Source organism: Adhaeribacter aerolatus (assembly GCF_007991635.1).
In the GTDB taxonomy this organism is placed as follows: domain Bacteria; phylum Bacteroidota; class Bacteroidia; order Cytophagales; family Hymenobacteraceae; genus Adhaeribacter; species Adhaeribacter aerolatus.
This window is the reverse complement of record NZ_BJYS01000004.1, coordinates 173,015-223,403: the sequence shown is the minus strand read 5'-3', so window position 1 is coordinate 223,403 and position 50,389 is coordinate 173,015. Positions and strand designations below refer to the sequence as shown.

At 44.5% G+C, this 50,389-nt stretch carries 39 protein-coding genes and 1 tRNA gene (1 of these 40 only partly in view); 19 read left to right on the top strand and 21 right to left on the bottom strand.

The features are described 5' to 3' along the window. Nucleotides 1-228 precede the first annotated feature (228 nt). Nucleotides 229-1,098, top strand: coding sequence for a hypothetical protein (locus AAE02nite_RS04840; RefSeq protein ID WP_174761914.1), 870 nt, complete (start codon nucleotides 229-231; stop codon nucleotides 1,096-1,098). Between the two features lie 397 nt (nucleotides 1,099-1,495). After that, nucleotides 1,496-2,266, top strand: a complete 771-nt coding sequence (locus AAE02nite_RS04835; protein ID WP_146895455.1) for a GDSL-type esterase/lipase family protein — start codon at nucleotides 1,496-1,498, stop codon at nucleotides 2,264-2,266. Nucleotides 2,267-2,350: 84 nt separating this feature from the next. Here AAE02nite_RS04835 and AAE02nite_RS04830 read toward each other — a convergent pair whose 3' ends face one another. From AAE02nite_RS04830 to AAE02nite_RS04785, 10 genes are all read right to left on the bottom strand, one after another. After that, entirely contained in the window at nucleotides 2,351-3,214 is an 864-nt protein-coding gene (locus AAE02nite_RS04830) for a DUF2911 domain-containing protein (protein WP_146895452.1), read from the bottom strand. Nucleotides 3,215-3,306: 92 nt separating this feature from the next. Further along, a complete protein-coding gene (locus AAE02nite_RS04825) occupies nucleotides 3,307-3,777 on the bottom strand; it encodes a hypothetical protein (RefSeq protein ID WP_146895450.1) in 471 nt (156 codons plus the stop codon). A 171-nt stretch (nucleotides 3,778-3,948) separates the two neighbouring features. Next, a complete protein-coding gene (locus AAE02nite_RS04820; protein ID WP_146895447.1) occupies nucleotides 3,949-5,772 on the bottom strand; it encodes an ABC transporter ATP-binding protein in 1,824 nt (607 codons plus the stop codon). A 435-nt stretch (nucleotides 5,773-6,207) separates the two neighbouring features. Further along, nucleotides 6,208-6,354: a hypothetical protein gene (locus tag AAE02nite_RS26195; RefSeq protein WP_170252516.1), complete on the bottom strand. Its 147-nt coding sequence runs from the start codon at nucleotides 6,352-6,354 to the stop codon at nucleotides 6,208-6,210. Between the two features lie 30 nt (nucleotides 6,355-6,384). Further along, a complete protein-coding gene (locus tag AAE02nite_RS04815; protein ID WP_146895445.1) occupies nucleotides 6,385-7,851 on the bottom strand; it encodes a sodium:solute symporter in 1,467 nt (488 codons plus the stop codon). A 1,032-nt stretch (nucleotides 7,852-8,883) separates the two neighbouring features. Further along, nucleotides 8,884-9,792, bottom strand: coding sequence for a UV DNA damage repair endonuclease UvsE (gene uvsE / locus AAE02nite_RS04805; RefSeq protein ID WP_146895441.1), 909 nt, complete (start codon nucleotides 9,790-9,792; stop codon nucleotides 8,884-8,886). A gap of 164 nt (nucleotides 9,793-9,956) precedes the next feature. Beyond that, on the bottom strand, nucleotides 9,957-10,649 hold the full coding sequence (locus AAE02nite_RS04800) for a carboxypeptidase-like regulatory domain-containing protein (protein ID WP_146895439.1): 693 nt from the start codon (nucleotides 10,647-10,649) through the stop codon (nucleotides 9,957-9,959). 105 nt (nucleotides 10,650-10,754) lie between these two features. Then, the gene (locus tag AAE02nite_RS04795) at nucleotides 10,755-11,450 is read right to left on the bottom strand and encodes a hypothetical protein (protein WP_146895437.1); all 696 of its coding nucleotides are present in this window, start codon (nucleotides 11,448-11,450) and stop codon (nucleotides 10,755-10,757) included. Nucleotides 11,451-11,941: 491 nt separating this feature from the next. Further along, nucleotides 11,942-12,397: a hypothetical protein gene (locus AAE02nite_RS04790; RefSeq protein WP_176599785.1), complete on the bottom strand. Its 456-nt coding sequence runs from the start codon at nucleotides 12,395-12,397 to the stop codon at nucleotides 11,942-11,944. 218 nt (nucleotides 12,398-12,615) lie between these two features. Next, nucleotides 12,616-13,869 (bottom strand): metallophosphoesterase, encoded by a 1,254-nt coding sequence (locus AAE02nite_RS04785; RefSeq protein WP_146895435.1) that lies wholly within the window; start codon nucleotides 13,867-13,869, stop codon nucleotides 12,616-12,618. A 143-nt stretch (nucleotides 13,870-14,012) separates the two neighbouring features. On the opposite strand from AAE02nite_RS04785, the gene radC reads away from it, so the two are divergent. Beyond that, a complete protein-coding gene (gene radC / locus AAE02nite_RS04780) occupies nucleotides 14,013-14,729 on the top strand; it encodes a RadC family protein (RefSeq protein WP_146895433.1) in 717 nt (238 codons plus the stop codon). A 119-nt stretch (nucleotides 14,730-14,848) separates the two neighbouring features. Here the strand turns inward: radC and AAE02nite_RS04775 are convergent, their stop codons facing one another. Further along, nucleotides 14,849-15,121, bottom strand: coding sequence for a GNAT family N-acetyltransferase (locus AAE02nite_RS04775; RefSeq protein WP_146895431.1), 273 nt, complete (start codon nucleotides 15,119-15,121; stop codon nucleotides 14,849-14,851). A gap of 633 nt (nucleotides 15,122-15,754) precedes the next feature. After that, nucleotides 15,755-15,830 (bottom strand) — tRNA-Lys (locus tag AAE02nite_RS04770). A 70-nt stretch (nucleotides 15,831-15,900) separates the two neighbouring features. Here AAE02nite_RS04770 and AAE02nite_RS04765 point away from each other — a divergent pair. Further along, a complete protein-coding gene (locus AAE02nite_RS04765; RefSeq protein WP_146895429.1) occupies nucleotides 15,901-16,641 on the top strand; it encodes an SH3 domain-containing protein in 741 nt (246 codons plus the stop codon). Nucleotides 16,642-16,809: 168 nt separating this feature from the next. Here AAE02nite_RS04765 and AAE02nite_RS04760 read toward each other — a convergent pair whose 3' ends face one another. Beyond that, complete coding sequence (locus tag AAE02nite_RS04760) at nucleotides 16,810-17,613, bottom strand: SDR family oxidoreductase (protein ID WP_371863459.1); 804 nt, start codon at nucleotides 17,611-17,613, stop codon at nucleotides 16,810-16,812. Between the two features lie 229 nt (nucleotides 17,614-17,842). On the opposite strand from AAE02nite_RS04760, the gene rlmD reads away from it, so the two are divergent. The 3 genes from rlmD (at nucleotide 17,843) to AAE02nite_RS04745 (ending at nucleotide 20,769) form a co-directional block, all read left to right on the top strand. Next, nucleotides 17,843-19,258, top strand: a complete 1,416-nt coding sequence (gene rlmD, locus AAE02nite_RS04755) for a 23S rRNA (uracil(1939)-C(5))-methyltransferase RlmD (protein ID WP_146895424.1) — start codon at nucleotides 17,843-17,845, stop codon at nucleotides 19,256-19,258. An 80-nt stretch (nucleotides 19,259-19,338) separates the two neighbouring features. Continuing rightward, nucleotides 19,339-19,707 carry a hypothetical protein gene (locus AAE02nite_RS04750; protein WP_146895422.1) on the top strand — a complete coding sequence of 123 codons (369 nt, stop codon included), beginning with the start codon at nucleotides 19,339-19,341 and terminating at the stop codon, nucleotides 19,705-19,707. Between the two features lie 225 nt (nucleotides 19,708-19,932). Next, nucleotides 19,933-20,769, top strand: a complete 837-nt coding sequence (locus AAE02nite_RS04745) for a DUF1206 domain-containing protein (protein ID WP_146895420.1) — start codon at nucleotides 19,933-19,935, stop codon at nucleotides 20,767-20,769. 151 nt (nucleotides 20,770-20,920) lie between these two features. On the opposite strand, the gene thiL is transcribed toward AAE02nite_RS04745, so the two are convergent. Then, the gene (gene thiL / locus AAE02nite_RS04740) at nucleotides 20,921-21,946 is read right to left on the bottom strand and encodes a thiamine-phosphate kinase (protein ID WP_146895418.1); all 1,026 of its coding nucleotides are present in this window, start codon (nucleotides 21,944-21,946) and stop codon (nucleotides 20,921-20,923) included. A gap of 384 nt (nucleotides 21,947-22,330) precedes the next feature. On the opposite strand from thiL, the gene AAE02nite_RS04735 reads away from it, so the two are divergent. From AAE02nite_RS04735 to paaD, 5 genes are all read left to right on the top strand, one after another. Continuing rightward, nucleotides 22,331-22,954: a TetR/AcrR family transcriptional regulator gene (locus AAE02nite_RS04735; protein ID WP_146895416.1), complete on the top strand. Its 624-nt coding sequence runs from the start codon at nucleotides 22,331-22,333 to the stop codon at nucleotides 22,952-22,954. A 105-nt stretch (nucleotides 22,955-23,059) separates the two neighbouring features. Next, a complete protein-coding gene (gene paaA / locus AAE02nite_RS04730; RefSeq protein WP_146895414.1) occupies nucleotides 23,060-24,043 on the top strand; it encodes a 1,2-phenylacetyl-CoA epoxidase subunit PaaA in 984 nt (327 codons plus the stop codon). A gap of 172 nt (nucleotides 24,044-24,215) precedes the next feature. Further along, entirely contained in the window at nucleotides 24,216-24,845 is a 630-nt protein-coding gene (locus tag AAE02nite_RS04725) for a phenylacetic acid degradation b (RefSeq protein ID WP_146895412.1), read from the top strand. Then, nucleotides 24,842-25,597 (top strand): 1,2-phenylacetyl-CoA epoxidase subunit PaaC, encoded by a 756-nt coding sequence (paaC, locus tag AAE02nite_RS04720; RefSeq protein WP_146895410.1) that lies wholly within the window; start codon nucleotides 24,842-24,844, stop codon nucleotides 25,595-25,597. The genes AAE02nite_RS04725 and paaC overlap by 4 nt, the downstream gene beginning before the upstream one ends. 7 nt (nucleotides 25,598-25,604) lie before the next feature. Further along, complete coding sequence (gene paaD, locus AAE02nite_RS04715; RefSeq protein ID WP_307725523.1) at nucleotides 25,605-26,087, top strand: 1,2-phenylacetyl-CoA epoxidase subunit PaaD; 483 nt, start codon at nucleotides 25,605-25,607, stop codon at nucleotides 26,085-26,087. A 230-nt stretch (nucleotides 26,088-26,317) separates the two neighbouring features. Here paaD and AAE02nite_RS04710 read toward each other — a convergent pair whose 3' ends face one another. Both AAE02nite_RS04710 and AAE02nite_RS04705 read right to left on the bottom strand, forming a co-directional pair. Further along, on the bottom strand, nucleotides 26,318-28,039 hold the full coding sequence (locus tag AAE02nite_RS04710; RefSeq protein WP_146895406.1) for a M3 family oligoendopeptidase: 1,722 nt from the start codon (nucleotides 28,037-28,039) through the stop codon (nucleotides 26,318-26,320). Nucleotides 28,040-28,183: 144 nt separating this feature from the next. Further along, nucleotides 28,184-29,395 carry a ferredoxin--NADP reductase gene (locus tag AAE02nite_RS04705; RefSeq protein WP_146895404.1) on the bottom strand — a complete coding sequence of 404 codons (1,212 nt, stop codon included), beginning with the start codon at nucleotides 29,393-29,395 and terminating at the stop codon, nucleotides 28,184-28,186. A gap of 125 nt (nucleotides 29,396-29,520) precedes the next feature. Here AAE02nite_RS04705 and AAE02nite_RS04700 point away from each other — a divergent pair, with 125 nt between their 5' ends. Continuing rightward, nucleotides 29,521-30,216 carry a peptidoglycan DD-metalloendopeptidase family protein gene (locus AAE02nite_RS04700; RefSeq protein WP_146895402.1) on the top strand — a complete coding sequence of 232 codons (696 nt, stop codon included), beginning with the start codon at nucleotides 29,521-29,523 and terminating at the stop codon, nucleotides 30,214-30,216. A 69-nt stretch (nucleotides 30,217-30,285) separates the two neighbouring features. Next, nucleotides 30,286-31,083, top strand: a complete 798-nt coding sequence (locus AAE02nite_RS04695; protein WP_146895400.1) for a mechanosensitive ion channel family protein — start codon at nucleotides 30,286-30,288, stop codon at nucleotides 31,081-31,083. 51 nt (nucleotides 31,084-31,134) lie between these two features. On the opposite strand, the gene AAE02nite_RS04690 is transcribed toward AAE02nite_RS04695, so the two are convergent. From AAE02nite_RS04690 to AAE02nite_RS04675, 4 genes are all read right to left on the bottom strand, one after another. Next, nucleotides 31,135-33,084 (bottom strand): peptidylprolyl isomerase, encoded by a 1,950-nt coding sequence (locus tag AAE02nite_RS04690; protein ID WP_146895398.1) that lies wholly within the window; start codon nucleotides 33,082-33,084, stop codon nucleotides 31,135-31,137. Between the two features lie 238 nt (nucleotides 33,085-33,322). Next, nucleotides 33,323-35,185 carry an ABC transporter ATP-binding protein gene (locus AAE02nite_RS04685; RefSeq protein ID WP_146895396.1) on the bottom strand — a complete coding sequence of 621 codons (1,863 nt, stop codon included), beginning with the start codon at nucleotides 35,183-35,185 and terminating at the stop codon, nucleotides 33,323-33,325. A gap of 520 nt (nucleotides 35,186-35,705) precedes the next feature. Next, on the bottom strand, nucleotides 35,706-37,046 hold the full coding sequence (locus AAE02nite_RS04680) for a GntP family permease (RefSeq protein WP_146895393.1): 1,341 nt from the start codon (nucleotides 37,044-37,046) through the stop codon (nucleotides 35,706-35,708). Nucleotides 37,047-37,298: 252 nt separating this feature from the next. Then, nucleotides 37,299-37,562, bottom strand: a complete 264-nt coding sequence (locus tag AAE02nite_RS04675) for a transposase family protein (RefSeq protein ID WP_262713449.1) — start codon at nucleotides 37,560-37,562, stop codon at nucleotides 37,299-37,301. Nucleotides 37,563-37,837: 275 nt separating this feature from the next. On the opposite strand from AAE02nite_RS04675, the gene AAE02nite_RS04670 reads away from it, so the two are divergent. Together AAE02nite_RS04670 and cysK are read left to right on the top strand one after the other, a co-directional pair. Next, complete coding sequence (locus tag AAE02nite_RS04670; protein ID WP_146895389.1) at nucleotides 37,838-38,671, top strand: serine O-acetyltransferase; 834 nt, start codon at nucleotides 37,838-37,840, stop codon at nucleotides 38,669-38,671. A 284-nt stretch (nucleotides 38,672-38,955) separates the two neighbouring features. Further along, entirely contained in the window at nucleotides 38,956-39,870 is a 915-nt protein-coding gene (cysK, locus tag AAE02nite_RS04665) for a cysteine synthase A (protein ID WP_146895387.1), read from the top strand. Between the two features lie 99 nt (nucleotides 39,871-39,969). Here the strand turns inward: cysK and AAE02nite_RS04660 are convergent, their stop codons facing one another. Next, a complete protein-coding gene (locus AAE02nite_RS04660; RefSeq protein WP_218033440.1) occupies nucleotides 39,970-44,013 on the bottom strand; it encodes a hybrid sensor histidine kinase/response regulator transcription factor in 4,044 nt (1,347 codons plus the stop codon). A gap of 1,177 nt (nucleotides 44,014-45,190) precedes the next feature. On the opposite strand from AAE02nite_RS04660, the gene AAE02nite_RS04655 reads away from it, so the two are divergent. The 3 genes in view from AAE02nite_RS04655 to AAE02nite_RS04645 are tightly spaced (at most 53 nt apart) and all read left to right on the top strand, a layout consistent with a single transcriptional unit that may run on beyond the window. After that, nucleotides 45,191-48,424 (top strand): SusC/RagA family TonB-linked outer membrane protein, encoded by a 3,234-nt coding sequence (locus AAE02nite_RS04655; RefSeq protein WP_146895382.1) that lies wholly within the window; start codon nucleotides 45,191-45,193, stop codon nucleotides 48,422-48,424. A gap of 53 nt (nucleotides 48,425-48,477) precedes the next feature. Continuing rightward, the gene (locus AAE02nite_RS04650) at nucleotides 48,478-50,334 is read left to right on the top strand and encodes a RagB/SusD family nutrient uptake outer membrane protein (protein ID WP_246150797.1); all 1,857 of its coding nucleotides are present in this window, start codon (nucleotides 48,478-48,480) and stop codon (nucleotides 50,332-50,334) included. A 47-nt stretch (nucleotides 50,335-50,381) separates the two neighbouring features. Continuing rightward, nucleotides 50,382-50,389 carry the start of a SusC/RagA family TonB-linked outer membrane protein gene (locus AAE02nite_RS04645; RefSeq protein WP_146895378.1) on the top strand. Its footprint extends 2,920 nt past the window's final position, so only the first 8 of its 2,928 coding nucleotides appear in the window; it begins with the start codon at nucleotides 50,382-50,384; its stop codon lies off the right edge, out of view.

The following is a 50,389-nucleotide window of genomic DNA, read 5'->3' as shown; positions in this document are numbered from 1 at the left end:
AGTTTGGTGAAGCACTAGGAATGTACTTCTCAGATGAATCTATTCTTGAAAAGAACAAAGAGATTTTGAGAACTGAGATTATCAATTACATACGGATTCTGCACTAAACCCGAGTATTTTAAGCTTTTCGAGTGGACGTTTGACCTTTATAAAGATTGCATCGGTTCCGACAAGCAACGAATCATTAAAGTTTTGGCTGACTCATTTAACGACATTTCAAATACAGACATGAAGTGGATGACAAATGTATTGACACAGCCAGACGAAAAAGAGTTTTCAGAAAGGGACAAAATAAGTTACTATTTCAAGGTTATAGACGAAACCTTGGAGGGTGCATTTAAACCTCGATTAAAATTATTAGACAAACTTGTTAACTATAAGTTGCATGGGAATATTCCTGACAATTCAGGAGCAGACTTTGGAAAAGTAATTCGGGATTTTCCTAATCAGGTAAAAAGTGAAACAATTCTGTTTCTCGAAGATCCTTTTTTTTCAATTTCGACAAATCAGTGGAGAAACATTGCAGCACACAAATCCTTCACTATTAACAAGGACGACATCGTGGTTGAGTATGGAAGAAACACCATTCAGACACTTACACTGACTTATGACGATTTCTACAAAATCGTTCATTGGACACAAGATGTATATCGCGTAATTCGATTTGGACAAGTATTGACTGACCTAAACTATATTGAAGAAATAGTTGTCGAATTAGGCGGGACGGAAAATATGAATATTCGATTTGAGTCTTCGCTCTTGCACATCATCCATAACATGCAAATTGTAGGTTTTGAATTCGTATCAAATGAAGAACAGGACGAGATTTTTTGCCTTAATGTTAAAGGAAAGGTAGGGCATGACGTTAAATCTTCTTTAATACATGCATCGCAATGCCTAGACCAACTTTCATGCGCAATTTACGATGACAAGTTTGTGAAGGACAATTTTAAGAAAGCTAAAGTTAGTATCGTTGACAACTATAGAAATACACTTGCATCAGCGACTATATCCATCGAAGTTGCTGTGAATAAGGCTAAAGGCAAAATGACACTTGATGAATATCTGAGAAAGATGGATTTCGATATAATAATGTAGGCAAGGAATTTTATGGTCTAATGAACCATGAATGCGATTCAGTTAAAATGTGGACAGCAACTACCCTTTTAAAATCATTTGAACAAAAAGCATTGGATGTATTAAATAATGTCGAAAAGGATAGTAAAACTATTCACTAATTGACTGCAAGTACAACTATAGATTGCTGGAAAAAAGGTTTAATAACTAATATTGTGGATTGGAGCCCGCTATGAATAAGAAGGCGATAAAATACATACACATAACCACACCTAAAAACCACTAGAATGTTTTTTTGCAATGAGCGTTTTATGCAAGGCTGCTGAAAGTATATATTAATAACTCTATTTTAAATATAGAGTGCAATTATCACTATAATCGATTTATGTTCTGTTAAAAACAGAATAAATTGAGACCTATGAGAAAAATAATTTTAGCCTTATTTTTAATTGTCTTAAGTATCAACATTTTTGGACAATCAAATCAACTGTCAACTAAAGAACTAGCAAAATTATTTCCAGCAAAAAAGGTTGTATCTCGTTATCACAACAACTGGACCCAAAAATATTACCCAAAACGCATTCTAGAGTTTAAAAATGAACCTCTGGAGTATGGAGAAATTGTATTTATTGGGAATAGTATTACAGAAGGAGGGCACGATTGGAGCGGGAAGTTCGGTAGAGCGCCTATTCGCAACCGGGGAATTGCCGGTGATGTTACTGATGGTGTATTAAAACGTTTAAATGAAATAACTTATTTTAAACCAAAAGCTGTATTAATCTTAATTGGAATTAATGATCTTTTTAGCCTTCACCATGAAGAAGATAATCCTGCTCTAAAGTATGATAAAGTTGTTCCATCACCCGAATTTATAGGCAAAAACATATTGAAGATTGCAAAAATAATTCATCGTAAATCGCCAGTTACGAAGATTTATGTGCGTACGCTTTTACCTACTCGAAGGGAATATCTGAAAGAAGATATTCTTTTGGTAAATGAAATGATTAGAAGAAATGAGGGAAAAGGTTTTTATGAGGTAATTGATTTGTATGCTCAATTTATAGATTCAAACGGTGAATTGATAAAGGAATTGACCAATGATGGCGTTCATTTGAATGATAAAGGGTACGAGAAATGGGTTGACTTTGAGAAACCAATTATAGAAGGATTGGGAAAGAACCATAATTAACGGAAGATGGATAAATCCCAGCTGCTAAAACAAAAAGCCACCGTTAAGGTGGCTTTTTTTATGGTTGTCGGCTTATAAATCAGCTTACATTTTTTTCCATTCGGCAATGGCTTTCTCGTTCATCCGCACATAGTCGTCGTTTTTAGCTTCTTTGGCCAGGGCAATAGATTTTTCGGCGGTAGTAATGGCGCCTTTGTAATCTTTGTTTTTAGCCTGTATTTTGGCCTGCGTGTGCATGTTCCAGAATTTAGGATCCTTTTCGTTCGCTTTTTTAATCCATTCCAGGGCCAGTTTCGGATCTTTGTTCGTGTCGAAGTAATAAACGGCAGCGGCCGCGTATAAATCTGGTTTTACGTCTTTGCCGTTAATTACCTGCTCCTGAATCTGGGTCATTACCTTGCTGTCTACTTCGGTGGTAATTTTTACTTTAACCGAGGTATTCTCCCAAAGTAATTCCAGGTTGGCCGTAGCCGGTGTTAAATCGGCAAAATTAATGGTAAAGGTTTCGGTTTTAGTTGGTGTTTTCAGAGGTTTTACTTTAAACCGGGCTACATCTTCTTCTTTTTTATAATCTTTGGTATTGCCACCCAGTTTGGTATTCTTGTTAAAAATAACGGTCCATTCGCTTTCGCCCGGAATGGTATAAATGGCGTATTCGCCGGCGGGTACCGGGGTGCCCTGCAGGGTAACCGCGTCTTTAAATTCAATTACGGTAGAATTATTGGCGCCAGCCCGCCAAGGCTGGCCGTAAGGCAGGGTTTCGCCGAACATTTTGCGGCCTTTTAAGCTGGGACGGGAATATTTAACGGTAATGTCGGTTAAGCCAACACGCTGGGTTAAAGTTGCCTGGGGGCTGGCGGCCGGTATAGCCAACTGGGCCATTACCTGCTGGCTACAAAATATGGCCAGGGCCATTAAAAGGGTAAATAGGGTTCCTCTTCTTCTCATAATACGCTTTTTGTTCTTTTATTATAATCTAAACTAGCTGTAATATTACAAAAAAGCGGGTAAAAGAACTACCTTCAGCCAACAGTTTAAAATTAAAAACTAGCACCCAGGCTAAGGGCAAAAGCCGGCGAAAGAACGTAACTGCGCCGGACACTTTCGGGATCTTTATAAAGCAACGGAATATACCCCAACCGGAAAAGCAAGCCGCCCCGCGGCCGCTGGTAACGGAAACCAAACCGGCCGGTCAGGTGGTAATCGGGTTGGGTTGGTTCATTTGTAAACCGGTGGGTATAACCCACCCCCAGTTCCAGGTTGCCGGCCTTCTCACCAATAAACCCTAAAAGTTCAAACGGCACCACCGGCATTATTTTACCTACCCCGTTTATTTTGTACGGATAGGCGCCTGCTCCCAGCCGGACACTGGTTTTAATATTACCCGTTTCCATGGTCAGGTAATCGAAGTTGGCGGTAATACCGCCGCTGCCTCCCACCTCCAGAAAAACGGCTTTATTGGCGCGGTAACGCATGCGGGGCTCCTGGGCCTTGGTAAAAAAGGGAATCAATAACAGGGTGCATAAAAGCGCAGAAGCCGGAATTCGCATGGGACAGACAGTAAGAGAATCGGTAAAGATAGAACAAAAACAAATATTGCCTGATACGTAAAATGAAGCTTTTGTTTTGGGAAAAACTTCTGTTTTACCTAGCAGGCAATATTACAGATAAAGAAAAAGTGCTTAGCTCAGCTCAAACTGCAGCCGCAGTAGGTTGGCATACAAGCCATTTTCGTTAACCGATAAGTCTTCGTGGGTGCCTTGTTCTACAATGCGGCCGTTTTCGAGTACCAATATTTTATCGGCTTTCCGGATGGTAGATAAACGGTGCGCGATAATAATGCTGGTGCGGTTTTTCATGAGCTCGTCCATGGCCGCTTGTACCAGTTTTTCCGATTCCGAATCTAGAGAGCTGGTGGCTTCGTCGAGGATGAGAATAGCCGGATTTTTAAGAATGGCCCGGGCAATGGCAATGCGCTGGCGCTGGCCACCCGATAATTTAATACCACGTTCGCCTACCAAGGTATCTAAGCCTTCGGGAAAGGATTGAATAAAATCGTAAGCATTGGCTTTGCGGGCGGCGGTAACGATTTCTTCGTCGGTGGCATTGGGGCGGCCATAGGCAATATTTTCGCGGATAGAACCGCCAAAGAGCAATACTTCCTGCGGCACAATACCAATATGCTGGCGCAGTTGGGTCAGGTTTAAGGTATTTATATCGCGGCCGTCTACCAGAATCTTGCCGGAACTCAACTCGTAGAACTTCATCAGCAAGGCCACAATGGTAGATTTACCGGCCCCGCTGGGTCCTACCAGCGCAATTTTTTCACCGGCTTTAATCCCAAACGAAATATCTTTTAAAACGGCAATATCGGGCCGGGTAGGGTACGAGAAAGCCACGTTCTGGTAAGAAATATTACCCGCAATCTTAAAGTGCTGGTCGGAGGGGGCAGTGGGCACGTTGGTAGGTTCTACCGGCTCATCCAAAATTTCGAAAACGCGGTCGGCCGCGCCCAACGATGACTGTACTTTGCCATACATATCGCCTAAACCGCCCACCGAAGCGCCAATAAAGGTGGTGTAAATAATAAACTGTACCAGTTCGCCAATAGTCAGTTCGCCGCTTTCTACGAGCGAGGCACCATACCATAGCACCAGGATAATGCCGCCAAACAAGCCCACAATAATAAACGAAACAAAAGCGCCGCGGAAGTAAGAGGCCCGCAAGGCATTGCGCACGGCATTAGAGAGCGAGCGGTTATACCGGCCAATCTCAAAAAGCTCGTTTGTAAAGGCTTTTACCACGTTAATGGCTTGCAGCGTTTCTTCTACTATAACGTTGGTTTTAGCAATTTCTTCCTGGGTAGCTTTCGAAAGTCTTTTTATTCTTTTGCCAAAGACAAAGGCCATTAATACCAGTACCGGAAAAGTAGCCAGCATAAACAGCGATAGCTTAACCGAGGTAACCATGATAATAATAACGCCTACAATTAAGGTGACCAATTGCCGGAAAAGCTCGGCCAGGGTAATGGAAAGGGTATCTTGTAGTTGCGCCACATCCGAAGTAATGCGGCTGGTTATTTCGCCTACCCGTCGCTGCTCGAAAAAGGGAATGGGCAGCACCACAAACTTGGCATACAACGAGCGCCGGATATCGGCCACGGCATTTTCGCTGACCTGCGCAAAAAAGTATATCCGGAAAAACGAAAAGATACCTTGCAGTAATATTACCCCAAATAAACCCAAGGCAATTAGGTTGATATCTTTTAATAACCGGGACGCCTGGCCGGTGGCGCTATCGACGAGTTGGCCGGTCAAGGCCGGGAAAACCATAAAGGTGCTGCTGGAAAGGGCCAGGAAAATTAAGCCGATAAAAAATTTAAACCGGTAAGGTTTTACGTAGCTAAAAATGCGGCTTCCTTGTTTAAAGCTTTCTTTGCTGATGCGTTTTTTTGTGTCTGTTCCGGGGGTGTTTTCGGTACTAAATCCGGATCCGCGTCTTGCCATTAACGAATATTTTCTAAGTCTGGATGAAAAAACCCGGTAACCGGGCTTCTGCTACGGGCAAAGTTAAGTAATCCTGTATATTTAACGGATGAATCTTTTCGGGTAGCCAAATTTAAACAAACCCTGCTCCGGATAAGTTTAGCTGCCGCTATTTTTATAAGGTAATATTTTAAAGCTCAAAACGCCGGTTAAGGCCAGAGGGTTTAATACCCACTCCGGTAAATCACCTTTTAATATTATTTCTTCTGCACTGCACTCTTACCAAGGCCGATTGTATATTTAGGGTGATACCGGTAAAACTGGTAGCACGCCGGCTGCCTCGCTGGTGCCAATGGTGGTGAAATAACCGCCAATGCAAAAATTTCTGCCATACGCTCTGGTAAAAGCCCGGTATTAAGTATTGTTGAGCTTGTTCAAATAGCTAATTCTTACTCCTCAGGCATACAACAGCGCAGGAAGAAATACTTTTACCTGCGCTGTTTTATGTCTTGTTTCGCTCGGCAAGTTCGGAATAATTGCCTCGTGTTGCTTGGCCTGACGACTAAGGTGAAAATAGGCGGAAACGGCAACCAGCGCCTCCATAATTCTATTAGCTGTAAGTTCTGTTTAAAACTAAACGGCAGGTACTGGGCTTCTTTTTTTACTCACCGAAATGGCAAACAGTCCCAATAAGGTCAGGAATCCGTTCAGAATTAAAACTTCGAAGCCAAATTCATAGCCCCAGAACCAGTCTTTGGAGTTAAGGTTAAACATATACGTAACCAGCGGCGACAGCACACAAACAAAAGGTACTAAGTTATCGCGCACCTGGCGTTTAAAGAAAACACCAAAGGTATAAAGCCCCAGCAATGGCCCGTAGGTATAACCCGCAATTTTAAATACCGCCGTTACCACGCTTTCGTCGTTAATAATCCGGAAAACGATAATGACCAGCATGAGCAGCAAAGAAAAGCCAATGTGCACGATGTAGCGGTAGCGGGTGCGTTCCTGTTCGGTGCGTTTGTCAAAATCCAGGAAATCGACGCAAAAAGAAGTTGTAAGGGCCGTAAGCGCGGAGTCGGCGCTAGCGTAGGTAATCGCCACAATGCCCAGAATAAACACAATGCCCAAAAAGGCCGAGAAGTAATTAAGCGCCAGAAACGGAAACACATCGTCGCCTTTTTCGGGCAGCGCAATGCCTTTGGCATTGGCATAAATGTAAAGCAACGCACCCAGCGACAAAAACAGAATATTTACGAAAACCAGGATAATGCTAAACCAGAACATATTTTTCTGGGCGTCGCCCAGGCTTTTGCAACTCAGGTTTTTCTGCATCATGTCCTGGTCCAGGCCGGTCATAACAATGGCAATAAAAGCGCCCGAGAAAAACTGCTTTACAAAATAGCGGGAGTCTTTAAAATCCCAGAAAAAAACCTGCGAATAAGCGCTCTGGTCGATGGTATCTACCAGGCCCTGGAACGAAAGGTTTAATTCCTGTGAAATGAGCACAATACTGCAGCCCACGCAAACCAGCATGGCCAGCGTCTGAAAAGTATCGGTCCAGATAATGGTTTTCATGCCGCCCCGGAAGGTATACACCCAAATTAAAACAATGGTAATAAATACCGATAACCAGAAAGGGACACCCAGCGCATCGAAAACCGCCAACTGTAGTACACCCGCTACCACGTACAGGCGCAGGGCGGCCCCAATGGTACGGGCCAGCAAAAAGTAAAAGGCCCCGGTTTTATACGACCAGAAGCCAAACCGTTGCTCCAGGTAAGTATAAATCGAAACCAGGTTGAGCCGGTAATAAAGCGGCATTAAAATAGTAGCAATAACCAGGTAGCCCAATAAATACCCGAAAACCAGTTGCAGATACGAGAACTGGGCTTTGGCCACCATGCCCGGAATAGAAATAAAAGTAACCCCGGAGAGAGAAGTGCCGATCATGCCGAAAGCCACCACAAACCACGGCGATTTGCGGTTAGCCAGGAAAAAGCTTTCAGTGTTATCGTTTTTGCTGCTGGTTAATAAAGATATAAGCACCAGCAAACAGAAGTAGCCGGCAATTAAGCTAATAATTAAAGTAGGCGACATACGGCAATTTTATGTAACTAATACGCGATTCACAAATATAGTTAAATTGCCCTACCCTCCTTTATTCCGGAAATTTTACCGCTGACAGTTTTCATAATGGTCTGAATATTTCAAAAACAGCTATTACCAGGTGGAAAGAAGATAGCGGCTGGGAATAATGCTACGGGAAATAACAGCCTTTATGCCAGGATGTTGTTGAGGTGAGAGGAACCGCAACGTATCTGTTTATTATACTCTCTTAATACGATCCAGTGACCACAACTAAGAACGTAATATTTATTCTAATTCTTTATTATTGTTTATATATATAGTATATTCATTAATCCAGTTCCGGTTATCCGTTGATTTGGGGTGGATAAACGGAATAACTCCATATATCCAGTAGTTAGCTGGTAATAAAACTATAGAAGCTCCAAATAAGGAATAGAAGAAGTGAGTGCTAAACAAGAAGAACAAAATGACTCAAATACTGAGAGAGAAAACAAATTGGCTGCACTTGACTTTAGCCTTAGTTTTAACTCTTGCTTTTCTGGTTGGGTTATGGTTCATGTTCTTCATTTTAGCTTGGGGGCACTTCGGAGAAGGAGCAAACAGTAAATTCTATTCACAATGGACAGGGGAAGGAATAATTACAGCAGCATCTCTGTCAATGGAGTTAATCTTATTCTTTTTCTATAAGAACAGTATTAATAGTAACAGTCAGAGTGAAGCAAAATCTTTCTTGATAAGTGGCATAACTGTGTTTTTAGTCTTTGTAATTGCCATAATTTTTCTTAGACATTAAGAAGAATATCAACAGCTAACAAAGCACATGAGCAAAGCTGAGGCTAACGCCTTGCTCATCTCATGTACGAGTAACGTTAAGACGTAATAGGAAAATTTTGGGTTGGAGCGGAGGAGCTAAAATGCTAAAAATCAGGAATGAGATTTCCTAATATAGAGGTGATTTATGAATAGCATAAGCTAAGTACCTTAGTAGGGCGTAACCTTCAACCACTAAAATCGCCGTAGTTCTTGCTTTGGGTAAATATTTTAAGAAACCGGTTCGGCGGCCGGCACATAACCTAACTCCCGGAGCAAGGCCATGGCTGGTATCGCACTGGCTTCTTTATCTTTTATTTCGAGCATAATATCTACATCCAGGCCATTCAGGTGGGTTAGGAACTCCCGGAATAAATCGAGCTGGATGTGGGAAATGTGTTTTCCTTTTCTATCGCCCGGCGACTGGGAACTGTAATCCATCATCAGAATACCATCTTCGGGTTGCCAGGTCTGGGCTGCTAGTTGCAGGGCTTCGCCCATGGGCTCGCCGTTGTTCAGGCATTCGTGGTGAAAATTATCGAATAAAACCGGAATACCGGTAAGCTCGTGAATTTCGAGGCAATCGCGCAGACTATACGAACGGTCATCGTTTTCTATAACCAGCCGGGCCCGGATATTAGCGGGTAATACCTGTACCGCATCGGCAAACCGCCGGATAGCGGCGGGCTTATCGCCGTAAACCCCGCCGCCATGAATCTGCAGTTTTGCCGATTTATCTAAGCCCATTAAATCCATTATGGTGCATTGGTAAGCTAATTCGGAAAAACTGTTCTGCACCGTAGTTTCGGTGGGGGAGTTCAGTACCACAAACTGGTCCGGGTGCATCGAAATGCGAAATTTATTTTGCTTGATGTATGCGCCAATGGCGGTAAAAGTAGGGGCAAAATATTCCTGCCAGTTAAAAGTATTTACCGGATGCGAGCCAAAAGGTACCAGGTCGGAACTCATCCGGAAAAACAGCAAGCCGTGCTGCACATTAAATTCCAGTATCTGTTGCAAACACGCCAGGTTGGTTGTAACCGCCTGAATCAACCTTTCTTCGGAGTAAGAAGCCAGCCGGAAGGTGGTAGCCGAAGAACAGGGTAAGGTTTCGTTGATGCAGGGATAGCCAATTTTCATAGGTGCGCCAGATTTTTTCTATAAACCTGAACGCAGATGAAAAGTTTTGGTTTTTTAGAAACTGTTATAACACCTTCCCTTAGCGCTCTGCTGCACTGTACCCCAAGCTTTTTGCATTATTTCTCCGGGAGAAAGGACGGGTCAGTGTGTATAAAACAACCGGGTTAGCGCCGGATATTCCGGTTACGGTCCAGGAACAGGCTGTCGTAGGCTTCCTGCTTCCTTTTCTCCTCCAGGGCGTTTTTCCGGGCAGCCTCTTCGGCTAATAGCTCTTCCAGTTTCCGCTTGTCTTTGCCTTCCTTCGAGAGCATATCGTAGAGCAAGCTGGCCGGGTTTTCGAGAGATGGTGCTACCGGAGTGGTTTTTTTCTCTTTGTATAAAGGTTCGGGGGCAGGTGGTTTTACCGCTACTTTGGGCGGTGGTGGCTTTTTCATGTTACGTAAGGCCCGGTTTACTTTCTCGTAATCCAGACCACCCACTACTTTTACTTCGGGCAACTCCAGCGATCCTTCTTCGAGCAATATTTCAATGGTTAAATCTTGCTGCGCCCGGGCATGCACCACATAGCGTTGCGATTTAAAGCCAACGGCCCGAATCAGGAGGGTATCGTTGGGTAGTACGTTTAGCCGGAAAACCCCGGCGGCATTAGAAACGGTGCCGCGACCGGTAGCGGTTTTTATAATAGTAATGCTTTCTAAGGGAGCTTTGGTTTGCGAATGCCGGATAGTACCGGTTAAAAGTAAATTTGTTTGCCCGAAGAGGCTGGTACTGCCGCAGAAAATCAGTAAAAAGAGAAATGCGCGGAAGAACCGGCCAGGTATCATTAAAAACAAATCTATTACTTTTAGAAAGAACAACGGCTATCGGGTTTTAAAAGTATGAAAATTAAAAAAGATGCCCGGCATTTAAAAAAAAAGCTTGCCTAAAATATTAAGCAAGCTTTATACCGTTATCTTTAAAAATTAATCTTCCTGTACTTTTATTTTGGTTTTACCGGATTCGTATTTGGCTTTACCAGGCTCCGATTTCATTTTCGTGTCGCTGGTTTTAGATTTATATTTCCGTTCGTCGCCTTTAATTTTCGATTCATAGGATTTGGTTTCTACCTTCGATTTTCCGGGCTCGGCTTTTACTTTAATGTCGCCGGTTTTAACGGTAATTTCATCGCCGTCCCGTTTTATTTCCCGTTTCACGTTGTCCTGCGTGGGCCCGGTTGCCAGGTAATCGCCTGGTTTACTTTCGTAAGCTTTGTATTGTTCCGGATTTAAAATATTGCGTAACTCACCGTTTACTTCACCGTCTATAATCTGCATCTCGTTTGGCCGGCTGCTGGTGGCTGCGGCTTTGCCGCCAGCGCGTACGTTGGCTTCCTGGCTATAATTAGAGCTGTTTCTTACATCGTCCGCGCGGTTCTCCATGTTATTGTAACCCTGCTGTTCTTTTGCTGCAGTAGCCGTTTTAGATGTAAAACTGTTAGCCATCTCCGGCGATGAATTTTGGTTCTGTTCCTGGTAAGCAGCGCGGTTATTAGTTTCGGTTGTATGGTCGGTGGCCGTAGTGTTAGTAGCCGTATTCTGGTTATATGTAGTAGTATTTTCGTGGTTGCATGCTGTCAGGGCTAAACTAGCCATACCCAGCAATATCAATGTTCTTTTCATAGTTGGTTAGTAAGAGGTAAATTGTATTAAATTTGTGTGCTAAAGTTCTGGACTTATACGAAAGCTGTTTTTGTAAGTTGTATTTTGTATTATAGTTATAAGGTGGTGCTTGGTGGTCTAGCAGGGATAAATGTAAAATGAGATAAAATATTACTATATGTTCCAAAACAGAGCACTATTTTAGGCTAACAAATAGAAGGACAAATGTCCGGAAGAATTTGTAGCAATAGAGAAATACAGGTGTAACGAGGTGATACGAGGGAGCCAGATAAATTTAGCGTAACCTGAATTTTTATGTTCTCCGCATGGCTGCAGAAATGGAAGGGAATAAATTTATTCCGGTTTTATTTTTTGAAAGAAGTAAAGGATAACTGCTATATTGTTTAACATAATTAGCCATAAACACCAAGCCCGGCTTTCTGAATCTGAAAGTCGGGCTTGTGTTTATAAATAAAAAGTAAAAGTATTAGGCTGCCTTTCGGCTAGCCGGATTAACGGCCACCAGTTGTACCGGCAGTAGTTCCGCCAGCGGTTGTACCTCCCGCAGTTGTACTAGTACCAGTAGTGGTTCCGGTTGTAGTACCGCCAGCAGTTGTACCAGTGGTAGTTCCTCCGGCTGTGGTGCCAGTAGTAGTACCACCAGCGGTTGTTCCGGTAGTAGTTCCACCCGCGGTAGTACCGGTAGTGGTTCCGCCAGCAGTAGTACCGGTTGTAGTTCCGCCTGAAGTGGTGCCGCTGCCGGTAGTGCTACCCGAAGTAGTACCCATATCATTCGCGCCTGTTCCTCCCATACCAGTTGTATCCATGTCGGTACTCATATCGGTATCGGTAGTAGTCCCAGTATCAGTTGATTCAGTGGTTTCTGTTGTTTCGGTTGTACTGCTGCCACCGCAAGAAGCAAAAGTGAATGCGCCTACGCAGCAAAAAATCATCAAAACTTTTTTCATAGCTTTTTTCTTTTTTTTAGTTAACTAAAATATATCCTTTTTTACAATATGTTTAGTTCACCGTTTTAAACGCGAGGTGTTTATTAAAGTTTTCCGTATAAACACATAATTTCTATCCGTACAAATATCATAATATTAGTGTATTATGGTTCTGATAGCTTTAAATAAGATATAAAGTTTCCTAGATTGTGCTTTTGACAGTTAGAGAAAAGCTTAACTCAGCCAGGCTGAAATTCAAAAACGGTAATTTCGGGTAAAAATCCAACCCGACCAGGATATCCCAAAAAGCCCAGGCCGGTATTTACATATAGGTGCTGGTAGCCTTTCTTGTATAAACCAGCCCATTGCTTGTATACATACTGCACCGGACTCCATTTAAACCCTGGGATATTTATGCCAAACTGCATGCCGTGGGTATGCCCCGATAAGGTTAAATAAATATCTTTAAATTGGCTGTTCACTTCGCCGTCCCAATGCGAAGGGTCGTGGGAGAGTAATATTTTTATTGGAATATTTTCGGTGCCGGTGTAAGCCAGCGGTAAGTTGCCGTATTTCGGAAAATGCAACCGCGCGCTCCAGTTTTCTATGCCAATTACGGCCAGCTGATCTGCGCCTTTATTTATTACGGCATGTTCGTTTAAGAGGAGTTTCCAGCCAATTTGCCGGTGCGCCTCTTTCAACCGGTTTAAATTCTGCATTTTTGCTTCCCGGCTGGGCCAGCTTACATAATCGCCGTAATCATGGTTGCCCAAAACAGAATACTTGCCGTCGCGGGCGGTAATTTCTTTTAAGGTGTCTATATGAGGCAGTACTTCGGTGGCAACGTTGTTTACCAAATCGCCGGTAAAAAATACCAAATCGGCATTTTGTTTATTAATGAGCGCCACTGCTTTCTGCAACGGTTTGGTGCTGGTAAAACTGCCGGTATGTAAATCAGAAATCTGGATGGCCCGGTACCCATGAAAAGCCGGCGGCAAACCGGGCGCGCGCAACGTAACTTTTTTAACCTGGTAGTTATAAGCGCCCCGCACCATGCCATACACGAAGGCCATCAGCGGGATAGCGCCCATTATCAGCGCTAATTTATTTAAAAACATATTCCGGCTGATAACGATATTGTCAGGTTCGGGCTGGTTAGGGGCATGGGTGAAAATATAGTTAACCAGGTATTTCATCAGCCGAAAACCATCATCGAGAAGCAGAAATACCACTACTACCAGCTTAGAGGCAAATATTATAAACAACGTACTAATTAGGTACATCCGGAAGTGAGTAGGAGGGGTGCCTCGGGTAAGGGTAAATAAAATGATGGTTGCTGCGGTTAAAAAAAATAAAGCCCAGTACAACCAGAAAATTAGGCGCTGGCTGCGAAAAGCAAGGTTATGCGTAACCGTCCGGACAGCCTGGAATACGTACCAATCCACTAAAAACAATATCAGAATCAGAACGGCAATGGTTAAGTAGCGTGCCATAAAAGGGAGGTAATAAATTTAGATGTAAAGCCTGCTAATCGGCCAACGGCTCTTTTTACGGTAAAACCAAGTTTAGGCTTAAAACCAGAAAGCGAAAAAAGAAAACTTACGTATGGTATTTACCACCACCTACTTATTTAATTATGGCTAAAACAAATCCGGAGCAAGATTATAAGCAATCGCTGGCAATAAAAAGTTGGGCCGAAGAAGACCGGCCCCGCGAAAAGCTGCTCTTGAAAGGAAAAGCGGCTTTAAGCGACGCCGAATTAATTGGCATCTTAATCGGTTCGGGCACGGTAAAATTAACAGCCGTAGATGTGGCCAAAATAATTCTGGCCGCGGTAAACAACGACTTAAACGAGTTAGCCAAACTTTCGGTAAGCGATTTGCAAAAGCATCCGGGTATTGGGGAAGCCAAAGCCATAACCATTGTAAGTGCGCTGGAGTTGGGCCGCCGCCGGAAAGAAACAGCGGCGGCTGTTAAAACCCGCATTACCTGCTCTACCGATATTTACGAGTACATTAAGCCGCAGCTGCTGGATTTGCCCCACGAAGAGTTCTGGATAATATTGCTTAACCGGGCCAACGTGGTAATGAAAAAATTACCCGTTAGTACCGGCGGCGTGGCCGGCACCGTAGCCGATCCCAAAATAATTTTTAAGCAAGCCATCGAAAGTCTGGCCAGCGCCATAATCCTGGTGCATAATCACCCTTCGGGAAACCTGAAACCCAGCGCCGCCGATGTTGCCCTCACCAAAAAAATGAAAGAGGCCGGCGCCCTGCTGGATTTACCTATCCTGGACCACATTATTTTTACCGAGCACAATTATTATAGCTTCGCCGATGAGGGTTTGTTGTAACCAACCAGCGTTTGTTCCAAACTTCAGCCTAATACGCCGATAGCAGTTTGTTTTTAGGTAGATGTGAAATGAAAGCTTCAGGTGAAATGTTTGCAAAGGAGTAATGCTTGTGCTGCTTATCAGGTAAGTAAATCCTGGAATTCGGGGTGGCGTTTTACAAAGGCTTCTACAACCGGGCAGGAAGGAATAACCAGGTAGTTTTGCGCCCGGGCAAAATCCAGCGCAGCTTGCACCAACTGGTCGGAGAGGCCCTGGTTGCGGGCACTGGGTGGTATATAGGTGTAATCCAAGTCCAGCACAGTCTCCTCGGGGTAGGTGTAGGTTAGTTCGGCTTCTTCTCCGTTCACATCTGCATAAAACCGCAAATCTGCCGGGTCATGGGTAACTTTCATTTGGGCGTAATCAACAGCTTTTATTATTCTAAAAGTTGTTATACGAATAATTTTGCCAGAATTACCGACTTTTTAAATATTAAAATATATTCCAATCAGAGCGCCCGCCAATAACTTCCTGGTTATTTACATTAAATTATAAACTCTTCCTGCATAAACACAGCAGCAAATCAGGTAATAAAAAGTGTAGCTATTCCTGAAAATCGGAAAGTTTAAGCGTAGCCAACAGTGCGTAAAATCCAGAACTGCTTTAAAATAATTTTCACTTATTAAAGCCGCCATGGTTTCCCCACGTACCTCCGTGGCATGAAAAGAAAAACCGCCTAGCCTTTATCCTTTAACAAAGCTCTGCAGCGGTCTATGCCAGGCGTGGTATTGCCAAACACGCTGATGGCTATCGCGCCGGCGGCGGGCACTGCGCGGGGGAATAGCCACCCGTGTCATGGCACAAATTGCCGCGGCCGCCCGGCTAATTAGTAACTGCTCATGCTATTGGGTAAAGGATTTTGTTATTAAGTAGTTGATTTTCCTAATGAAAAAGGAAAGACTATAAATTTTATACCGGGAACACAAATGTAATAAAGCACCTAAAAAAAATCCCCTAACCGATTTACCGATTAGGGGATTTTTTCTTGGTGATCCCGCTGGGATTCGAACCCAGGACCCATACATTAAAAGTGTATTGCTCTACCAGCTGAGCTACGGAATCTTTTTATTATCTTTACAACCGCCGGGCGTTTCCCTGAATTGCGATGCAAAACTAAGATAGTATTTTATAAATGGCAAATAAATCGAACAGATTTTCTTTAATATTTTTGATTTTATTTTCTGTTTTTGCTCAACCTGTTCAGGCTCAGGAAAATAATCCGGTATTAAAAAAGGCAGACAGCTTGTTCCGGGAGCACCAATATTCCCAGAGCTTCGCCCTTTATAAAAAAATACTCGAAAAAGAAGAAAAATATTCGCCGCAAATGCTCCTGAAAATGGCTTATGCCCAGGAGGCCCAACAGAATTATACGGCTACTATTTATTACCTGCACCTGTATTATGATAAACGGCCAAGCCGAGCGGTTTTAAAAAAGATGGAGGACCTGGCCCAGCGGCAGCAATATCTGGGGTACGAGTACAGCGATCTGGAATTTCTGCAGACTCAGATGCAAAAATATTATTACCCTATTTTGCAGGGAATGCTGATGCTGGCCGTTGTAATCCTAACCATAATGTTTTTTATCTACCGGCAGAAAAAAATATTGCCGGGGCGCACCGAACAGGTCTTGTTTTTGGGTTACCTGTTATTTATCGGATTTTATATCAACTTTTTCAGTTTCGGCCGGAAAGGAATAATCCGGCAAAACGATGTGGCCATTATGGCTGCCCCCGCAGCCGGCGCCCGGTGGCTGGCTACTGCTACCCAAGGCCACCGGATTAATTTAAAAGGGGAGCGGGATATTTGGTACGAAACGGAATGGAATGGCCAACGAGCTTTTATCCGCAAGAAAAACGTCCTGGAATTACCGTAAACAGTTATCAGTTATCAGTAAACAGTTATCAATAATTAGGGTCTTCTTTTGGAACGCAAAGCGGCAGGCTTAAAGGAACCTTTGTCTTAAAGAAGAGGTGTTTTTTTAATATTATTAATCACGGGTTACTGATAATTGATAACTGTTTAATGGTAACTGTTCACTGTCTTAAACCGGAGAGTCTTTTTCTTTTTTGAAATGGTTTAAAACCAGGCGGTCGGTAAGGCCCGGGAGCCATTTGTTCAGGAACACGGTTAATTTGCCTTGGGTAGTCATCACCAGGTCGCGTTTGCGTTGGTAAGTGGCTTTTAAAATGCGGGCCGCTACTTCTTCGGCGGTCATCATCTGGCCTTCATCGCGCGGCGATTCTCCTTGGGACTGTCCGTTGGCTGCCAGCGCATTGTTGCGGATGTTAGAAGCCGTAAAGCCCGGGCAGGCAATCATCACGTGTACGCCCCGGTCCAACAACTCGGTACGCAAGGTTTCTAAAAAGCCGTGCATGGCAAATTTAGAAGCCGAATAACCCGTGCGGCCGGGCAGGCCCCGGTAACCCGCAATCGAGGAAATACCGATGATGGAGCCTTTTGCCTTCAGAATGTGCGGCAAGGCATATTTGGTGGTGTAAACGGTACCGTAAAAATTTATGTCCATCACTTTCCGGATAACATCCAGGTCTAATTGTTCGAACATCGCCCGCATCGAAATGCCCGCATTGTTAATCAGGATATCCAGCTTACCAAACTGCGCAATTGTTTCGGTAACCAGGCGGGCACAATCCTGCTCCTGGCTTACATCGGCTTGCAGGGCTAAATGTTGTATACCTTTCCGGCTTAATTCCTGCGCTGTCTGATTTAAATTTTGCAGATTCCGGCCGGTAATTACCACCGTGGCACCAGCATCGCCGAAAGTTAGCGCCAGCGCTTTTCCTATGCCCGAAGTAGCGCCGGTAATCAGTACCACTTTATTTTTCATCGTTATTTAAATAAACCAATGTGTAAGCCGGGCGGCGCACGAATGCCCCGGCGGCACAAAGGTAATATTTATAGCTAGTTAAATAAGTGTTAATCTACCTGGTTGCCGCACTGAAAAAGAATCTGCGGCCAATAATCAATGGTGAATAATCCGGGAATAACTTGCCGCCTGATGCCTTCTTAAAAATAGGGTTTAAAACCAATAATTTTTGGCGTAATTTTGCGGCATTGTGAGAAAGCAAAAGAAAAAAAAGCATTTTGAGATTATCCGGAATATCCGGATTGAGGAGATGGCTGCCGAAGGCAAGTGCCTGGCCCGGCACGAAAACCTGGTTATTTTTGTAAAAGATGTGGCTCCCGGCGACGTAGTAGACCTGCAGGTAACCAAACAAAAGAAAAACTTCCTGGAAGCAGCGCCGGTGCATTTTCATGCCTATTCGGAGTTGCGCCTGGAGCCTTTTTGCGAGCATTTTGGCGTTTGCGGCGGTTGTAAGTGGCAGCACATTGGCTACGATACCCAATTGTACTACAAGCAAAAGCAAGTAAAGGATAACCTGGAACGAATTGGTAAAATCGGGCACAAACCGGTAAATCCGATTCTGGGCTCAAAAGAAACCACTTATTACCGGAATAAGCTCGAATATACTTTCTCTAACAACAGCTGGCTTACTTCGGAACAAATAAAATCGGGGCAGGAGTATGACCGCAATGCTTTGGGTTTTCATATCCCCGGCCGGTTCGATAAAATTTTAGATATTAAACATTGTTACCTGCAGCCGGAGCCTTCTAATAATATCCGGCTGGCTGTGCGCCAGTACGCCAAAATGCATGGCCTGGTGTTTTTCGATATGGTAAAGATGCAAGGCTTTTTGCGCAACCTTATCGTCCGGACTGCCAATACCGGCGAGGTAATGGTAATTTTGCAGGTTTACCATGAAGATGACGCGGCTTTATTTGGGCTGCTCGGACACCTGAAAGATACTTTCCCGGAGATAACATCGCTGCAATACGTGGTAAACCCCAAAGGCAACGAAACCTTCCACGATTTAGATGTAGTGTGTTACCACGGCGAACCTTACATTCATGAACAAATGGAAGATTTGCGTTTTCGGGTAGGGCCTAAATCTTTTTACCAAACCAATTCCGACCAGGCTTACGCGCTGTACCGGCTCACCCGCGAAATGGCGGCCTTAACCGGTTCGGAAGTAGTATATGATTTATACACCGGGGCCGGTACCATTGCTAACTTTGTAGCGCGCCAATGTAAAGAAGTAATTGGGGTAGAGTATGTCGAAAGCGCCATTGTGGATGCCCGCATCAACTCCCAGATAAATAATATTACGAATACCAGGTTTTATGCCGGCGACATGCGGGAGGTGCTGAACGATGCTTTTATAGCTGAACATGGCCGGCCGGATGTAATTATTACCGATCCGCCGCGGGCCGGTATGCACCCCGATGTGGTAGAAAAATTGAACGAGATAAAGGCGAAAAGAATCGTGTACGTCAGTTGTAACCCGTCCACCCAGGCCCGCGACTTAGAGGGGCTTTCGGCTAACTACGAGGTTACCCAAATTCAACCGGTAGATATGTTTCCGCAGACCCACCACGTCGAAAATATTGTAACCCTCGAACTGAAATCTTAACCGGAAAGCTGCGCACAATAATAGTTCTTCTAATCTGTAATCCGTAAAAAGAAAACAATTCGCTTAAATAAGCCATTTTTATGAATAACGATCCTGAACTGAACGGAAAATATTTAGGCACCATTACGAAGGATTTTGCCCAGGTATCCGAAACCCTGAAAGAAGCCTCTTACCAGATCCGGAAAAGAGAAATTTCGAAGTACCCTATTTTTATTTTCACGAAACAGGCAACCTCTTTAGGGTCTTTACTCATTAATGCCGATGAAATGGACTTGGAGTGGCACGTGTATGCATCGTACCTTTTTGATTTTGTGCAGCGCAATGTGGTTAGCGTAGATAAAGTAGAAGAGTTTGAGCTGGCTTACAAAGATCCGGATGAGTTCTGCTGTTTGTTTGTTATCGACGAAGGCTTTACCAACTTTGTTTTTATTCCATTTCCGGAAGATTAAAAATTCTGATTTAAACACAATTTTTTTGTAAGCCAATTTCGTGCGTTATCCGTTTTGGGTGCCTTTGAAGAAATATATCGGCTGCCGCCATTCATTTTCTATTGATTTGTAAGGTGCTAATTATTAGCTATAACCAGTAGCTGTAGATTTTCCTTTCAGATTAAGATTAACCTTAGCTTTATTTTTACGTGTATATACTTATAGATACATGCAAAATATAAAACTATGGAAATTTCAATTCATAACACACACCTGCCCCACCCGCGCCCGCAGTGGACCGAAAACTTTGCCCGATTTGGAATGGCTGCTAAAGGAGTAGTTTATTCACTCGTAGGAGCTTTAGCTTTCATGGCCGCTTTCGAAATAAATGGCAATTCTGAACAAGGCGCCGGTAAACAAGGTGTTTTTCAGTTTATCCTGGAACAGCCTTTTGGTAAGATTTTATTAGGAATAGTTACGCTGGGTCTGGTTTGTTATACCATCTGGCGCTTTATCCAAGCCTTTATGGATTCGGAGAGCAAAGGTGCTGATGCCAAAGGAATTGGTAAAAGAATAGGTTACGCCTTTAGCGGTGTAATTTACGGCAGTTTAGCTTTTTACGCCGCGAAACTGGTTTTAGGCAGCGGCAGCAGCAGTGGGGGCGGCGATTCGCGCCAGACGCTGGCTGGTAAATTATTAGAGCAGCCCTTTGGCCAGTGGCTGGTTGGCATTGTGGCCATAGTTACTATGGGCATGGGCCTCTACCAAATTTACAAAGCAATTTCTGGTAAATACCTGAAAAATGTGCAAACTGCCAGTATTAAATCAGAAATAAAAGATATGCTCATGAAAGCCGGTAAAGTGGGTTATATAGCCCGGGGTATTGTCTGGGGAATTATTGGCTTTTTGTTTCTGAAAGCGGCCATGAACTCGAATGCCCAGGAAGCCGGAGGTACCAGCAGCGCTTTTCAGTTTCTCGAACAATCGTATGGTTCTATTTTGTTGGGCGCCATAGCCATCGGCTTGGTTTGTTACGGTGTCTTTATGTTTGTGAGAGCCCGGTACGAAGTAATTAATACTTAATACTATAACCTATTTATATAAAAAAAGAGCTGCTTTTTAAAGCAGCTCTTTTTTATGCCCGAATATTTCGGTAAATCTAATCCTATCCATTGGTTTACCTGGTAAAGGTTCTGGATTCTAAATATAAAGAACCAAATTTGTGTTTACCTGATTAAAAATGCGTCCAGCCTTGGGCTTGAATCGGGAAGGTATTGCCGCTGGGAGTTACCAGCCGGACGCCTTCGGTGGCTTCGGTCATTTTACCAATAATAGTTATATCCGGGTGGTTCCGGATTTTATCGTAATCGGCCAAATTAACCGTAAACAGCAGTTCGTAATCTTCGCCGCCGTTCAGGATGCACATCACCGGGTCCAGTTGAAATTCTTCGGCGGTGTTTAATACCTGCTGGTCGGCGGGCAGCTTATCCTGGTAAATAGCGGCCCCGGTTTTAGATTGCGTACAGATATGCAGCAGTTCCGAAGCCAATCCGTCCGAAATATCGATCATAGCGGTTGGCTTTACCCCCAACTCTTTCAGTTCATAAATAAAGTCCATGCGGGCTTCGGGTTTTAGCTGGCGTTGCACCAAATATTCCTTATCCTGCAAATCGGGCTGCATTTCGGGGTTATCTAAAAATACCTGTTTTTCTCGTTCCAGTACCTGCAAGCCCAAGTAGGCCGCCCCTAAATCGCCGGTCACACAAATTAAATCGTTGGGTTTGGCGGTACTGCGCAACACGGCTTCGCCTTTGGCTACCTCGCCAATAGCCGTAATGCTAATTATTAAACCGGACTTAGAAGACGTGGTATCACCCCCCACCAGGTCTACTTTGTAGTTCTCGCAGGCAAACCGGATGCCCTCGTATAAATCGTCGATGGCTTCTACGGTGTAGCGGGCGCTAATTCCCAGGCTTACGGTAATCTGGGTGGGTATGGCATTCATAGCCGCAATATCCGATATATTTACCGCGACTGCCTTATAACCCAGGTGCCGCAAAGGGCAAAAAGATAAATCGAAGTGCACGCCCTCTACCAGCATATCCGTTGATACCACAATATTTTTTTTGCCGGGTTCCAGCACGGCTGCATCGTCGCCGATACCTACCAACGTAGAGGCATTTTCAATTCTAACTGTTTCTTTAATTTTCCGAATCAGGCCAAATTCACCTAGCTTATCTAAAGAAGTAAATTCACTCATAAGTTTTTTATTTCTAATTGTTCACAACCGGCAGTGTCAGTTTTAATACGGCAAAGTTATTATTTAATCTGGGCTCCTGGGTAAATAGATAATGGCAAAGTTGATTTCAGATTGGCATACCTAACGAACGTTAGTTTACGTATATATTTTAGTAGTTAATTTTTAGTGATTAGTAATTAGCTTTTAACAATAGATTTAAGTTAGCTGGAGGTTAATTATTTAATATTTTTTATTCCTCAAGAATTAAAAAGAAAGAAGTTTAGGAAACCATCCTCTTTCGGGCAGTAAAAAGTTAGCTGCTTAATTGTTTCCTGCTGCATGCCAGCGGTGAACTCCAGAGACAGATTAAAAATATTGAGAAATTAATTTTTTGTAAAAATAGGAATGGGAGTAACGGAAAACCAAAGTTCAGCTAAACTTACGCGTAAAGAGCAGATCGAAAATACTGCTACCGCTTTATTTAAAGAGCGGGGTTTTTCGGCTACTTCTATGCGCGATTTGGCCAGCGAGGTAGGCATAGAGGCAGCCAGTATTTATGCCCATGTGCGCTCTAAAGAAGAACTCCTGCAAAGTATATGCTTTAAAATGGCGCAAGAGTTTTTCGGGGAGTTAGCCGGTATTGAAGCGCAACCGGTAACATTTACCCAAAAACTGCGGCTAATAATGGCGGCGCACGTAAAATTAATAACCCGCAACGTAGCCGCGTCCGCCGTTTTTCTGCAGGAGTGGCGGCACTTAAGCGAACCGCATTTGGCAGATTTTCTGCAATTAAGGGAAAAATACGAGCAGCGCATCCGAACATTGGTCCGGCAGGGAATTGAAGCCGGGGAGTTTGTTCCGACGGATGACCGTTTTGTTACGCGTACCTTGCTTTCGAGCCTGAATGGCATTACCCAGTGGTACAAACTCGACGGCGAATTAAGCCCCGAAGCAATTGCGAATGGCCTGGCCGATTTATTTTTGACGGGCCTTGTATCCCATAAAGATGATCGACCGAAGTATCATTAGCGTTGTTCGTTACTCGTTGTTCGATACGCAAAAATGTAACATTCACATAAAACTGGTAAATGCAGCAATTCATTATTCATAAATGCTAATTCATAATTAAGAAACATGTACGGAGGAGGAAGCTTATTTGAGGCCGTAAAGCTGGACGAATTGCAGCACGAGGATCCTATGAAACTGGCTGAGTTTGAAGCACGCATTCAGCGGGGCGAAAAGATTGAGCCGGACGACTGGATGCCGGAACTGTACCGGAAGCAGGTTATCCGGATGATAGAGCAGCACGCGCATTCCGAAATAATTGGCGCCTTACCCGAAGGTACCTGGATAACGCGGGCCCCCGGCTTCCGGCGGAAAATGGCCCTGCTGGCCAAAGTACAGGATGAGGTTGGGCACGCCCAATTATTATACAGCGCCGCCGAAACTTTGGGCAAAACCCGGGAGCAAATGATGCTGGATTTAATTTCGGGCAAATCTAAATATTCCAACGTTTTTAATTACCCCACACCCACCTGGGCCGATTCAACGGTTATTTCGTGGTTGATTGATGCCGGCGCTATTGTTAACCAGATGGCTAATGCCCGCGGTAGTTATGGCCCGTATTGCCGGGCCTTAGAGCGGATTTGCGCCGAAGAATCTTTTCACCTGAAATACGGCCACGATGCGGTGGTTTACCTGGCCACCGGCTCGCACAAACAACGCCAAATGATTCAGGAGGCCCTAAACCGCTGGTGGCCGCCCATTATGACTTTCTTCGGGCCCGCCGATAAAATTTCGGCTCATACCGAAATATTGATGCGGTGGAAAGTTAAAATGGCGACTAACGACGAGTGCCGCCAGCAGTTTCTGGATATGTACGTGCCCAAAGTTTGGGAAATAGGTCTGACCTTACCCGACCCAAATCTTCGCAAGAACGAGGAAGGCGTTTGGGAATATACTGAACCTGACTGGGAAGAATTTAAACAGGTGATTAACGGAAACGGACCTTGCAACAAAGAGCGATTAGCCGTCAGGCGCCAGGCCGAAGAAAAAGGTGCCTGGGTCAGAAGAGCTTTGTTAAAACCGGAAACAACTTACGTAAAACCTTTGGCCTAAAGAGAAATGGAGATTGATTGCTGAGTATAATTTGTGGCTGGCGCAGGTGTTAACCGAAGCGTCACGGGTGCCTTATAATACCCGGAAGTCTCTGACTTCTTCAAACCATAACTTCCAAACAAACTCACAAGCCCTTGCTTAAATAAATCAATAGTTTTTAATCTGTTTTAACATGATGCTCACCTCATTAGATCCCCGCGTAAACCGATTGCAGGTGCCGGCGGAATGGCCGGATTTACCCGTTAAGAATCAACTGGACCAATGGGCCACGTACGAGGTGTTTGCACAGAAACGGGAAAATACGGCTTATGCTTACGTGGGGCCGGTACACGCCCCGGATTTAGAGGTAGCCTTTTTATTTGCGAAAGAACAATACAGCCGACGGGTAGCTTGTTTTGGGCTTTGGGTAGTCAAAACGCAAGCTATTCAGCACACGCCTTATGTAAACGATAACGAATTGGTTTGGGGAATGATAAATATTCCCGCTGCAATCAGGCCCGCTGAACCGCAGCAGCCTTTTGAAATATTCATTCTGAAAAAAAGAGGCAAAGCGCACACACATGCCGGTATGGTAATGGCTTCGGATTACCCGGCAGCTTTGGCCGTAGCTAAAGAACAGTTCGGTGATCAGGCACCGTGTGTAAACGTGTGGGTAATGCCGGCGGCCCAGGTATTTAAATCAGCGGAAGAAGATAAAGACCTTTGGCTAACCTTAAGCGAGAAAAAGTACCGCGAACCAGTGGCGTACAAAGTACTGGATAAAATAAATGCTTTTAAAACCCGAACCATTTCCAACCCATGAACGAGCAAGCTATAAAAGAATTACTCTATACTTTGGCCGATAACCAGTTGGTATTAGGGCACCGCAATTCTGAATGGACGGGCATTGGGCCTATTCTGGAAGAGGATATTGCTTTCTCCTCTATGGCGCAGGATAAGCTGGGGCACAGTCTGGCTTTTTATGCGCTGTTGTACGAACTCGGCGAATCAGACCCGGATACCTTAGCGTTTATGAGAAATCCATCGCAGTTTCACTGCTGCCAGTTGGTAGAGTTGCCTATTGGCGAATACGACTTTAGCTTAATCCGGCACTTTTTATATGACCACGCTGAGGCAATCCGCTTCGAATATTTAACCCAAGCTGGTTACGAGCCTTTAGCTAAAGTAGCGACTAAATTAAGAGGCGAACTGAAATATCATTTGCTGCACGCCAATACCATGGTAAAGCAACTGGGTAACGCCACCGCCGAGAGCATCAACCGCTTGCAGCAATCCCTGAATGATGCTTTTCCTTATGCTTTGGGTATGTTTGAGTCTTCACCTTACGAAGCCGAACTGGCCAGTGCCGGTATTTTTCCGCTGGAGAGCCAAATTCAAACGCAATGGTTGGAAAACATCCGGAAAGTGCTGGCGCAAACCCAGTTGCAGTTACCTGATTTAGAATCGGTTATGCCGGTATTCGGCGGCCGACGCGGCGTACATTCGGAATACCTGCAACCTCTGCTCGACGAAATGGCCGAAGTTTATAACCTCGACCCCAACACGGAATGGTAAATGCCTGATGTGGACGCAAGAAGAAATATTGGTTCTGCTGGAAAAGGTGAAGGATCCCGAAATACCGGTGCTCTCGCTCCTGGATTTAGGAGTTATTACTCAGGTGCAGGTAACACCGGAAAACAAGGTTGTGGTTAATATGACGCCCACCTTCTCGGGTTGTCCGGCGATGGATTATATGCGGAAAAGCGTAGAAGAAACTTTAGCAGCCGCCGGTGTTCAGGAATTTAAAGTGCAAATGAGTTTTGATAAGCCCTGGAATACGAATAAAATAACCCCCAATGGGCGCAAAGTCTTGCAAGCATTTGGCTTAGCTCCGCCACCCGTTTACCAGGTTATTCCGGATTTAGATATTCTTGAACATACCACCTGTCCTTATTGCCACAGCACCAATACCACCTTACGCACCCCTTTCGGCCCCACTTTATGCCGGGCTATGCATTACTGCAACAACTGCCGCCAAATGTTCGAGCAGTTTAAACCGCTTTAATCGTTAGTCGTTAGTCGTTGTTCGTTATTCGTTTCCAAATGAACGGAAGCAGCTACACTCTATTTGAAATTCTGGATTATATTTATTTGCATATACCGAATCGTTTGAAGCTGATTTCATAGCCGCTCTATGGTTTAAAGGTAAAAAAACCTCACAGATCTTTAAGACCTGTGAGGTTTGATAGCAGTTAGTTGATCTCCCAACCTCGGATAACGAACAACGAATAACGACTACAGTTTCTCCATTTCGGCCTGTACAAAATCGGTGAGCGTTTTAATGTACTCGGCCGAGAAATCGAATTTAATATTAGCGGCCGCGTAGACTTCCGCAATAGATTTGGTATAGCCCAGACTTAACGCATTCTTGTAGCCGGTTAAAGCGGCTTGCGGGTTTTGCTTATAATTTTTCCAGACCGCAATGGCGCCGAGTTGGGCCATGGCGTATTCGATGTAATAAAAAGGTACCTCGTACAGGTGCAGTTGTTTTTGCCAGATATAAGGTTTGAATCCTTCCAGGCCTTCCCAGTTTACTTCGTGCTGATTAAACCGGTCAAATATTTGTAACCAGGTTTTTTCCCGTTCTGCCAAAGTATGATCGGGGTTTTCGTAAATCCAATGCTGGAATTGGTCGATGGTGGCCACCCAAGGAAAAGTTTCCAGCACACTTTCGAGGTGCGTTTTCTTCGCGCGGCGCAATTCTTCTTCGTTTTTAAAAAATAAATCCCAGTGGTCCATGCTAATGAGCTCCATCGACATGGAAGCCAGTTCGGCCACTTCGGAAGGCGTGTGTTTAAAGGCGCCTAGCGGCAGTTCGTGGGTTAAGAAATTATGCACGGCATGGCCGCCTTCGTGCAGCATGGTTACCACATCGCGCAACGAAGAAGTAGCATTCATAAAAATAAACGGTACGCCGGTTTCGTCGAGCGGGTAATTATAGCCACCCGGCGCTTTGCCTTTCCGCGATTCCAGATCCAGGCGGCCCATATTTTTCATGGTTACGAGGCAATCGCCCAGGAATGGATCCAACCGGTAAAATACTTCGGTGGTTTTTTGCAGCAACTCTTCGCCGGTTTTGAAGGGTTCTAAAGGTGGCTTGCCGGTATCGTCCACATCCAAATCCCAGGGCTTCAGTTCGGGTAAACCCAGGTTTTGTTTGCGTTGCCGGTCGATGGCATCATTCAACGGCACTACGTTGGTGGCAATGGCTTCGTGGAAGTTAAAGCAATCCTGTACGGTATAATCAAAGCGGCCCAGCGCGGCAAACATATAATCGCGGAAGTTAGCAAAGCCGGCATTCTGGGCTACCTGGTGGCGCAACCCGATGAGCTCGGTGAATAAATTATTCAGTTCGCCTTTGTTTTGCATCCGCCGTTCCTGAATGGCCAGGTACGCTTCGCGGCGCACGTTGCGGTCCAGGTTTTTCAGCCGATCGGCGGCCCGCTGCAAAGTCATTTCTTCTCCGTCCAGGGTTACGGTCATGGCGCCGGTAATGGCGGCATATTGCTGTTGCTTGGTAGTAATTTCGGTGTTGAGCGGAATATTTTCTTCCCGGAATATTTCGATAGCTTTTTTTACCGAACGCAAATAAATCCGGTATTTGTCTTCATCCAATTCCGGCAGATACTCCGATGTAACCAGCTTTTGGTTAAACGCATGGTCGTACGGCGCAATATTGGGTTCTATCTCGTTTACAAAATATTGGAAAGCTGCGGTCGCCGCTTCGTCCTGGGTATCTATGGTCATCCGGATATAGCGCCAGCCCATGTCTTCGGCTACAACGCTTTCCAGTTCGCTGCGGTCCAGCAGCCACTGCTCCAGTTCGGTAGCTGAATTTATTTCCCGGTTTTTTAAGTTTTCGAGGTAAGGCTCTATAGCAGCCCAATCGGTAATGGTATAATCAGGAGGTAAAAAGGTTCGGTTTCTGGGTACTAAAACGGCTGTATTTTCTGCCATATTGCTTTTTTTAATTTTATCTTGTTCCAGATAGATTTTCTAAAAATTTTCGTGGTATGCTTCGCTAAACTTGCGCCAGTGAGGAATATTTTCCAAACAGAAATCGAATATCTAACATCTAATATCAAACATCCAATGACTAAACTAACCAATTTCTATTACCACATCGTCGGTTAACGGATGGCCTACGCAGTTTAAAACGTAACCTTCTTCCATTTCGGCATCCGAGAGGCCTTCGCGCTCGTCGAGGTGTACTTTGCCCGATAAGCATTTGCCCCGGCAGGCGGTACATAGGCCCGCCTGGCAGGAATAAGGCAAATCAATGTCCTGGGCCAAACCGGCTTCCAGAATGGTTTGATCTTTAGGAACAGGTACTTTATATTCGGTTCCTTCGTAAATTAAAGTTACGATGGGGCAGTCCGGAGTAGCCGCTGAATCCGCTATCGTGCTTACGGTGCCGGAATCCGGTAGCGGATCGGTGTGGGTAACCACAAAGTTTTCTTTGTGAATCCGGTCCGGACCTACTTTTAATATTTTTAAAGCTTCGCGGGCTTCGTCCATTAAACCTTCGGGGCCGCAAAGGTAAAATTCCGTGTCCAGGTAATCGGTCAGGTTATTGTCCCGCAGAATATCCAGCAGCATTTTCTGGTTCAAACGCCCGGTATATTTTAAACCTTCAATTGGCTTAATATTCTGGTTTTCCGCCGGAGAAGGAACCGGTTGACCGAATAAGGATTTCAGCCGGTCTTTAAAGGAAAGTTTAGCCGGCTGAGCCGGACCGTTTACATTGGCTGGGCTATCCGGGGTGTATTTGGGCTGACTCAAAACGTGCTCTACTACCAACCGGTCGGCGTAGGTTTCTTCCAGTTCCGCCAATTGCTCCCGGAAAATAATGGTGCCTTCGTGGCGGTTGCCGTAAATAAGGTTTACGCGACTTTTAGGTTCTCCGTGTAACACGGTTTTGGCAATGGAAATAAGCGGGGTAATGCCGCTGCCGGCCCCAATCAGCACCAAATTACGGACTTGAGTTGGGTCGGTTGATACGGAGAAGTTGCCCATGGGCGCCATTACTTCTATCACGGTGCCCTCGGTGCATTTGTCCACCAAATAATTAGAAACCAAACCACCAGGAACCCGCTTCACGGTTACCGCCAGGCGCGGCGCTTCGTAGGGAGCGCTGCTCAGCGAGTAAGAACGCCTTTCCTTTTTGCCTTTAAACGGCAGAATTAAGGTTAAAAACTGACCGGCTTTACTAGGGATTATTTCTCTTTCCGGATGTTCAAAAAAAATGGTAACAGCATCCGGCGTTTCGCGGGTAACCTGAACAACTTTTAACTGGTGGTAAGCACTACTCATTAATATCCTTTCGGCTTTAAAACGAATATTCCTTAAACATATTTGCACGGGCAAAGTTACGACTTAATTTTTCTGTGCGATATCTTCGCAACATCCTTACTTTTGCCGGCAAATCTAAGCCAGCTATGTCAGAAAATGCTTTACCAGATATTTTACGGAAACACCGGACGGCCATTGGCCCGGTTTTGCCAATAGACATAAACGGGCCGCAGGTGGGCCGGCTGGACTTTTCGGCGGAGAATCCTTTTTGGGAAGGTACTGATTTAGAAGACACGGCAGCTTTTGCCGCGCTGATTCAGCAGGTAATGCAGCAGCAAAACATAACCGTTGGGGTAGGGGGCTACCTGGAAAACCGGGTTATTTACCGGCGCAGCCACCATTTTAATACCGACTCTGAAAAACGTACGATTCATTTGGGGGTAGATATTTGGTTGCCGGCTTTTACCCCGGTGCTGGCCCCGCTGCCCGGTCGGGTGCACAGTTTTCGGGATAATGCTAATTTCGGCGATTACGGCCCCTGCATTATTCTGGAGCACGAACTGGAAGGGAATATTTTTTACACTTTATATGGTCACTTAACCCGCAATTCGCTTACATCTTTAAGCGTTGGCCAGAAAATAGATAAAGGTGCAGCTTTTTCGGAGGTGGGGCCTTACCCTGAGAACGGCGACTGGCCGCCGCACCTGCATTTCCAGGTTATAACCGATATGCTGGGTCTTTCCGGGGATTTTCCGGGCGTTTGTGCTGCAGCTCAATTAGAGCAGTTCCGGCAAATATGTATTGAGCCCAACCTGCTGCTACAGTGTAAGTATTTAGATTGACTTTTTACCCAAACGACTTTATTTGCTTTACCAAACCTCAAATATTTCTTTTACCCGAAGCCTTTACCCATGTTAGATTTAAGCCGCTACCCCCAACTGATAACTACTTACCTGATAACTTACGGTACCCGCCTGCTGGCGGCCATTATTATTTTCCTGATTGGCTTATGGGTGATTAAACGGCTGGTGAAAATTGTAAACAACGTCATGACTTCGTACCACGTCGACCCGACGTTGCGGCCATTTATGAGCAATATTTTAAATGTTACGCTCCGGGTGCTGCTGCTGATTCTGGTAATCGGGCAATTAGGCGTAGAAATGACTTCTATTTTTGCGGTGCTGGCCTCGGCCGGTTTGGCAGTGGGCTTAGCGTTGCAGGGCAGCCTTTCTAATTTTGCCGGTGGGGTGCTTATTCTGGCAATTAAACCTTTCCGGGTGGGCGATTACATAGAGGCGCAAGGCGTGGGCGGCCGGGTGCATATTATTAATATTTTAAATACTGTTATTAAAACCGCCGATAACAAAACTATTTATATTCCCAACGGTCCGCTGGCCAACAGCACCATAACCAACCACGATGTAGAACCGAACCGGCGCACCGAAGTACGCCTGGTTGTGCAGCATGGCAACGACATTGAACAAGCCAAGAGTTTAGTTCAGGACATTATTAAAACCGATGACCGCATTTTGCAGGAGCCCGCCCCGCAGGTAGTTACCGAAAATACCGATGCAGGTATTGCTGTTATTGGCCGGGCCTGGACCATCCGGGAAAATATTGGCGGCCTGACCAACGATTTACACGACCGCATCCGGGCCGCTTTCGACCGGGAAAATATTACCCTCAATGGTCCTCGTAAAGCAGTTTAGCTGACTTTCCCGGAAGAAGCTTAATTCGGTGGCTGGATGCTGGACCAAGGCTTAATCTATCAGGCTCAACTTTTGAATTTTATCGTCAATTTCCAGACGGTGTACCGTTTCCATGCCGGAGATTACTTTCGCAAAAATTGTATAACGGCCGTCGAGGTGAGGGGTGGGAGAGTGGGTAATAAACCACTGGCAGCTTTCGGTATCTTTGCCGGCGGAGGCCATACCCACATATCCTTCGCCGTAGCGTAAATTAGCCAACTCCGAGCGAATAGCATAATCGGTGCTGCCCCAGCCGTCGCCGCGCGGATCGCCACCCTGCACCACAAAGTTAGGAACCACCCGGTGAAAGTTTTTGCCATCAAAAAAGCCTGTCCGGGCTAGTTGTACAAAATTCGCGACGGTAGCCGGGGCTTCTTCGGTAAATAATTCCAGTGTAATTACGCCCTGAGCCGTTAGTAAAGATACTTTTTGCCGCGGCTTGATTTGCTGCACCAAGGCCCAGTCGATGGGGTGGGTATAAGGGTTTGGCGGAGCCGGAGCCGGCGGTAAATCTTCGAAATACCGGATGGTTTTATCTAATTCCTGGTAAGTTTCCATGTCGCGGGGCAGCAAGAGTTTGTCGCGGGCAGTTTTCAGAAAAGAAGGGTCCGGATAAGCTGCTTTAAAGTTCAGTTCGGGTTGTTGCAGCAAACCCGCCGAAATTGCAATTAAAGCAACATCGTCAGCTTCTATAGCCCGCTGAAAAATACCGGCAAAAGTTGCTTTTAAACTATCGGGGAAATTTTTTTCTTTCCGCATATCGGCCAGGGCCTGGATGCCGTAGGAGGCGAGCACCGGGGAAATATTAGCAAAGGTTGCTTCCTGAATAAACGGGTAAGCCTGAAAATCTTGGGCCAAAGCGCTTAGCAAGGCGCCTTGCTCGTAAATGTTCGGGCTTTGGCTAAAACGCTGCATTATTTTTTGCCCCAAAGCGTCTTTTTCCGGTTTTGTTTTCAGCGCTGCCGCCAGCAAGGTTGCCCGTACCCGCCAGTTTGTTTGTTCTTCGGCCTGCTTTAGCAAAATATTTGTTTCTGCCGGCGACGCTTTAATTAAAAGATAATCTGCGGCGGCCAGGGCCGTGTTGGGGTTCTTATCATTTAAGGCCGTGTAAATAGTTTCTTTAACACTTGCAAAATCAGCGCTACTTAAGGCTCTGATAGCGTTGATGCGTACCCGGTAGTCTGAATCTTTTTGCACCAGGGCCAGCAATATTTTTTCGGTATCGGCGGCTTTCGCTTTCGCCAGGGCCGAGGCTAAGGCCATTCGTACCTCCGGACTGGGATCGGTAGCGGCAAACTGGCTTAAACTTTTGCTGTAAGGCGCTAAGTTAAGTTTAGGCGTGCGGGCCAGGAAATGAGCCGCTCCTAATCGCACCGGTTGTATATTGCTAATATCCAGGTAGCTAACGGCTTTACGGGCAGCCGCACGGTAATTTAAATTTTTGGCATTGGTCCGGTAAATCCCCCACATCTGACCAGCTTTTTCGGTATCGTTGGTCAGCGTGAAACTGGTTAAAAAATTTAAACCTTTCTGGGTAGCGCATTTACCCAGAGCTTCGGTTATTTCAGCGTGAACGGCGGCGGTTTTTTCTAAAGTAACATACCGGATTAAAATATCTTCGGCCGCTACATCGCCTATCTGGCCCAGGGCATACGCCGCCGCACGACGCACGATTGATTCTTTATCGGCGAGCAAAGGCACTAAGGCCGGTATGGTTGCCGGCGCCTGCACCGAGGCCAAGGCCAGGGCCGCTTGCTGCCGGTACACCGGCGATGCGTGTTGCAGGAAAGGTAATAGCTGGTCGGTTTTGCGTTCGTCCTGTAAAGTAATGATTTGCCGGAGGGTAGCATCTGCGAATTTATTTACCGGAATGGGATGTTTTTCATGTCTTACCCGACCAGTTTGCATCGGCCGCTGGCAGGCAAAAATAAACAAGAGCAGGATTAAATAAATGCGGGCCATTCCGGACAAGCTAAAACTTAAAGGCAAATATAAAACCTGGAACTAATGCTAACCAGCCGTTTCATTTTTCAATATTTTCAGCCAGCATTTACCAGAGTGGATTTTCGGCAAAAATTTAGGGGTCGTTCTGTTAAATAAAGGTAACTAATTATTTCGGCACTTCGCATGGCTCATTCAAGTTTACATCCGGATTAGCAAAACCAGACAACTGTTTTGTAGGCCTTGGGGTTGATATTAATTATTGGTAGCCTTTGGCTTGCAGGTTAAACAGCTCGGCGTAGCGGCCGTTGAGGGCGAGTAATTCCTGGTGCGAGCCGATTTCCAGCAACTGGCCGCGTTCGATTACCAGAATGCGATCAGCCATTCTTACCGTTGAAAACCGGTGAGAAATAAGCACGGCTGTCTTGCCGTGGGTCAGTTCGGCAAAACGCTGGAAAACTTCGTGTTCGGCACGGGCGTCCAGCGCGGCGGTGGGTTCATCCAGAATTAGCAACTGGGCATCGCGCATGTAAGCCCGGCCCAGCGCTATTTTCTGCCACTCGCCCCCCGATAAATCTACGCCCTTGGCAAACCGGCGGCCAATCATTTGGTTATAACCGTCGGGCAATTTATTAATAACGGTATCGGCCAGGCTTTGTGCCGCCGAGGTTTGGATGCGGGGCTGGTTATCTTTTTCTTCGATGCGTCCCACCGCAATATTATGGGCAGCCGTCATCTGAAATTTAACAAAATCCTGAAATATTACGCCAATATTGCGGCGTAGGTCTACCGGGTTGTATTCGTGTAAATCGTAGCCGTCCAGCAGAATACGCCCTTCAGTGGGGTCGTAAAGGCGGGCCAATAATTTTACCAAAGTGGTTTTACCGGCGCCGTTCTCCCCAACCAGCGCTAGTTTTTCGCCGGCCTTTAAGGTGAAATTTAAATTCCGGATGGCCCATTTATCGGAGTTGCTATACTTAAAACCCACGTTATCGAACCGAAAACCTTCCCGAATGGGGTTGGGGAAAGGCCGGGCATTGGGTTTAGGCAAAATATTGGGCTTAATGGCGAAGAAATCAAAGAAATCCTGCAGGTAAAGGGCCCCTTCGGCTATGCTCGAAAACCGGTTGAGGATACTTTCGAGTAAGCCGCGCATGCGGGCAAACGAGCCGGCGTAAAAAGTAAGATCACCAATGGAAATATGTCCGTTTACGGTGCGGATAATAATAAACAGGTAAGCCCCGTAGTAACCAGCGCTGCCCAGAGCGGCAAACAAACTGCCCCAACTGGCCCGCTTAATGGCCAGCTTTCGGTTATCGGTATAAAAGCGGTCTGATAATTCCCGAAAACGATCGATCAGAAAACCGGACAAGCCGAATATTTTAATTTCTTTGGCGGTTTCGTCGCTGGCCCCGGTTAGGCGCAGATAATCTAGTTCGCGGCGTTCGGGCGTCCAGCCATGTACCAAAGAGTAACTACGTTCGTTAAAATGAGATTCGCCCAAAAAAGCCGGAATAACCGCAATTATCAGCAGCACAATCAGCCAGGGATTAAAGGTGAGCAAACCTACAGCCAGAAAAGCCATGGTAATAGCATCCTGCATCTGCCCCAGCACCTGCGACATTAATACCGTTCGGCTAAGCGTTTGCCGCCGCGCCCGTTCGAGTTTATCGTAAAAGTTAGCGTCTTCAAACTGGTCCAGGTCCAGGGTAGCGGCGTGTTCCATTAATTTTACCGAAGTGCTGTTGGCGAGCAAATCACCGAGTAAACTATCGAGCAGCGCGGCGCCGCGGTTGAGTATATCCGAGAAAATGGCTAGGCCAAACTCAATCAGCACCAGGTTAAACAAATGCGAATGGCTGTACTGGCCGGTGTGCTGCGTCAGGAAAATAACTTCGTCAATAATCAGGCGGGCAACCTGTAGCATGGCCAGCGGAATGGCCGCCCGTACGATGCGCACCAGAATGCTACCCAGGGCCATAGCCCGGTTGGTCTCCCAGATAAGCTGCAGAAAAGCCGGAATATTTTTTAGAGCGGTAAACCGTTCTTTTACCGATAAAGGTGGTTTGCCAGTAGCCGGCGTAGGTTTGGTTAGATTAAGTAAGCGTGTCCAGAAAGACATGGATGGTGTGCTGTTAGAAAATATTAAGTGATCAAAGGTTTAACGTTAGATTTCAGTTAGGGATGAAGATTCTCCCGACAAATTACCAAACCAGTTCTTGCGGGAAAATCAGGAAGAGATTAGCGTGCCGCAGGAAGCAGCTAATGCTGTTTCAGGTATTTCTAACTACCAGTCTCAGAAATCGATATCGTGGAATAATTTCTTAGACCATATCTTAAGATGAATATTCAACACAAAGCTGGGAGCACCTGGTTCTTCAACTCCTCATTTCTCCGTGCCTTTTTAAGCCAGCTGTATCAACTTATTCCCGTAAGAGACTTAGCAACCACCATCCGTAGATTAAACCAGAAATGCCTGTTTTTGATTGAAAAATATTGATGAGCTGCTAAAATTTAAATATTATTAGGACTTTCGCAAAATGGTTTTTAACATTGAAAATCCTCCCCCTTGCCCCCTCCGCAGGGGGACTTTTAATAATTTTGCGAAAGTCCTGATTATAAATATTGGCTTGGGCTCTTCTTTATTTTAAGGCGACGAAAGTTCCCCAAATGAGCAGTTGCACGGTTATGCCCATAAATATGGTTGCTATACTATATACTTTTAGCGTAGCCGCCGTTTCCAGGTTAGAAAAGCGGCTGATAACCCAGAAGTAAGCGTCGTTGGCATGGCTTACCATCATGCTGCCGGCGCCCATGCTTAAAATCGTTAAGGTTAGTCCAATAGGTGTTTGTAAATCTAAGCTTGCCAGTAAAGGCGTTACCAGTGAGGCAGCGGTAATAACCGCCACCGTAGAAGAACCTTGGGCTGTTTTAATGATAGCAGCAATCAGAAAAGGGAAGAAAATACCCAACGATAAGCCACTCAGCAGATCACCTAAATTTTTACCCATGCCGGTAGCCTGTAACATTTCTCCGAACATGCCGCCAGCCGCAATAATAGCCAGTATCATGCCGGCTTTATCTACCCCGTCGGTTAGCCAATGCGATAATTCTTTTTTGTAGCCTTTCTGAATCAGGGTAAAAGAAAAGAGAATACCGATGCCTAAGGCCACCACGGGTTCTCCGGCAAAAGAAATAATTTTGAGGTAAGTACTTTCCGCTACGGCTGGTGGCGTCGCATAAAGCATTGTAACCGATTTAAAAGCAATTAAAGCGATTGGTAGTATAACCGGTAGAAAAGAAAGGGTTGCACTTGGCAGGCGTTTTACCTCTACCTGAATTTCTTCCGGTTCTATATACGCATGGGTTATTTTATCGCCTCGCCAGACACTCCATAAATAACCCACCAGGGCCGCCGGTATAGAAAATGCTAAACCCCACAACATTACCATGCCTAAATCGCCGCCGACGGTACCTACGGCAGCCGTTATACCCGGATGAGGCGGTACCAAGCAGTGTACAGAATACAAAGAGGTTGCTAAAGCAGCGGCCATTACCGGCATCTTGTGGTGCGCTTTTTTTACCAGCGAGTGATTCAAGCCACTTAAAATAATAAAGCCGCTATCGCAGAAAATAGGAATACCAATAATAAAGCCGGTTATCGCAATAGCCATAGGCGCATTTTGCTCATTCACTCTTTTTAAAATGGCATTTGCCATGCTTATGGTGGCGCCGGTTTTTTCCAGAATTACGCCCAAGGTAGTACCGAGTATAATCAGCAGGCCAATTTTCTCCATGGTATGGCCAAAACCAGTTTTAAGTACCGTTACTATTTCGGCTAAGGGTAAACCGCTTAGCAATCCAACCCCCAAAGCAGCCAACAGCAAAGCAAAAAATGCATTTACTTTTTTATAGGCTGTTATCCAAATGATAAACAGAATACTGGCAATTAAAAGAAAGAATAAGTAGTAAGTGGTGGTCATCCGGCTTTGGATAAATTAATTTGGGCTAATATAGCAATCATTCTGTTTTTATATAAGCAAAGCAACCACTTACCAATTGGGAGGAAATATTTTATAAGTTGTAAAGCAAATAATCAGTACCGGTTTTCGTCTTTCTGGCAATTACCCGTTATGGTATTTGCAAAGACCGAATTCTCAAACCCCGGTTTTCACTTTGTGATAATTGCTTATGGGCTCATTGCCGGATATTCCACCGTTTGCTATTTCTCTTCTTTACACTTTACAGGTACGCCGAATCACCTGCTCCATTTTCACCCTAACGCTGGCCAATAGGCGATTGTAGCATTTATCTACTTCCGACAATTCACAGGGAGGCGGCTGCTTGATGGGCAGCAAAGTCTGGGCTGCCTGGGGTTGATAACCTTTAAAGCCCAGGCCCAGCAATAAGCATTGTTCTGGTAAGAACACCACCTCCGTTATATCAGCCAAAGCTTTATCATGCATACTACAACCGGCTGGTACCTCCGCAGCAAGAATAGCAATTTTATTTAATTTATATTATGTAAGTGGAAAGTTATAAGTAATAAGTTTTAAGTATATAAACTATTGAAATAGAGTACGCTATTGAAATTCGTATATCAAAGTAATTTTGTCCCCTTACTTATACTAAACAGCTTTATATAATCTGAAATTCTTCCTTATTTTCCATCTCTGACATCAGGAGGAATGACAGAAGGATTAATATTTTTAATAATAATTAAATATTTTAATCAGAAATTTACCCAGCGTAATCAGATGACGTAAAATCTTACATGAAAAAACAATTTGCCCAGCAGTTATTTGCGGCTCATGCCCAGGCTAGTTCCTCCGTACCGCGCTCGGCCATTTGCCAGTTTATGGATAGCACCCTGCAGTTGCTGTTCCCCGAACTGGCCGAGCAAAAGTTTAACTCGGAGAAAGATATTTTGCTGCACCTGGATTTACTGGAGCAGAACTTAATCAAAATATTAGGAGGCATGCCCCTGCCGCAGCATTTGGTGCCAACTTTACTGGCTAAAAATTTTATCGGGCAATTACCGGTTATTTACGAATTGTTGTTGAATGATGCCGAAGCCATCGCCAGCGAAGATCCGGCTGCGCAAAACATGGACGAAGTAATTCGTACGTATCCGGGCTTTCTGGCCATTGCCATTCACCGCCTGGCGCATGCCATGCACTTGCTACAAGTGCCTTTGTTGCCCCGTATCATGTCCGAATCGGCGCATACCAGAACCGGCATCGATATTCACCCCGGAGCTAGAATCGGGTCTTATTTCTGCATCGACCATGGTACCGGCATTGTAATAGGCGAGACCACGATAATTGGAAACCACGTAAAAATATACCAGGGTGTAACTTTGGGCGCCATGAGCGTAGCCAAAGAGATGGCCCGCATTAAAAGGCATCCTACTATCGAAGATTATGTGGTAATTTACGCCGGAGCCACCATCTTGGGCGGCAATACCGTAGTAGGCAGCAACAGTATTATTGGAGGAAATGTGTGGTTAACCGAAAGTGTGCCGCCTTATTCCCGCTTGTACCACAAAGCGCAAATCCGGGTAAGCCGCAGCGAAGACCCCGAAGATAGCATTGTATTTAGCATTTAAGTTTTAGTGATTAGTTGTTGGTGGGGGTAGCGGCTTTGTGTTATAGAGGGAATAACCTTAGCAAAAACGACTCATGATAAATAAACAGAAGGGGATTGCTATCAGCTAACTTAATAATCGTTATCAACTATGAACAAACAGCCGAACAATACCTTTCCTATTTATTGCCGCTTAGTGCTCTTATATTTATGCCCAAACTACTCTAAAGGGAAACCGCTCAGGGCTCCGGATTATTCGCTGGGGCTCAATCCTAATTACTAATATTTAACAACTAAGAAATCAGCATGAGATATAACAATATATTAGAAACCATCGGGCGTACGCCCATTGTCCGTATAAATAAATTATTTCCTGAGAACGTAGAAGTTTGGGCTAAGCTGGAGCGGGCTAATCCGGCCGGCAGTATAAAAGACCGGATTGCCCTATCGATGGTAGAAGATGCGGAGGCCAAAGGTTTACTCAACTCCGATAGTATTATTATAGAGCCGACTTCGGGTAATACCGGGGTGGGGTTAGCCATGGTGGCGGCGGTAAAAGGTTATAAACTCATACTGGTAATGCCCGAATCAATGTCGCTGGAACGGCGGCGCCTGATGACCGCTTTTGGTGCTAACCTGGAGCTAACACCCCGCGAAAAAGGCATGCGGGGTTCTATCGACCGGGCCAACGAACTGCTGCAGGAGTTACCAAATACCTGGATGCCCATGCAGTTTGAAAATGAGGCGAATACGCGCATCCACGCAGAAACTACTGCCCAGGAAATATTAGCCGATTTTCCGGAGGGTTTTGATTACCACATTACCGGCGTTGGTACCGGTGGCCATATTACGGCCGTAACCCGTGCCTTAAAAGAGAAATTCTCAGAATTAAAAACGTTTGCCGTAGAACCAGCTTTATCGCCGGTAATAAGCGGGGGGGCACCCGGGCCACATCCGCTCCAGGGCATCGGCGCCGGCTTTATTCCGGCCATTTTAGATACTTCTGTCTTAACCGGCACCATCCAGGTATCGCAGCAGGAAGCTTTTGAATTTACGCGCCGGGCGGCGCGGGAAGAAGGCATTTTTGTGGGCATTTCCTCGGGAGCATCGTTGGCAGCCGTAGCCAAAAAAATACCCGAAATGCCGGCCGGCTCGCGGGTGCTGACTTTCTGTTATGATACCGGCGAACGGTATTTATCGGTAGAAGGATTATTTGTTTAGCATTTTTTATGCAAGAACCGGCCAATAGGTCGGTTCTTTTGTTTATATCAAAAAGCTGAGAACCGTATTTATTTGATTGGGTCCCATCTCAAAGTAATTTTAATTGCTTCTGGTTTTTTCGTACTGGTTCAAATGCAAATCCATATAGGCCGTTGGGGATACACCATAAAGTTCTTTAAAGGCAGTTGAAAAAGACGCAAGGCTGGTAAATCCTACGGCAAAGGCAACCTCAGAAATATTTAAATGTTTGCTGGAGAGTAGGTTTGCCGCTTGTTGCAGGCGGATATTGCGAATAAAATCTCGGGTAGATTGATTGGTTAATTCTTTCAGCTTACGATGCAAATGTACGCGACTGATACCAATCTCACCCGAAATCATTTCCACGCTTAAGTTGGGGTTGTTAATGTTCTGATTAATGATACTATAGAGCTTATTCATTAATTTTTCATCTGCCGACTTAATCGCTACTTTCTGTACCTTATCACCTTGCGTTTGATTGCCATTAAAAGTGTTGCGGAGCATCTCCCGGTTTTTGATGATGTTCTGAACCGTCTTTTTCAAAATTTGGATGTTAAAAGGCTTTACCATATAAGCGTCCGCACCAATACCTAAACCTTCTAATCTATCTGCTTCTTCCGATTTGGCGGTCAGCAAAATGATTGGAATGTGGTTAATATTTACATTCTGTTTAATTTTTCGGCAAAGTGTTATTCCATCCATTTCGGGCATCATCACATCACTTATAATTAAATCAGGGGCTTTATTTAATATAATGGATAGGGCTTCTTTCCCATTGGCACTTTCCAGCAGGTGGTACTCAGTAGCAAATTCCTGACAAATATACTTCCGGATTTCTTCATCATCATCTACCACCAGCACCCGGCTTTTGGTTTTTGCTTTTACTTTAACTTCTGCTACATCATCTGCCAGTGCTGGTAAGGGGTGAGCAGACACCTCCGATTTCTGCACCTGCGGTACTGTTTCCACCAGGTCTTCTGTTTTTAGGTGAGTTTTTCCCAAGGGCAACCGCATAATAAATTTGCAGCCCTGTCCTTCCTGGTTGTTTTCTGCGCGGATGGTGCCATGGTGAAGTTCCAGGATAGAGCGGGTTAGGTTTAAGCCAATGCCGGTACCTTCCCCAAAATGGTTCTGGGTCTTTCGAACCTGGTAAAAACACTCAAATATTTTTTCCTGCTCACTTTCTTCAATGCCAATGCCACTATCCGAAATAATTATTTCATAATAATGGCGCAGCTCATTTACGGCCGTTTCGTCTTGCCCGGTGCGGAGATCAAGGTGAATTCTCCCGTTTTTAGGAGTAAATTTAAATGCATTGGATAGCACATTTAAAATGGCCTTATCAAAATGATGGGGATCCACCCACACCGGTAGCTGTTCTATTTGGTGGTCGAAGCTGAATTGAATATTTTTGGCCTGAGCTTGTTCGTCGAATATAGCACAAAGCTCTTTTATAAATCCTACGATTTCGGTCTCCTGAAATTTTAATTGCATTTGGCCTTTATCGATTTTCCGAATATCCATGAGTTGGTTAATAAGGAGCAGAATGCGTCCGGCATTACGCTGCATGGTGGCGTAAGACTTTTGCCGCTCCCGGTCTTTGTCTATCGTTATTAATTTTTCCAGAGGACTAATAATTAACGACATGGGGGTGCGAATCTCGTGGGAGATATTAATAAAGAATTGCAACTTGGCATCATTTATTTGTTTGGCCTGCAGGTGCTCCTGCATTTTCTGGCGGGTACGCTGCCGGTGGCGAATCTGCAACAGTACTAATCCAAGCACGGTTACCAATATTAAGCCGTAGACGAATTTAGCCAAGTTAGAAAAATACCAGGCGGGCGAAATAACAATTGAAATCTCTTTTACGTCAGAATAATGGCTGTAATCTTTTGCCCTAAGCCGGAATCGATAAGTGCCGGGTGCCAGATCGGTAAAGTTTACAGTATTTGTTCCCGGACGTAAGTTAGTCCAGTCCTCATCCTTTAAAGAGTATTGGTAAGTAATCCGCTCAGGATTGGCAAAGTCCATGGCCGATAATTCTATGCTAAACGAGTTATCGTTATGCGAGAGGTGGAATTTATCAGCATCCATTACCGCGGCATCCACAATATCATAGCTGCCGGATTTTATACCTTTCTTTACTGCCTGATTATTAAGATAAAAGCCGGTGATGCGAACTTCCAGCTTCTTGCCGGGGGCAGAAATTACAGCAGGGATTTCCGCCGGATGGAAGTAGGTAATGCCATTAATACCGCCAAAGAAGATTTGCTTTCTGGCATTTACGAATGCAGCGCCTTTGCTAAACTCATTTCCTTGCAAGCCGTCATTGGCATAATAAGTAATAAAGCTATTGTCTGTAGTATTTAACTTGGTGACACCATAATTTGTACTGATCCAAATATTACCGGCTTCGTCTCCTTTAACGGCACTTACAACATTGTTGGGCAGGCCATCTTCCATGGTGTAAGCTTTTATTTCGTTTGTTTTGCTATTTAAATGCTTTAATCCTTGGGAAGTGCCCATCCAGATGTTGCCTTTTTGGTCTTCAAATAAGGAATAAACAATTTGGCCCTGGAGCAGGCGATTGGTACCATGCGTAGAAGCAAAATCTTTTGTTTTTAAGTCCAGGCAGCCAACGCCATCATAGGTGCCAACGTATAATTTATCCTTGCTGGTCAATAGCAGGCTATTAATCCAGGGATTACGGAGAAAATTATTAGTATCCGCGTTATTAGGGCCAGGAGCGGAATTATAATGGATAATCTTTTGCGAGCCTAAGTCCATGGAGAAAAGGCCGGCTCCCATACTGCCGATCCAAAGCGTCTTTTGCTGGTCTTCCACAATGCTGTAGATCCGCTTAACAGGTTCGGAATTTTCGTCCCGCAGGGTAGTTATATATTCACATTCCCCGGTTTTACGGTTTAATTTCGCTAAACCATGCAAGTAAGAACCCAACCAAAGAGTATGGTTCGAATCTTCGAAAATGCTCATGATAGAGGAAGAAACGGAGCTGGGGTCGCTGGTGCGGCTAAAATGCGCTATTTGCTTTCCATTTGATCCAATCCCATAAAGCCCATCGCTATCGGTACCAACCCAAAGCGTGCCTTCATGGTCCTCAAAAATTGAAAGAATGGCATTGGAGCCAATGGTGTTATTATTTATTGATTTATACCCGATGTATTTAAAATTACTGGCACTGGCAGGTAACAGCATCACGCCTTTCTGGTAAATGCCTAACCACAGGTTACCCGCTTTATCTTCCAGAATGGAGTGTACTTTTGATTTTTTGAAATCGAACGTTGCTACATTGAAGTTACCATCCGTAAAAACCTTTTTCTTCAGATCATAAATTTTTATGCCTTCGCCATCCGTTCCCAGGTACAACTGGTCTTTTTGGTTCAGGTACATGGTGCTGATGGATAGATTTGGAGAGGGTGGATAGGGAATCTGGCTGAAGTCGTCGGTAGTTTTATTATGAACAAAAAGTCCATTGTTTGTACTACTCACATACACATTGCCCGCCTTATCCTGGCAAATATTGGTAATAGGAATAGCGCTTTTGGGCATATCCTTAAATTCGCTGAAGTGCTTTATTTTGCCATTCTTGCTAACCCGGAAAAGGCCTTTGTCGTTGGTTGCTACCCAAAGATTTTGCTCTTTGTCTTCAAAAAGGTAGTCGATGATATTGGCGGGAATTTGTCCTTTTATTTGCTGTGCTTTAGGTACCCCGCCCTCAAACTTTAGCGAGAATACCCCAAAACCAGCAGTTCCAATTAAAATTTCACCATTTTGCCGTTCAGTTATGTTGAGCACATGAGCATCAAATTTACCGCCACCCTCTAGTAGTAGAGGAATTTGCCTGAAGGAATCAGTAGCATGATCGTATAGCTGTAAGCCATTAAAATAGCCAATTAGCAGATGACCTTTTTTGTCTTCGTACAGGAGGCGTACAAAATTATTTAATATAGATTTCTGATTTCCCGGATCATGCTTATAAATGGAGAACTTAGAACCATCGTACCGGTTTAACCCATCTTCTGTGGCTATCCAAATAATACCCTTACCATCCTGGTAAACCTGATAAATTAAACTATTGGATAGTTCTAAATCGGCAGTAAACATTTTGCCGGACTGCCCATAGGCCAAATTGAAAATCCAAAAAAATAGGAAAAGAAGCTTAAATTTTATGCTCACTGCAAAATAACTATTAATGCTTAGGAGGAGTTTTTGTAGCATGTCCCTATTCCGGATTTTATAAAATTCCATCTAACCCTTTTTCCAGAATAGTTTATATCCAAACACTTAATCCTTTTTTACCTTTTCAGGATTATAAACTTATACAATTAACCCGATTATAACAATTCTATATTAAGCTATGTTCGGAGCACTTGTTCCATATTCCAGGTTGGCTCAAGAACCGGTTTATTAACCTTAGTCGGATAAAGATTTTAAACCTGCTATACCTTTCATCTTTTGACCCTCTAACCAGTAGTACAACCCTTACTGTTGAATTTAAAAATAACTGTTAATTCTAGAAAATTGCGGCAATAGGCCTGCTTGATTTTTAATGGTTTTAAATGTAAGTGTTAAGCTAACAATTAAAAGGTTCTATCTGAAGAAGGCTGAGTATTTGGTAAAATTCTTTTGGATCAATTTTCCTTAAGCTACAGAAAACTCCTTATACATTGAAATTTGACCAATATGTTACAAGGGAATAAATATATGTAACAATAACTAGTTTGCATGTAACATGGTGTAAAACACTTGTAATACGCCCATTTAGGTCTTAGCTAATTATAATTTACATTTGATCCTGATAAAATTTCCAGGCTATTCCATGGCTTTTTGATTAAGTGTCTTTTTGAATAAAAATAATTTTAGAGGAGTTTCCAGGTAGGCTTAACAGCAATAGTTTTCTAGATCTGGCCAAAGCATTGCTTTAGATATACCAGGTAATAGTAACCATTATTCGCTCCTTACAGCACTTGAGGCAAAGAATTAAATGGTTGATTATGCAAAAGAAAGGTGTGCTGACCCGCAAAAAGGTGTATTAAGGCCAATTTTGAAGGCTTAACTAATGCCCATAGCAGATACAACGAATGAGCTATGGAAATAATTGAAAGAGCAATAATATTTTCTAAGATAAATTAAATTTTTAATGAAAATCAATAAGCGTTAGGATATATCCAAAATCATATTTGGGCACTGTTTTTTTACTTCGTTTTGAAGTTCAACTTCTATTTATCAGTTGAAGCAGAGAACAGAACCATTCAAATAGTTTAAATCAATCAGTTATAACATGAAAAAATTTCTACCACAAAACCTGCATAGGGTCAAATATGCATTTATAGGAATTTCTGTTCAGTGTTTTTTAGTTGGAGTAGCACAGGCATCTGTTACACATTTTCAACCTAAAAGCACTTCTGAAATCAACCTTCCACCTGAAAAACTGGAGCTTCAGGTTGATAAGCAAACTGCTCCCTGGCAGGATAAAGTAATTACTGGAAAGGTAACATTAAGTGATGATAATCAGGGTGCACCTGGTGTAACCGTATTTGTAAAAGGTACAAATATTGGCACCACTACCGATACAAACGGAAACTATACCCTAAATCTATCATCCCCGAATGCAATATTGGTTTTTAGTTTTATAGGCTATGTTACTAAAGAAGTAGCTGTTACAAACCAGACGCGGATTAATGTTACCCTTTCAGCCGATGTTAAAACATTGGAAGAAGTGGTGGTAGTAGGCTATGGGGAACAGAAGAAAGAAAGTGTAATTGCGGCCATTACGCAAACCAAAGGTGCAGTGTTGGAACGGGCCGGCGGTGTACAAAGTATTGGAGCTGCCTTAACCGGTAATGTACCGGGAGTAATTACTACCTCTAGTACAGGTATGCCCGGAGAAGAAGATCCTAGGATTTTGATTCGTGGTAGCAGTACCTGGAATAACTCTTCGCCGCTAATTCTGGTGGATGGTATTGAACGGCCCATGAATAGCGTGGATATTAGTTCAGTGGAGTCAGTATCTGTATTAAAAGATGCTTCCGCTACCGCGGTATATGGCGTACGCGGAGCAAACGGTGTTATTCTGATTACCACCAAAAGAGGTGTTGAAGGTAGAGCTTTAATTCGGGCAAGGGTGCAAACCACCGTAAAAACGCCTTCTAAATTGCCTGGTAAAATGGATGCTTACGATACTTACCAAATTCGCAACCAGGCCATAGAAAACGAATTGTCGCTCCGGCCAGAAGCTTGGACCAGTTATGTGCCTCAAGCCATCATTGAAAAATACCGCAATCCGGCCGATCAGGCAGAAAGAGAAAGATATCCGAATATAGACTGGCAGAAAGAATTATTTAAGGATCACGCCATGGCTTATAATGCCAGCCTGAATATCAGTGGCGGTACCAAATTGGTAAAGTATTTTACCAGTGCCGATTTTCTGCAGGAAAAAGACCTTTTCAGGGTGTATGACAATCACCGCGGGTACGAAGGTGGTTATGGTTTTAACCGCATGAACGTGCGAAGTAACCTGGATTTTCAGTTAACGCCTACCACGGTTTTAAAAAGCAACCTTTCCGGTTCGTACGGGGTGTCAAAAAAACCAATGGCCAGGGCTAACGAATTTTATATGTGGGCTGCTGCCTACAGTAATGCCCCGGATGCCTTTTATCCGCAATATTCAGATGGTTCGTGGGGGTATTATGCACCTTTGATCAGTAGAGCCGAAAATTCGATGCGGACCGTGGGAATTAGTGGTATTGAATATATAACCAATACCCGCCTGAATACTGATTTTACCCTGGAACAGAAATTAGACAAGTTGGTTAAAGGCCTGAAATTTGCCGGCACCATTGCTTTTGATAATGTATTTGTAGAAACCGGAAGAGGTATTAATGATGCTAACAACACCGCCCAGGAAAAATACATTTATCCGGAAACCGGCCAGGAAGTATACCGGCAGGCATTTGATACCAGTAACCGGTTTGATTTTCAGGAAGCAGTAGCCTGGACCACCGCTCCGGGAGCAATTGATAATGGTGCTACGGCTCGCCGGCTTTTTTACCAGGCACAATTAAACTATGGCGTTACCCTGGGGCAAAAGCATAATATTACCACCCTGGGTCTGGTTAACCGCAATGAAACTGCTACCGGAAGTGAAATTCCCCGGGTTCGGGAAGACTGGGTGTACCGGGCTACTTACAATTATGCCGGCAAATACATGCTGGAATACAACGGGGCTTATACCGGTTCAGAAAAATTCAATAAGGAAAACCGTTTTGCCTTCTTTCAATCGGCCGGCCTTGGTTGGATGCTCTCCGAAGAAAACTTTATGAAACCAATCACCTTTCTGAACTATCTGAAAATCAGAGGTAACTACGGGCAAATCGGAGATGACAATATTAATGAGCGATTCATTTTCATGTCTAATTGGGCATATGGCGGCGCGGGACGGTTTGGTGTAGTGGGTGAGGGTGGCGAGAATAGCCCTTATACTTGGTACCGGGAATCTACGGTTGGAAACCCGGATGTGCATTGGGAAGTGGTAACCAAAGCAAACATTGGTCTCGACTTTGAATTATTTAAAGGATTGCTAAGAGGTAGCGTAGATTATTTTAACGACGAACGTACCGATATTCTCCTGCCTGGAAATAACCGTGCGGTACCTTCTTATTACGGAACACGGGCTCCGGTTGCCAACTTAGGAAGAGTAAAAAACAAAGGTTATGAATTTGAACTTAACTTCAACCACTCCTTCGCAAATGGCATCCGCCTATGGTCTAATGCCAATATGACCCACGCCATAAATAAAGTGCTTTTTGCCGATGACCCGGAACTTCTCCCTGATTATCAGAAAAGAGCAGACAAGCAATTGGGACAAGCTTATACTTATGTGAGCCAAGGCTATTACAATACTTGGGATGAACTGTATGCCAGTACCATGCATAACCAGAATGATGCCTGGAAAATACCGGGGAATTACCACCTCATTGATTATAACGGCGACGGGGTAATTGACTCCCGCGATAATGTTCCTTTCGAATATTCCGGAAATCCGCAAAACACCTATAATACTACGGTGGGCTTAGACTGGAAAGGGTTTAGCGGCTTTGTGCAATTCTACGGCGTAAATAATGTAACCCGCCAGGTAGTGTTTAACAGTTTGGGTTCTCAAAACAATGTGGTGTATGAGCAAGGCAGTATCTGGTCGAAAGATAATCCCAATGCCGATACTCCAATGCCGCGTTGGCTAACCACGCCCGCCGAATATTACCGGGGCAGTCAATATTTTTATGATGGTTCTTATATCCGTCTGAAAAATGCCGAGCTGGCTTACACCTTAGAATCTAAATCTTTAAAAAGATTCGGACTGAATAATATTCGGCTTTTTGTGAACGGAAATAACCTGCTGTTATGGACCAAAATGCCGGATGACCGGGAATCTAATTTTGCGGGTACCGGCTGGGCCTCCCAAGGAGCTTACCCTACGGTAAAAAGGTACAACATCGGGGCTAATATTACTTTTTAAGCTGAATTCTCATGAAAAAAATTATAAATATAATTTGTAAGGGTTGCCTTGCATTGAGTTTAATTTTATTATCCGCTTGCGAAGATTACCTGGAAAGAACCCCTGAATCGGTAGTATCGCCGGAGGATGCTTTTAGGAACTTTGTTAACTTTCAAGGCTTTACCGAAGAGCTTTACCATTGCGTTCCGGATTTTACCAATGCCTACTGGACAAATTCGTGGAACTGGGGCGAGGACGAAATACAATCCACGGCGCAAACTTTTCACTATATAATTAAAATTGATAACGGCGATTTTTGGGGCTGGCAGCAACAGTTTGACGGCTGGGGCGCTGGCTGGATGGATGGTAATGGAGCGGCTGCCAATCCGGGATCAACCGACCGGATGCAAAAAAGATTATGGCCCTTAGGCTGGTACGGCATCCGGAAAGCCAATATGGGCCTGGAAAATCTGGATAAAATGACGGATGCCACAGAGGAAGAGAAAAAACTGATTAAAGGTCAATTGCTTTTCTTCCGGGCCTGGTTCCATTTTCAGTTTATGCAGTACTTTGGCGGACTGCCTTATATAGATAAGGTACTTCCTTCCGACCAGCCGTTACGATTACCCCGGTTAAGTTATCACGAATCTGCCGAAAGAGCAGCTCAGGATTTTAGAGAAGCAGCCGATTTATTGCCCATTAACTGGGACAATACCACAGCCGGCAGAAGAACCCTGGGTAAAAACTCCTTGCGCATTAATAAAATAATGGCTTTGGGCTACCTGGGCAAAAATTATCTCTGGGCCGGCAGCCCCTTAATGAATAAAGTATCAACCGGAAGTATTACTTATAACCAGGAACTTAGCAAAAAAGCCGCTGAAGCATTTGGCGAATTATTGACTTTGGTAGAAAGTGGCCAAACGCAGTATGCCCTGGTTCCTTTTGCTAATTATTCCAGTAACTTTTACACGCAAGGCCAAAACTGGTTAATGCCGGGCAGTACCGAAGCTATCTTCCGGGCTCCTACCTGGGGGGCAAACAACTCCAACTGGAACACTTCTAAACAATACCAGCCATCTCCGCATTTAACCGATGAAACAGTCAAATTTTTGCCTACTTCTAATTATGTAAATAATTATGGCATGGCCAACGGATTACCCATTCCGGATATTACCAAACCAGACGCAGAGTCGGGTTATGATCCGGAATATCCTTGGCGAGGCCGTGACCCACGTTTCTATAATGATATTGTATACGATGGGGTTAAAGTAGTGCAGGGCAGCTTGCCGGCCAACGTAGATCAGAGTATTCGCTATGCCAACCTGTTCACCAGCGGTAATTACCGGAACGTGAATTCGGGTAGCCGCACCGGGTATTTGAATTACAAATTTATTCCCCTGAAGGCTAACCGGTACGATGGTGGATTTGATTACGGTAACAGCTTACACATTAAAATTCCTTACATGCGCTTGGCCGATATATATATTATGTATGCCGAAGCAGCGGCTCAAGGTTTTAACGACCCGACCGGTAAATCTTCCAGTTTTACTAAAAACGCGGTAGAGGCTTTAAATGTAATCCGTGACCGGGCTGGAGTTGGACGTATTGCGGCTAAGTATCAAGGCTCTTTAGAGGCCTTTATGGAGGAACTAAGAAGAGAACGCGCGGTAGAGCTCTCTTTTGAAGGGCACCGGTTTAATGACTTACGCCGGTGGCTGCTGCTAATCCAAAGCCCTTATACCCTCAAAAAATCAATAGAATTTGACCGGGTAGGTACTTTTAATACTACCGATCCTAAGCAAAACCGGGTAGCCAACCTGCGGGAAGTGGTAATATTAGAACGCCGGTTTACGGAAAAGCACTATTGGTTACCCCTGAAAAATGCGGATGTAAACATGTACCTGGAATTTAGCCAGAACCCAGGTTGGTAAAACCAACTTTAATCCCATCCTATAAAGTTTAAAACTGAACTGAATTAATGAAATA

Coding starts and splice junctions, on each gene's coding strand:
- paaC (WP_146895410.1), top strand. CDS start 24,842: ATGAACGAGCAAGCTATAAAAGAATTACTCTATACTTTGGCCGATAAC.
- AAE02nite_RS04700 (WP_146895402.1), top strand. CDS start 29,521: ATGTCAGAAAATGCTTTACCAGATATTTTACGGAAACACCGGACGGCC.
- AAE02nite_RS26195 (WP_170252516.1), bottom strand. CDS start 6,354: ATGGAGGCGCTGGTTGCCGTTTCCGCCTATTTTCACCTTAGTCGTCAG.
- radC (WP_146895433.1), top strand. CDS start 14,013: ATGGCTAAAACAAATCCGGAGCAAGATTATAAGCAATCGCTGGCAATA.
- paaA (WP_146895414.1), top strand. CDS start 23,060: ATGTACGGAGGAGGAAGCTTATTTGAGGCCGTAAAGCTGGACGAATTG.
- AAE02nite_RS04795 (WP_146895437.1), bottom strand. CDS start 11,450: ATGAAAAGAACATTGATATTGCTGGGTATGGCTAGTTTAGCCCTGACA.
- AAE02nite_RS04835 (WP_146895455.1), top strand. CDS start 1,496: ATGAGAAAAATAATTTTAGCCTTATTTTTAATTGTCTTAAGTATCAAC.
- AAE02nite_RS04660 (WP_218033440.1), bottom strand. CDS start 44,013: ATGTTTACTGCCGATTTAGAACTATCCAATAGTTTAATTTATCAGGTT.
- thiL (WP_146895418.1), bottom strand. CDS start 21,946: ATGAGTGAATTTACTTCTTTAGATAAGCTAGGTGAATTTGGCCTGATT.
- AAE02nite_RS04775 (WP_146895431.1), bottom strand. CDS start 15,121: ATGAAAGTTACCCATGACCCGGCAGATTTGCGGTTTTATGCAGATGTG.
- AAE02nite_RS04820 (WP_146895447.1), bottom strand. CDS start 5,772: ATGGCAAGACGCGGATCCGGATTTAGTACCGAAAACACCCCCGGAACA.
- AAE02nite_RS04760 (WP_371863459.1), bottom strand. CDS start 17,613: ATGAAAAATAAAGTGGTACTGATTACCGGCGCTACTTCGGGCATAGGA.
- AAE02nite_RS04695 (WP_146895400.1), top strand. CDS start 30,286: ATGTTAGATTTAAGCCGCTACCCCCAACTGATAACTACTTACCTGATA.
- AAE02nite_RS04705 (WP_146895404.1), bottom strand. CDS start 29,395: ATGAGTAGTGCTTACCACCAGTTAAAAGTTGTTCAGGTTACCCGCGAA.
- AAE02nite_RS04790 (WP_176599785.1), bottom strand. CDS start 12,397: ATGAAAAAAGTTTTGATGATTTTTTGCTGCGTAGGCGCATTCACTTTT.
- cysK (WP_146895387.1), top strand. CDS start 38,956: ATGAGATATAACAATATATTAGAAACCATCGGGCGTACGCCCATTGTC.
- AAE02nite_RS04750 (WP_146895422.1), top strand. CDS start 19,339: ATGAATAACGATCCTGAACTGAACGGAAAATATTTAGGCACCATTACG.
- AAE02nite_RS04680 (WP_146895393.1), bottom strand. CDS start 37,046: ATGACCACCACTTACTACTTATTCTTTCTTTTAATTGCCAGTATTCTG.
- AAE02nite_RS04815 (WP_146895445.1), bottom strand. CDS start 7,851: ATGTCGCCTACTTTAATTATTAGCTTAATTGCCGGCTACTTCTGTTTG.
- AAE02nite_RS04725 (WP_146895412.1), top strand. CDS start 24,216: ATGATGCTCACCTCATTAGATCCCCGCGTAAACCGATTGCAGGTGCCG.
- AAE02nite_RS04785 (WP_146895435.1), bottom strand. CDS start 13,869: ATGGCACGCTACTTAACCATTGCCGTTCTGATTCTGATATTGTTTTTA.
- AAE02nite_RS04830 (WP_146895452.1), bottom strand. CDS start 3,214: ATGAGAAGAAGAGGAACCCTATTTACCCTTTTAATGGCCCTGGCCATA.
- AAE02nite_RS04690 (WP_146895398.1), bottom strand. CDS start 33,084: ATGGCCCGCATTTATTTAATCCTGCTCTTGTTTATTTTTGCCTGCCAG.
- AAE02nite_RS04745 (WP_146895420.1), top strand. CDS start 19,933: ATGGAAATTTCAATTCATAACACACACCTGCCCCACCCGCGCCCGCAG.
- AAE02nite_RS04670 (WP_146895389.1), top strand. CDS start 37,838: ATGAAAAAACAATTTGCCCAGCAGTTATTTGCGGCTCATGCCCAGGCT.
- AAE02nite_RS04765 (WP_146895429.1), top strand. CDS start 15,901: ATGGCAAATAAATCGAACAGATTTTCTTTAATATTTTTGATTTTATTT.
- AAE02nite_RS04735 (WP_146895416.1), top strand. CDS start 22,331: ATGGGAGTAACGGAAAACCAAAGTTCAGCTAAACTTACGCGTAAAGAG.
- AAE02nite_RS04840 (WP_174761914.1), top strand. CDS start 229: ATGAAGTGGATGACAAATGTATTGACACAGCCAGACGAAAAAGAGTTT.
- AAE02nite_RS04655 (WP_146895382.1), top strand. CDS start 45,191: ATGAAAAAATTTCTACCACAAAACCTGCATAGGGTCAAATATGCATTT.
- AAE02nite_RS04710 (WP_146895406.1), bottom strand. CDS start 28,039: ATGGCAGAAAATACAGCCGTTTTAGTACCCAGAAACCGAACCTTTTTA.
- AAE02nite_RS04685 (WP_146895396.1), bottom strand. CDS start 35,185: ATGTCTTTCTGGACACGCTTACTTAATCTAACCAAACCTACGCCGGCT.
- paaD (WP_307725523.1), top strand. CDS start 25,605: ATGTGGACGCAAGAAGAAATATTGGTTCTGCTGGAAAAGGTGAAGGAT.
- uvsE (WP_146895441.1), bottom strand. CDS start 9,792: ATGAAAATTGGCTATCCCTGCATCAACGAAACCTTACCCTGTTCTTCG.